The organism is Variovorax sp. P1_G12 (assembly GCF_056405555.1).
Genome location: NZ_JBFUBW010000042.1, coordinates 1 through 51,912, shown reverse-complemented (window position 1 = coordinate 51,912; position 51,912 = coordinate 1). Strand labels below are relative to the sequence as shown.

At 66.9% G+C, this 51,912-nt stretch carries 47 protein-coding genes and 1 tRNA gene; 30 read left to right on the top strand and 18 right to left on the bottom strand.

The features are described 5' to 3' along the window. Positions 1-1,420 (top strand): tripartite tricarboxylate transporter permease (locus tag AC1D2O_RS32820; protein ID WP_478158558.1); only part of this gene is annotated, 1,420 nt, incomplete at its 5' end. Between the two features lie 53 nt (positions 1,421-1,473). On the opposite strand, the gene AC1D2O_RS32815 is transcribed toward AC1D2O_RS32820, so the two are convergent. Then, the gene (locus tag AC1D2O_RS32815) at positions 1,474-2,400 is read right to left on the bottom strand and encodes a LysR family transcriptional regulator (protein WP_478091663.1); all 927 of its coding nucleotides are present in this window, start codon (positions 2,398-2,400) and stop codon (positions 1,474-1,476) included. Between the two features lie 98 nt (positions 2,401-2,498). Here AC1D2O_RS32815 and AC1D2O_RS32810 point away from each other — a divergent pair, with 98 nt between their 5' ends. From AC1D2O_RS32810 to AC1D2O_RS32790, 5 genes are all read left to right on the top strand, one after another. Then, the gene (locus AC1D2O_RS32810; protein ID WP_478158557.1) at positions 2,499-3,470 is read left to right on the top strand and encodes a Bug family tripartite tricarboxylate transporter substrate binding protein; all 972 of its coding nucleotides are present in this window, start codon (positions 2,499-2,501) and stop codon (positions 3,468-3,470) included. Position 3,471: 1 nt separating this feature from the next. Next, a complete protein-coding gene (locus tag AC1D2O_RS32805; RefSeq protein WP_478091666.1) occupies positions 3,472-5,085 on the top strand; it encodes a gamma-glutamyltransferase family protein in 1,614 nt (537 codons plus the stop codon). A gap of 8 nt (positions 5,086-5,093) precedes the next feature. Next, positions 5,094-6,011: a DMT family transporter gene (locus AC1D2O_RS32800; protein WP_478091668.1), complete on the top strand. Its 918-nt coding sequence runs from the start codon at positions 5,094-5,096 to the stop codon at positions 6,009-6,011. Between the two features lie 16 nt (positions 6,012-6,027). Further along, positions 6,028-6,825, top strand: coding sequence for an SDR family oxidoreductase (locus tag AC1D2O_RS32795; RefSeq protein WP_478158556.1), 798 nt, complete (start codon positions 6,028-6,030; stop codon positions 6,823-6,825). A 174-nt stretch (positions 6,826-6,999) separates the two neighbouring features. Further along, a complete protein-coding gene (locus tag AC1D2O_RS32790; RefSeq protein ID WP_478091671.1) occupies positions 7,000-7,986 on the top strand; it encodes a quinone oxidoreductase family protein in 987 nt (328 codons plus the stop codon). A 284-nt stretch (positions 7,987-8,270) separates the two neighbouring features. Here the strand turns inward: AC1D2O_RS32790 and AC1D2O_RS32785 are convergent, their stop codons facing one another. From AC1D2O_RS32785 to AC1D2O_RS32770, 4 genes are all read right to left on the bottom strand, one after another. Continuing rightward, a complete protein-coding gene (locus tag AC1D2O_RS32785; RefSeq protein WP_478158555.1) occupies positions 8,271-9,926 on the bottom strand; it encodes a Na/Pi cotransporter family protein in 1,656 nt (551 codons plus the stop codon). Positions 9,927-9,991: 65 nt separating this feature from the next. Then, positions 9,992-10,489, bottom strand: coding sequence for a signal peptidase II (gene lspA, locus AC1D2O_RS32780; RefSeq protein WP_478158554.1), 498 nt, complete (start codon positions 10,487-10,489; stop codon positions 9,992-9,994). Next, a complete protein-coding gene (ileS, locus tag AC1D2O_RS32775) occupies positions 10,489-13,332 on the bottom strand; it encodes an isoleucine--tRNA ligase (RefSeq protein WP_478091487.1) in 2,844 nt (947 codons plus the stop codon). Before ileS ends, lspA begins: the two co-directional genes overlap by 1 nt. Before the next feature lie 108 nt (positions 13,333-13,440). Further along, a complete protein-coding gene (locus AC1D2O_RS32770) occupies positions 13,441-14,478 on the bottom strand; it encodes a bifunctional riboflavin kinase/FAD synthetase (protein ID WP_478091486.1) in 1,038 nt (345 codons plus the stop codon). A gap of 163 nt (positions 14,479-14,641) precedes the next feature. On the opposite strand from AC1D2O_RS32770, the gene AC1D2O_RS32765 reads away from it, so the two are divergent. After that, entirely contained in the window at positions 14,642-15,199 is a 558-nt protein-coding gene (locus tag AC1D2O_RS32765) for an HNH endonuclease (protein WP_478091485.1), read from the top strand. Positions 15,200-15,351: 152 nt separating this feature from the next. Here the strand turns inward: AC1D2O_RS32765 and AC1D2O_RS32760 are convergent, their stop codons facing one another. Continuing rightward, entirely contained in the window at positions 15,352-16,467 is a 1,116-nt protein-coding gene (locus tag AC1D2O_RS32760) for an acyl-CoA dehydrogenase family protein (protein WP_478091484.1), read from the bottom strand. 94 nt (positions 16,468-16,561) lie between these two features. Next, on the bottom strand, positions 16,562-17,743 hold the full coding sequence (locus AC1D2O_RS32755; protein WP_478158553.1) for an acyl-CoA dehydrogenase family protein: 1,182 nt from the start codon (positions 17,741-17,743) through the stop codon (positions 16,562-16,564). A 143-nt stretch (positions 17,744-17,886) separates the two neighbouring features. Between AC1D2O_RS32755 and purN the strand changes: the two genes are divergently transcribed. Beyond that, on the top strand, positions 17,887-18,471 hold the full coding sequence (gene purN, locus AC1D2O_RS32750) for a phosphoribosylglycinamide formyltransferase (RefSeq protein ID WP_478094659.1): 585 nt from the start codon (positions 17,887-17,889) through the stop codon (positions 18,469-18,471). A gap of 16 nt (positions 18,472-18,487) precedes the next feature. Here purN and AC1D2O_RS32745 read toward each other — a convergent pair whose 3' ends face one another. Then, complete coding sequence (locus AC1D2O_RS32745) at positions 18,488-18,733, bottom strand: DUF1653 domain-containing protein (RefSeq protein ID WP_478094663.1); 246 nt, start codon at positions 18,731-18,733, stop codon at positions 18,488-18,490. 34 nt (positions 18,734-18,767) lie between these two features. Here AC1D2O_RS32745 and AC1D2O_RS32740 point away from each other — a divergent pair, with 34 nt between their 5' ends. From AC1D2O_RS32740 to AC1D2O_RS32730, 3 genes are all read left to right on the top strand, one after another. Then, complete coding sequence (locus AC1D2O_RS32740; RefSeq protein WP_478158552.1) at positions 18,768-20,627, top strand: M48 family metallopeptidase; 1,860 nt, start codon at positions 18,768-18,770, stop codon at positions 20,625-20,627. 33 nt (positions 20,628-20,660) lie between these two features. Next, positions 20,661-21,932: an RsmB/NOP family class I SAM-dependent RNA methyltransferase gene (locus AC1D2O_RS32735; RefSeq protein ID WP_478093447.1), complete on the top strand. Its 1,272-nt coding sequence runs from the start codon at positions 20,661-20,663 to the stop codon at positions 21,930-21,932. Between the two features lie 131 nt (positions 21,933-22,063). After that, positions 22,064-23,278, top strand: coding sequence for a DesA family fatty acid desaturase (locus tag AC1D2O_RS32730; protein ID WP_478093446.1), 1,215 nt, complete (start codon positions 22,064-22,066; stop codon positions 23,276-23,278). A gap of 129 nt (positions 23,279-23,407) precedes the next feature. Here AC1D2O_RS32730 and rpmG read toward each other — a convergent pair whose 3' ends face one another. The 3 genes from rpmG to trxB form a co-directional block, all read right to left on the bottom strand. Further along, positions 23,408-23,581, bottom strand: coding sequence for a 50S ribosomal protein L33 (rpmG, locus tag AC1D2O_RS32725; RefSeq protein WP_007830291.1), 174 nt, complete (start codon positions 23,579-23,581; stop codon positions 23,408-23,410). Between the two features lie 11 nt (positions 23,582-23,592). Continuing rightward, entirely contained in the window at positions 23,593-23,826 is a 234-nt protein-coding gene (gene rpmB / locus AC1D2O_RS32720) for a 50S ribosomal protein L28 (protein WP_028251282.1), read from the bottom strand. 291 nt (positions 23,827-24,117) lie between these two features. Next, positions 24,118-25,065 (bottom strand): thioredoxin-disulfide reductase, encoded by a 948-nt coding sequence (gene trxB, locus AC1D2O_RS32715; RefSeq protein WP_477650704.1) that lies wholly within the window; start codon positions 25,063-25,065, stop codon positions 24,118-24,120. 166 nt (positions 25,066-25,231) lie between these two features. Here trxB and AC1D2O_RS32710 point away from each other — a divergent pair, with 166 nt between their 5' ends. From AC1D2O_RS32710 to AC1D2O_RS32675, 8 genes are all read left to right on the top strand, one after another. Beyond that, the gene (locus AC1D2O_RS32710) at positions 25,232-25,906 is read left to right on the top strand and encodes a Crp/Fnr family transcriptional regulator (protein ID WP_478158551.1); all 675 of its coding nucleotides are present in this window, start codon (positions 25,232-25,234) and stop codon (positions 25,904-25,906) included. 127 nt (positions 25,907-26,033) lie between these two features. Then, the gene (locus tag AC1D2O_RS32705; protein ID WP_478158550.1) at positions 26,034-28,418 is read left to right on the top strand and encodes a DNA translocase FtsK; all 2,385 of its coding nucleotides are present in this window, start codon (positions 26,034-26,036) and stop codon (positions 28,416-28,418) included. 227 nt (positions 28,419-28,645) lie between these two features. Continuing rightward, positions 28,646-29,278, top strand: coding sequence for an outer membrane lipoprotein periplasmic chaperone LolA (lolA, locus tag AC1D2O_RS32700; RefSeq protein ID WP_478094163.1), 633 nt, complete (start codon positions 28,646-28,648; stop codon positions 29,276-29,278). Between the two features lie 12 nt (positions 29,279-29,290). Beyond that, a complete protein-coding gene (locus tag AC1D2O_RS32695; protein ID WP_478094161.1) occupies positions 29,291-30,583 on the top strand; it encodes a replication-associated recombination protein A in 1,293 nt (430 codons plus the stop codon). Between the two features lie 239 nt (positions 30,584-30,822). Next, positions 30,823-31,752, top strand: a complete 930-nt coding sequence (locus AC1D2O_RS32690; RefSeq protein WP_442285758.1) for a branched-chain amino acid ABC transporter permease — start codon at positions 30,823-30,825, stop codon at positions 31,750-31,752. A gap of 10 nt (positions 31,753-31,762) precedes the next feature. Next, positions 31,763-32,944, top strand: a complete 1,182-nt coding sequence (locus AC1D2O_RS32685) for a branched-chain amino acid ABC transporter permease (protein WP_478094531.1) — start codon at positions 31,763-31,765, stop codon at positions 32,942-32,944. Between the two features lie 16 nt (positions 32,945-32,960). Beyond that, a complete protein-coding gene (locus AC1D2O_RS32680; protein WP_478158549.1) occupies positions 32,961-33,731 on the top strand; it encodes an ABC transporter ATP-binding protein in 771 nt (256 codons plus the stop codon). Further along, a complete protein-coding gene (locus AC1D2O_RS32675; protein ID WP_478095081.1) occupies positions 33,732-34,448 on the top strand; it encodes an ABC transporter ATP-binding protein in 717 nt (238 codons plus the stop codon). A 135-nt stretch (positions 34,449-34,583) separates the two neighbouring features. Here the strand turns inward: AC1D2O_RS32675 and AC1D2O_RS32670 are convergent, their stop codons facing one another. Together AC1D2O_RS32670 and AC1D2O_RS32665 are read right to left on the bottom strand one after the other, a co-directional pair. Further along, a complete protein-coding gene (locus AC1D2O_RS32670) occupies positions 34,584-35,555 on the bottom strand; it encodes a Bug family tripartite tricarboxylate transporter substrate binding protein (RefSeq protein WP_478158559.1) in 972 nt (323 codons plus the stop codon). A gap of 19 nt (positions 35,556-35,574) precedes the next feature. Next, a complete protein-coding gene (locus AC1D2O_RS32665; protein ID WP_478158548.1) occupies positions 35,575-36,639 on the bottom strand; it encodes a CDP-6-deoxy-delta-3,4-glucoseen reductase in 1,065 nt (354 codons plus the stop codon). Between the two features lie 39 nt (positions 36,640-36,678). Here AC1D2O_RS32665 and AC1D2O_RS32660 point away from each other — a divergent pair, with 39 nt between their 5' ends. Together AC1D2O_RS32660 and AC1D2O_RS32655 are read left to right on the top strand one after the other, a co-directional pair. Beyond that, positions 36,679-37,611 carry an NAD-dependent epimerase/dehydratase family protein gene (locus AC1D2O_RS32660; RefSeq protein WP_478158547.1) on the top strand — a complete coding sequence of 311 codons (933 nt, stop codon included), beginning with the start codon at positions 36,679-36,681 and terminating at the stop codon, positions 37,609-37,611. Between the two features lie 47 nt (positions 37,612-37,658). Further along, positions 37,659-38,915 carry a cation:proton antiporter gene (locus AC1D2O_RS32655; protein WP_478158546.1) on the top strand — a complete coding sequence of 419 codons (1,257 nt, stop codon included), beginning with the start codon at positions 37,659-37,661 and terminating at the stop codon, positions 38,913-38,915. Between the two features lie 102 nt (positions 38,916-39,017). Here AC1D2O_RS32655 and AC1D2O_RS32650 read toward each other — a convergent pair whose 3' ends face one another. Further along, the gene (locus AC1D2O_RS32650; RefSeq protein ID WP_478158545.1) at positions 39,018-39,476 is read right to left on the bottom strand and encodes an Lrp/AsnC family transcriptional regulator; all 459 of its coding nucleotides are present in this window, start codon (positions 39,474-39,476) and stop codon (positions 39,018-39,020) included. Between the two features lie 137 nt (positions 39,477-39,613). Between AC1D2O_RS32650 and metC the strand changes: the two genes are divergently transcribed. Beyond that, positions 39,614-40,831 carry a cystathionine beta-lyase gene (gene metC, locus AC1D2O_RS32645; protein WP_478093882.1) on the top strand — a complete coding sequence of 406 codons (1,218 nt, stop codon included), beginning with the start codon at positions 39,614-39,616 and terminating at the stop codon, positions 40,829-40,831. A 112-nt stretch (positions 40,832-40,943) separates the two neighbouring features. Here the strand turns inward: metC and AC1D2O_RS32640 are convergent. Next, positions 40,944-41,028, bottom strand: a tRNA-Leu gene (locus AC1D2O_RS32640). 40 nt (positions 41,029-41,068) lie between these two features. On the opposite strand from AC1D2O_RS32640, the gene cysM reads away from it, so the two are divergent. The 4 genes from cysM (at position 41,069) to AC1D2O_RS32620 (ending at position 44,034) form a co-directional block, all read left to right on the top strand. Continuing rightward, entirely contained in the window at positions 41,069-41,971 is a 903-nt protein-coding gene (gene cysM / locus AC1D2O_RS32635) for a cysteine synthase CysM (protein WP_478093876.1), read from the top strand. Between the two features lie 156 nt (positions 41,972-42,127). Next, positions 42,128-42,658, top strand: coding sequence for an NUDIX domain-containing protein (locus tag AC1D2O_RS32630; protein WP_442285750.1), 531 nt, complete (start codon positions 42,128-42,130; stop codon positions 42,656-42,658). A gap of 26 nt (positions 42,659-42,684) precedes the next feature. Continuing rightward, on the top strand, positions 42,685-42,912 hold the full coding sequence (locus tag AC1D2O_RS32625) for a sulfurtransferase TusA family protein (protein ID WP_478093878.1): 228 nt from the start codon (positions 42,685-42,687) through the stop codon (positions 42,910-42,912). Positions 42,913-42,924: 12 nt separating this feature from the next. Beyond that, positions 42,925-44,034, top strand: a complete 1,110-nt coding sequence (locus AC1D2O_RS32620; RefSeq protein WP_478158544.1) for an SGNH/GDSL hydrolase family protein — start codon at positions 42,925-42,927, stop codon at positions 44,032-44,034. Here the strand turns inward: AC1D2O_RS32620 and galU are convergent. Next, the gene (gene galU / locus AC1D2O_RS32615) at positions 44,015-44,905 is read right to left on the bottom strand and encodes a UTP--glucose-1-phosphate uridylyltransferase GalU (RefSeq protein WP_478091689.1); all 891 of its coding nucleotides are present in this window, start codon (positions 44,903-44,905) and stop codon (positions 44,015-44,017) included. The two genes, AC1D2O_RS32620 and galU, sit on opposite strands and share 20 nt — an antisense overlap. 91 nt (positions 44,906-44,996) lie before the next feature. Next, positions 44,997-47,867, bottom strand: a complete 2,871-nt coding sequence (locus AC1D2O_RS32610; protein WP_478091690.1) for a valine--tRNA ligase — start codon at positions 47,865-47,867, stop codon at positions 44,997-44,999. A 129-nt stretch (positions 47,868-47,996) separates the two neighbouring features. Between AC1D2O_RS32610 and yaaA the strand changes: the two genes are divergently transcribed. Genes yaaA through queF form a run of 4 tightly spaced genes read left to right on the top strand, consistent with a single transcriptional unit; the run spans position 47,997 to position 51,406 of the window. Further along, a complete protein-coding gene (yaaA, locus tag AC1D2O_RS32605) occupies positions 47,997-48,806 on the top strand; it encodes a peroxide stress protein YaaA (protein WP_478091691.1) in 810 nt (269 codons plus the stop codon). Further along, positions 48,803-49,648 carry a 2OG-Fe(II) oxygenase gene (locus tag AC1D2O_RS32600; RefSeq protein WP_478158543.1) on the top strand — a complete coding sequence of 282 codons (846 nt, stop codon included), beginning with the start codon at positions 48,803-48,805 and terminating at the stop codon, positions 49,646-49,648. The genes yaaA and AC1D2O_RS32600 overlap by 4 nt, the downstream gene beginning before the upstream one ends. A 10-nt stretch (positions 49,649-49,658) precedes the next feature. Then, the gene (locus AC1D2O_RS32595) at positions 49,659-50,552 is read left to right on the top strand and encodes an alpha/beta fold hydrolase (protein ID WP_478091693.1); all 894 of its coding nucleotides are present in this window, start codon (positions 49,659-49,661) and stop codon (positions 50,550-50,552) included. Then, on the top strand, positions 50,549-51,406 hold the full coding sequence (gene queF / locus AC1D2O_RS32590; protein WP_478158542.1) for an NADPH-dependent 7-cyano-7-deazaguanine reductase QueF: 858 nt from the start codon (positions 50,549-50,551) through the stop codon (positions 51,404-51,406). The genes AC1D2O_RS32595 and queF overlap by 4 nt, the downstream gene beginning before the upstream one ends. Positions 51,407-51,577: 171 nt before the next feature. Here queF and AC1D2O_RS32585 read toward each other — a convergent pair. Further along, on the bottom strand, positions 51,578-51,912 hold a 335-nt coding region (locus AC1D2O_RS32585; protein WP_478158541.1), incomplete at its 5' end, for a hypothetical protein.

Genomic DNA, 51,912 nt, shown 5'->3' with positions numbered 1-51,912 from the left:
CCTGATCGGCGTGCTGCCGGGCATCGGCCCGGTCGCCACCATCGCGATGCTGCTGCCCGCGACCTACGCGCTGCCGCCGGTGTCGGCCCTCATCATGCTGGCCGGCATCTACTACGGCGCCCAGTACGGCGGCTCCACCACCGCCATCCTGGTCAACCTGCCGGGCGAATCGTCCTCGGTCGTGACCGTGATCGACGGCTACCAGATGGCGCGCAAGGGGCGAGCGGGGCCTGCGCTCGCGGCCGCCGGCCTGGGCTCGTTCTTCGCCGGCTGCGTCGGCACGCTGATCCTGGCGGCCTTCGCGCCGCCGCTGACCGAGTTGGCCTTCAAGTTCGGCCCGGCCGAGTACTTCTCGCTCATGATCCTGGGCCTGATCGGCGCCGTGGTGCTGGCCTCGGGCTCGCTGCTCAAGGCGATCGCGATGATCGTGCTGGGCCTGCTGCTGGGCCTGGTCGGCACCGACGTCAATTCGGGCGTGGCGCGCTTCAGCTTCGACATTCCTGAGCTCACCGACGGCATCGGCTTCGTCGCCATCGCGATGGGTGTGTTCGGCTACGGCGAGATCATCGCCAACCTGTCGCGCCCCGAGGAAGACCGCGAGGTCTTCACCGCCAAGGTGTCCGGCCTGTTCCCGACCAAGGAAGACTTCAAGCGCATGCTGCCCGCGGTGCTGCGCGGCACGGCGCTCGGCGCGGCGCTTGGCATCCTGCCCGGCGGCGGCGCGCTGCTGGCGGCCTTCGCGGCCTACACGATCGAGAAGAAGACCAAGCTGCATCCGGGCGAAGTGCCCTTCGGCAAGGGCAACATCCGCGGCGTCGCGGCTCCCGAGTCGGCCAACAACGCCGGCGCCCAGACCTCCTTCATCCCGCTGCTGACGCTGGGCATCCCGCCCAACGCGGTGATGGCGCTGATGGTCGGCGCGATGACGATCCACAACATCCAGCCCGGCCCGCAGGTGATGACCAGCAACCCGGAGCTGTTCTGGGGCCTGATCGCCTCGATGTGGCTCGGCAACGCGATGCTGATCATCCTGAACCTGCCGCTGATCGGCATGTGGATCAAGCTGCTGTCGGTGCCCTACAAGTACCTGTTCCCGGCCATCGTGCTGTTCTGCGCCATCGGCGTGTACTCGACCAACAACAACACCTTCGACATCTGGATGGTGGCGATCTTCGGTTTCGTCGGCTACGCCTTCTTCAAGCTCGGCTGCGAACCCGCACCGCTGCTGCTGGGCTTCATCCTGGGGCCGATGATGGAAGAGAACCTGCGCCGTGCATTGCTGCTGTCGCGCGGCGACTGGATCGTCTTCGTCACGCGGCCGATCTCGGCCGGCCTGCTGGCGGCGGCGCTGCTGCTGCTGGTGATCGTGCTTCTGCCGGCGGTCAAGTCCAAGCGCCAGGAAGCCTTCGTCGAGGATTGAGCGCTGCGCTCCTTCCGGCTTCGCGCAACGGCACCTTCGGGTGCCGTTTTTTTTTACGTCTTGTGCGGGCGCGGCGGCTTCATGTGCTGCCTGGCCATGGCGAGGAAGGCCATGGCGGCCGGGCTGAGCGGATGCTTGGCCAGCCGCACCGCGACGACCGGATACTCCAGCGCCGGACGCGTCACGGCCACCGCGCGCAGGTTGCCCGGCATCAGGACTTCCACGTAGCGAGGCAGCAGCGCGACGCCCGCGCCGGCCTGGATGAGCCCGAACGCGGTCGACAGCATCGAGACATGGTGGACCACGCGCGGATACACATTGGCCACGCTCGACAGCTGGCGGCTGACGGATCGCCACACGTTGGCGTCCGGATTGACGTGGATGAAGGCCAGCGCATCCAGGTGCCGGGCATCGATCACCACCCGCTGGGCCAGCGGATGATCGTCGCGCACGAAGAGCGCCATGCGCTCGCTGAACAGCGGCTCGGTCGCGAGCTCGGAGTGCTTCTGGCCGATGTCCGAACCGAAGCCCAGGTCGGCCTCCTGCGAGAGGATCCGCGAGATCATCTGCTCGGCCGTGCTGTCCATCAGCACCGTCGCCAGCGCCGGGTGCTGCTGCGAAAAGCGGCCCAGAAGCGGCGGCAGCAGGGCGCCCGCCGTGAGATGGCCCACGGCCAGGACCACCCGCCCTTCGCGCAGCTGGGACTGCGACCGGCAGGCGCCGACGGATTCATCGATCAGCCGCAGCGCGCGCACGGCCGTGTCGACCATCATCTGGCCGGCATTGGTGATGCGGATGCGGCGCCCTCGCACCACCAGGGGCTGGCCGAGCTCGTGTTCCATTCGCTTGACCAGGTGGCTGATCGCGGGCTGCGTGAGCTGCAGGGCTTCCGCCGCGAGGGTGAAGCTGCCGGTTTCGGCGACCGCCGCCAGGGCCCTGAGCTGCTGCAGCGAGATCTCTTCCGCGGTGTTTCTTGCCATAAGCAGAATTCATAGTTCGATAAGCTGGATTATCTGGCTTGATGCGCTGGCGTTGCATAGCATCCGATTTCCTCTCCACAGGGACAGAATCCAGAACCATGAAGCGAATCCAGTTCATTCAGGCCTGTGCCGCCGTGCTTTGCGTGGGCGCAACGTCCGCCAGCCGGGCGCAAGGCTATCCGGCCAAGCCGATCCGCCTGATCGTGCCTTTCCCGGCCGGCGGCGCCACCGACCTCTTCGCGCGCACCCTGTCGCAGAAGATGGGCGAGAAGCTCGGCACCACGCTGGTGATCGACAACAAGCCCGGCGCCGGTGGCGCGATCGGCTCCGATGCCGCGGCCAAGGCGGCGCCCGATGGCTACACCCTGCTGCTGGCCACCACCAGCACGCACTCCATCGGCCCGGCGATCAACCCGAAGCTGCCCTACGACGCGGTGCACGACTTCACCCCGATCGCGCACGTGGGCGATGCGCCCAGCATCATGCTGGTGCCCAACAACTCGCCGGCCAGGACGGTGCGCGAGTGGATCGACTACGCGAAGAAGAACCCGGGCAAGCTCAACTACGCGTCGAGCGGCAACGGCACCATCGTGCAGCTCACGGCCGAGCTCTTCAAGTCGCAGGCCGGCGTCTTCGTCACGCACATCCCGTACAAGGGCACCGCGCTCGCGATTCCCGACCTCATCACGGGCAAGGTCGACGTGCTGTTCGACTCGCTGCCGACCGGCATGCCGCACGTGCGCGACGGCCGGCTGCGGGCGCTGGGCGTGACGACGCTGAAGCGCAGCCCGCTGGCGCCGGAACTGCCACCGATCGCCGACGTGCTGCCGGGTTTCGAGTCCAATACATGGTTCGGTCTCTACGGCCCCAAGGGCCTCCCGGCCGATATCGTGACCCGCATCAACAGCGCCGCCAACCAGTCGCTCAGCGACCCGGAGACGCGCGACAAGCTGGCACGGCTGGGGATCGAACCCACCACCAGCACGCCGGCGCAGCTCGCGGGCATGGTGGCGCAGGACGCCGCCAAATGGAAAAAGATCATCACCGAACGCAAGATCACAGGGGACTGACATGAAATTCGACTACGCCAATCCCTACACCTCGACCCGCATCCCGGTCTTCGCGCGCAACGTGGTGTCGACCTCGCATCCGCTGGCGGCCCAGGCCGGACTGCGCATCCTGCAGCAAGGCGGCAACGCGGTCGATGCCGCGGTCGCGACCGCGGCGGTCATGACGCTGGTGGAGCCGGTCAGCAACGGCCTGGGCAGCGATGCCTTCTGCATCCTGTGGGACGGCCGGAAGCTGCACGGCCTCAATGCCTCGGGCTGCGCGCCCGCGGCCTGGACGCCCGACTATTTCCGCAAGAAGCACGGCGCCGACGCCGCCACGCCGCCGATGCGCGGCATGGATTCGGTCACGGTGCCGGGCGCAGTGGGCGGCTGGGTCGCATTGTCCGAGCGCTTCGGCAAGCTGCCTTTCGCGGATCTCATGGCGCCGGCGATCGAGATCGCCGAGCGCGGCTACCTGATGCCGCCCGTGGTGCGGCAGAAGTGGGCCGCGGCCACGCCCATCCTGCAGTCGCAGCCGGGCTTCGCGCAGAGCTTTCTGCCGTGGGGCCGGGCGCCTGAAGTGGGCGAGCTGTTCCGCTTCCCGGCGGCCGCGCGCGCCTTGAAGGCCATCGCGGCGACGCGGGGCGATGCCTTCTACAGCGGCGAGATCGCCGAAGCGCTGGAGAAGTTCTCGAACGAGAACGGCGGCAGCCTCAAAGTGCGCGACCTCGCCAACTGGAAGCCCGAGTGGGTCGAGCCCATCGCCCAGAACTACCGCGGCCACACGCTGCACGAGATCCCGCCGAACGGGCAGGGCATCGCCGCCCTGATCGCCCTGGGCATCCTCGAGCATTTCGACATCGGCTCGATCCCGGTCGACTCGGTTCGCTCGCAGCACCTGCAGATCGAGGCCATGAAGCTCGCGTTCGCGGACACCTACCGCTACGTGTCGGAGCCATCGTCGATGGAGCTGACACCGCTGCAAATGCTCGATGGCGCCTACCTCGCCTCGCGTGCCAAACTCATCGATGTGAACAAGGCGCAGGACTTCAAGGCAGGCAACCCGGTCAAGGGCGGCACCATCTACCTCACGGCGGCCGACGAGAGCGGCATGATGGTGAGCTTCATCCAGAGCAACTACATGGGCTTCGGCTCGGGCTGCGTGGAGCCGGGCTTCGGCATCAGCCTGCAGAACCGCGGGCACGGCTTCAGCCTGAAGGACGCGAGCCCCAACCTGGTGGCGCCGGGCAAGCGCCCGTTCCACACCATCATCCCGGCCTTCCTCACGAAGGACGGCGCGCCGGTGATGAGCTTCGGCGTCATGGGCGGCAACATGCAGCCGCAGGGCCACATGCAGACGCTGGTTCGCATGCTGGACTACGGGCAGAACCCGCAGGCGGCCTGCGATGCGCCGCGCTGGCGCTTCAATTCGGGACTCGAGATCAATGCCGAGGCCGCGATGGCTCCTGCCACCGTGCAGGGCCTGTCCGCGCTCGGCCACAAGGTCGATGTCATCAACGACTCCTACCAGGACTTCGGCGCCGGCCAGTTCATCTGGCGCGCGGGCGACCCGGCGGTGGAAGGCTACGTGGCGGCCAGCGACGCGCGCCGCGACGGCTTGGCCGCGGGGTTCTAGTCCTCTCGATGCCCCAGGCCGCCTCGGCGCAAGCCGTTCGAAAAAACCTTGCCCCGGGCCTGGCCCTCGCCACCTTCGGTGCGATCGCCTTCAGCGGCAAGGCGATCATCGTCAAGCTGGCCTACCGGCACGGCGTCGATGCGGTGACGCTGATCATGCTGCGCATGCTGTTCGCGCTGCCGCTGTTCGCGCTCATGGCATGGTGGGCCGGGCGGGGCAAGCCGGCGCTCACGCGGCGCGACTGGCTCGGCGTCGTCGGGCTCGGCTTCTCGGGCTACTACCTGTCGAGCTTCCTGGACTTCGCGGGGCTGGCCTACATCACGGCCAGCCTCGAGCGGCTGATCCTGTACCTCAATCCGACGCTGGTGCTGCTGTTCGGCTGGATCGTCTACCGGCGGCGCATCACGCGCTGGCAGTTCGCAGGCATGGCGATCAGCTATTCGGGCGTGCTGCTGGTGTTCGGCCATGAGCTCAGCCTGGGCCAGAGCGCGTCGGCCGCGTGGGGCGCCTTCCTGGTGTTCCTGAGCGCGGTGAGCTATGCGATCTACCTGGTCGCCAGCGGCGAGTTCGTCAAGCGGCTCGGCTCGCTGCGCCTGGTCGGTCTGGCGACCAGCGTGGCCTGCCTGCTGTGCATCGCCCAGTTCCTGCTGTTGCGGCCGATGGGCGCGGCCTTCGAGGTCGCGCCCGAGGTGATCTGGCTGTCGGTGCTCAACGCCACGCTGTGCACTGCCGTGCCCGTCCTCGCCGTCATGATGGCGATCGAGCGCATCGGGCCCGCGATGGCGGCGCAAACGGGTATGGTCGGGCCGATGTCGACGATCCTGATGGGGGTGCTGCTGCTCGGCGAGCCCTTCACCGCCTGGATCGCGGCCGGCACGGTGCTGGTCATCACCGGCATCTTTGTCTTCACACGAATGGGGCGCTGAGCCCGAAGGAATCAACATGGATCTGGGAATCGCGGGCAGGACGGCGCTGGTGTGCGGCGCGAGCAAGGGACTGGGCTACGGCTGTGCGGAAGCGCTGCTGCGCGAGGGCGTGAACCTTGTGATCGTGGCGCGCGGCGCCGAGGCGCTGGAGGCTGCGGCGGCGACCCTGCAGGCCACTGCTGCAGGCAGCGCTGCCAAGCCTTTCGTGAAGCACGTCGCGGCCGACATCACGACCCCCGAAGGCCGCGCCGCGGCGTTCGCGGCGCACGCCGAATTCGACATCGTGGTCACCAATGCCGGCGGCCCGCCGCCCGGCGATTTCCGCGACTGGGACCGCGAGGCATGGGTGAAGGCGATCGACGCCAACATGCTGACGCCGATCGAACTGATCAAGGCCACGGTCGACGGCATGGCGGCGCGCGGCTTCGGGCGCATCGTCAACATCACCTCGAGTTCGGTCAAGGCGCCGATCGATATCCTGGGCCTGAGCAACGGTGCGCGCAGCGGACTCACGGGCTTCGTCGCCGGTGTCGCGCGCACGGGCGTCGCGGCCAAGGGCGTGACGATCAACAACCTGCTGCCGGGATCGTTCGACACCGATCGCCTGAAGGGCACGCTGGCCGGCGCGGCGAAGAAGTCCGGGCAGGACATCGACGCGATCCGCGCCAGCCGACAGAAGAACATTCCGGCAGGCCGCTTCGGCACGCCCGCGGAGTTCGGCGCGATCTGCGCCTTTCTCTGCAGCGTGCATGCCGCCTATGTCACGGGCCAGAACGTGCTGGCCGATGGCGGTGCTTACCCCGGGACGTATTAGGCTCGCCCCCAGGTTGCCGGCACTTCGTGTCCGGCGCCCACCCCCGACCGGGGGCAACACCAGCGGCCTGGCGAAGCCAGTTCCGCGGTGTTTCACCAACGGGCCTGGCTGCGCCGGCCACGACAAGGCAAGTCGCTGGCGTGGCAGGATAGGCGACTTATCAGGAGCAGCACCATGAGCAAGAGCAAGGCAGTGCGCATCGACCGCCACGGCGGTCCCGAGGAGCTCAAGTTCGTCGAGGTCGAGGTCGGCGACCCCGGTCCCGGCGAGATCCGGATCCGCCACAAGGCGGTGGGCCTCAACTTCATCGACACCTACCAGCGCAGCGGCCTCTATCCCTTCGCGATGCCGCTGCAGCTCGGCATGGAAGCCTCCGGCGTGGTCGAGGCAGTGGGCGAGGGCGTCACGCACCTCAAGGCCGGCGATCGCGCCGCCTACGCCAGCCAGCCTCCCGGCTCCTATTGCGAACTGCGCGTGATGCCGGCAAGGAGCGTCTGCAAGCTGCCCGACGGGATCTCCTTCGAGACCGGCGCGGCGATGATGCTCAAGGGCCTGACGACGCAGTACCTGCTGCGCAGGACGCTGCCGGCCGAGGGCCTGCAGCCCGGCGACTTCATCGTGTTCCATGCCGCGGCTGGCGGCGTCGGCCTGATCGCCTGCCAGTGGGCCAAGGCGCTCGGGCTCCAGCTCATCGGCACCGCCGGCACCGACGCCAAGTGCCAGCTCGCACTGGCCCACGGTGCCGCGCATGCGATCAACTACGCCACCGAGAACTTCGCCGAGCGCGTGAAGGCAATCACCGGCGGCCAGGGTGTCAAGGTGGTCTACGACTCGGTCGGCAAGGACACCTTCGAAGGCTCGCTCGCCTGCCTGCGGCCCTTCGGCCTGCTCGCGGTCTTCGGCAACGGCTCGGGTCCGGTGCCGCCGTTCAGCCTCGGCCTGCTGGCCAAGGGCTCGTACTACGTCACGCGCCCGACCCTGTTCACGCACATCGCCACGCGCGAGAGCACGCAGGCGATGGCGGACGAGCTGTTCGCGGTGGTCGAGAGCGGCGCGGTGAAGATCCCGATCGACCAGCGCTACGCCCTGGCCGACGTGCAGCAGGCGCACCGCGACCTCGAGGCCCGCAAGACCACCGGCTGCACAATCCTCACGTTGTAGCTCGCCCCCAAGTTGTAGCTCGCCCCCAGGTTGCCCCGCACTTCGTGTCGGGGCGCCCACCCCCTGCCGGGGGCAACACCAGCGGCCCGGCAAAGCCGGTTCCGCGGTGTTTCACCAACGGGCCTGGCTGCGCCGGCCGGTGAATACTGGCACTGTGTTTGTTGTCGGCTGCGCGCAGCGCGCCTGTTGGTGGGCAGTCGCGGAACCGGCTTCGCCGGGCCGCTGACTGCGCCCCCGGTAGGGGGTGGGCGGGCTACACGCAGTGAGCCCAACCTGGGGGCGAGCTAAAGCGTATTCAGGCGCGACTCGCGCATGCGGGTCGGCGCCAGTGCGCCGGCCGATTCGAGGATCGGGTAGGCGATCGAGCAGATGTGCGAGTTGATGCGCTTGAGGTCGCTGATCAGGTCGATGTGCAGCGAGCTGGTCTCGATGCTCAACGCGGTCTGGTCCGACAGGCGCCCGAGGTGGGTGGTGGCGTAGGCGCGCTCCAGGTCGCGGAAGCGCGCCTTCTCCTCGAGCAGCTTCTGGGCATCGCGCACGCTGCCGTTCAGGAACACGCTCATGCTCAGGCGCAGGTTGGCCACCAGCCGCTCGTGCAGCTCGACGATCTCGCGCATGCCGGCGTCGGAGAAGTTGCGCTGCGGCTTGATCTTCTTGTCCTCGATGTCGATGATCACGCGCTCGATGATGTCGCCGATCTGCTCCATGTTGATCGTGAAGCTGATGATGTCCGTCCAGCGCCGGCTCTCCTCCTCGCCCAGGGCCTCGCGCGAGATCTTGGTCATGTAGTACTTGATGGCGGAGTACAGCTCGTCGACCGTGTCGTCGAGCTTGCGCAGCTCCTGGGCCAGTCGCAGGTCGTTGTTGCGGATCACGTTGAGCACGCCGATCAGCATGGTCTCGACCACGTCGGCCTGGTGCAGCGCCTCGCGCGCGGCGTTCGAGATGGCCAGCGTCGGCGTCGACAGGGCCGAGGGGTCCAGGTGCTGGGGCCGGCGCGTGGCCGCGGGCTCCTCCGGCACCGGCAGCACGCGCGTCACCAGCGCCGCCACCCAGTCGGTGAGGCCGATGAAGCCGACGCTGACGAGCACGTTGAAGGCCAGGTGGTACAGCACCACGAACTGCGTCGCGTCCGAGATGTAGGGCCTGACCTCGCGCAGCCAGAGACCGACGAAGGGCGCCGCGATCGCCACGCCGAGCAGCTTGAAGGCCAGGTTGCCCACCGTGACCTGCCGGACCGAGACCGTCGACTTGGCGGTCGTCAGCACCGCCAGCAGCCCGCTGCCGAGATTGGCGCCGAGCACCAGGCCGAGCGCGACGTCGAGCGGCACCGCGTTCGAACTCGCCAGCGCGGCGACCAGCAGCACGACCGCCAGGCTCGAGTAGGCGACGATCGCGAGCGCGGCGCCGATGGTGATTTCCAGCAGTACGTCGCTGCCCAGCGAGCCCAGCAATTCACGCATCGCCTGGCCGGCGAACAGAGGCCCGGTGGCCGCCACCACCAGCTGCAGCGCGAGCAGCATCAGGCCGAGTCCGATCAGCACTCGCCCGACGCGGCCGGCCACGCTCGATGGGCGCGTGATGAACAGCACCACGCCGACGAAGATGAAGAGCGGCGACAGCCATGACAGGTCGGCCGAGAACAGCACCGACATCAGGGCGGTGCCGATGTCGGCCCCGCGCATCACCGCCAGCGCGGCCGGCAGCGTCACCAGGCCCTGGCCGACGAAGGAGGAGGTCATCAGCGAGGTCGCGGTGCTCGACTGGACCAGCGCCGTGACGCCGATGCCCGAGAGGGCCGCCGTGAAGCGGTTGCGCATGCTGTGAACCAGGATCTTGCGCAGGTTGGCGCCGAAGACGCGCAGCACGCCCGTGCGAACGAGATGGGTGCCCCATACCAGCAGCGCGATCGCCGCGAGTAAATTCAACAGATGCTTCATGGAAGCAAAGGACTATAGACCAACCCCCTGGCTGGCTCGCCTTGCCTTGCCTTCGCGCGGCCGGGCTACTTGCGCCGCACGCGCCTCAGTTCATCCAGGATCAGGCAGATCGCGCCGAGCGTGATGGCGCTGTCGGCCACGTTGAAGGCCGGGAAGTGCCGGCCGGCCATGTGGAAGTCCAGGAAGTCGACCACGTAGCCGTGCATCATGCGGTCGATCACGTTGCCGATGGCACCGCCCAGGATGGCGGCCATCGAGAACGAGAACAGCTTCTGGCCGGCATGCGACTTCAGCATCCAGACGATGAAGATCGCCGCCGCGACGCCGATGGCGGTGAAGAACCAGCGCTGCCACCCGGCCGCATCGGCCAGGAAGGAAAACGCCGCGCCGGTGTTGTGGGCCCGGACCACGTTGAAGAAGCTGGTGACGTAGGTCACGTCGCCGTACTTGTAGTAGCCCAGGATCAGCGTCTTGGTGAACTGGTCGACGATCACGATCACCAGCGCGAGGCCGAGCCAGGGCCAGATGCCGAGGCCCGGCGAGCCCGAAGATTTGCGAGCCATCAGGCGACGTTCCTTTGCTCTCCGGCGCCGTGCAGGTTGCTGGTGCAGCGGCCGCACAGGCCCGGGTGGGCCGGGTCATGGCCGACGTCGTCGCGCCAGTGCCAGCAGCGCTCGCACTTGGCCGCGGCACTCGCCGTCACTTGTGCCGACAGCGCGTCGCCGGCGGCCAGCTCGACCGCCGAGGTGATCAGCACGAACTTCAGGTCGTCGCCCAGCGAAGCCAGCAGTGCATGGTCGTCGGCCGGTGCGGTGATCGTCACGTTGGCCTGCAGCGAGGAGCCGACCTGGCCGGCGGTGCGCACGGTCTCGATCTCCTTGTTGACCGCGTCGCGGATCTCGCGGATGCGGGTCCACTTCGCCAGCAGCGCTTGGTCGGGCGTGCCGAGATCGCTGTAGGTCTGGACGAAGATCGACTGGCCGTCGCCGCAGAACTTCCACGCCTCTTCGGCCGTGAAGCTCAGGAACGGTGCCATCCAGCGCAGCATCGCCTGCGTGATGTGCCACAGCGCGGTCTGGGCGCTGCGGCGCGCGTGCGAGCCGGGGGCGGTCGTGTAGAGCCGGTCCTTGAGCACGTCCAGGTAGAAGGCGCCGAGGTCCTCGGAACAGTACACCTGCAGCTTGGCCACCACCGGGTGGAACTCGTACACCTTGTAGTGCGCGAGGATCTCGGCCTGGAACTGCGCCGCACGGGCGAGCGCATAGCGGTCGATCTCGAGCAGCTCGGCCAGCGGCACCGCATCCTTCTTGATGTCGAAGTCGCTGGTGTTGGCGAGCAGGAAGCGCAGCGTGTTGCGGATGCGGCGGTAGGCGTCCACCACGCGCGCCAGGATCTTGTCGTCGCCCGCAATGTCGCCCGAGTAGTCGCTCGCGGCCACCCACAGGCGCGTGATCTCGGCGCCGAGCTTCTTGTTCACTTCCTGCGGGTCGATGCCGTTGCCGAGCGACTTGCTCATCTTACGGCCCTGGCTGTCGACCGTGAAGCCGTGCGTCAGCAGGCCGCGGTAGGGCGCGCGGCCTTCGAGCGCGCTGGCGAGCAGCAGCGACGAGTGGAACCAGCCGCGATGCTGGTCATGGCCTTCGAGGTACAGGTCGGCCTCGGGGCCGCTCTCGTGGTGCACGTTCGGGTGGGTGCCGCGCAGCACGTGATAGAAGGTCGAGCCCGAGTCGAACCAGACCTCGAGGATGTCGGTGCTCTTGGTGTACAGCGGCGCGTCTTCGGCACCGAGGATCTCCTCGGTGGTCACGCGGCTCCAGGCCTCGATGCCGCCCTGCTCGACGATGGCCGCGGCCTGGTCGAGGATCTCCATCGTGCGCGGATGCAGCTCGCCCGAGTCCTTGTGCAGGAAGAACGGGATCGGCACGCCCCAGCTGCGTTGGCGGCTGATGCACCAGTCAGGCCGGTTGGCGATCATGTCGTGCAGCCGCGCCTTGCCGTTCTCCGGATAGAAGCTGGTCTGCTCGATCGCGGCCAGCGCGGTCTGGCGCAGCGTCTGCGGCGCCTTGTCCTTGGTGAACACGCCTTCGCCCTCGTCCATGCGGATGAACCACTGGGCCGCCGCGCGGTAGATCACCGGCGTCTTGTGGCGCCAGCAGTGCGGGTAGCTGTGGGTGATGACCTCGGTCGCCAGCAGGCGGCCGGCATCGCGCAGCGCGTGGATGATGACGGGCACCGCCTTCCAGATGTTCTGGCCGCCGAACAGCGGGAAATCGGGCGCGTACGAGCCGTTGCCCTGCACCGGATTCAGGATGTCGTCGTACGCCACGCCGTGCGCGATGCAGGAGTTGAAGTCGTCCACGCCATAGGCCGGCGACGAATGGACCAGGCCGGTGCCGTCGTCGGCGGTCGCGTAGTCGGCCAGGTAGACCGGCGACAGGCGCCGGTAGCCGGCATCGACGTCGTACAGCGGATGCTCGAATTCGAGGCCGCCGAGCTTCTCGCCCTGGACCGTGGCCAGCACGGTGCCGTCGAGCGCATAGCGGTTCATGCACATCTCGACCAGGGACGCCGCGAGAACCAGCAGGCCGCGCTCGGTGTCGACCAGCGCGTAGTCGAGCTCGGGGTTCAGGTTGATCGCCTGGTTGGCCGGGATGGTCCAGGCAGTGGTGGTCCAGATGACGGCGAAGGCATCCTTGGCGAGCGCAGGCAGGCCGAAGGCGGCGGCCAGCTTGGCCGGGTCGTGCGCCTTGAAGGCGACGTCGAGGGTCTGCGACTTCTTGTCCGCGTACTCGATCTCGAACTCGGCCAGCGAGGAGCCGCAGTCGAAGCACCAGTACACCGGCTTCAGGCCGCGGTAGACGAAGCCGCGCTCGATCACGCGCTTGAAGGCGCGGATCTCGCCCGCTTCGTTGGCGAAATCCATGGTCTTGTACGGATGGTCCCACTCGCCCAGCACGCCCAGGCGCTGGAAGTCGACCATCTGCTGGGCGATCTGCTCGGTCGCGTAGGCGCGGCTCTTGGCCTGCATCTCGTCGCGGCTCAGGTTGCGGCCGTACTTCTTCTCGATCGCGTTCTCGATCGGCAGGCCATGGCAGTCCCAGCCTGGTACGTAGAGCGCGTCGAAGCCCTCGAGCTGGCGCGCCTTGGTGATCATGTCCTTCAGGATCTTGTTCACCGCGTGGCCCATGTGGATCTGGCCATTGGCGTACGGCGGGCCGTCGTGCAGGATGAACTTGGGCGCGCCGTGGCGGGCGTCGCGCAGACGCTGGTAGAGGCCTTCCTCGTTCCACTCCTTGACCCAGCCCGGCTCGCGCTTGGGCAGGTCGCCGCGCATCGGGAAGGGGGTGTCGGGCAGGTTCAGCGTGGCGCGGTAGTCGTTGGCGCCGTCGGTCTTGTTGTCAGCCATGGGGGTTCCAGAAATCTGCGCTGCCTGGCAGCGCTCGGGGATCGAGGGGGGCATGCGGCCCCTTGCATCCCAAGGCGGCCGAACGCGGCGGAAAGCGAGGGTTCCGCTCTAAATTCGGTCGCGCGTCGTCTGGCGATGGGTCTCGGCGTGCGTGGAGGCAAAGAAGGCGCGCGCGTCGCGGCCATCCTTCGCGATGCCCGCAGTCAGGGCCTCGAGGCTGGTGTAGCGCAATTCGTCGTGCAGTTTGTGCAGCAGTTCCACGCGCACGATTTTACCGTAGGCCCCTTCGCTGCCCAGTTGGGCCGGCCAATCGAGGCAATGGGTCTCCAGCAGCACCCGGCCGGCGTTGACGTCGTTGGCGTCGAGCGAGGGCCTGACGCCGAGGTTGGCGACGCCCGGCAGCGGCGCCTCGGACAGCCCGTGGACGAGCACCGCGAAGATGCCGCTGGCGGCCGGCTTCCAGTGCTTGAAGCGCAGGTTGAGGGTGCGGAAGCCATCGTCGCGGCCCGGCGCCGAGGCGCCCAGCGCGCGGCCGAGCTTGCGGCCGTGGACCACGTGGCCGGAAATCGCGTAGGGCCGGCCCAGCAGCGCCTGGACATCGGCCATCCGACCTTCGGCCAGCGCCTCGCGCACGGCCGAGCTCGAGACCCGCAGGCCATGCACCTCGTAGCTGTTCATGCGCGCGACGTCGAAGCCGTGCTGGTCGCCGGCACGGTCGAGCATCGCGTAGTCGCCGGCGCGCCTGGCGCCGAAGCGGAAATCGTCGCCGACCAGCACGTAGCGCGCGCCCAGGCCCTCGATCAGCACGTGCTGGATGAATTCTTCCGGCGTCTGGGAGGCCAGCCGGGCATCGAAGGGCAGCACGATGGTCTGGGCGACGCCGCCCGCGGCCAGTTCGGTGAGCTTGTCGCGCAGGGTGCCGATGCGCGCCGGCGCCAGTTCGGGGCGCCGGTTGAGCGCGGCGAAGTAGTCGCGCGGATGCGGCTCGAAGCTCAGCACGCAGCTGGGCAGTCCGCGCAGGCGCGCCTCGGTATTGAGCAGCCCCAGCATCGCCTGGTGACCACGGTGCACACCGTCGAAATTGCCAATGGTCAGGGCGCAGGCCGGAGCCACGCCCGGATGCCGAAATCCCCGGAAGACCTGCATCGTTTGGTATCTTTTTGATAGCACTTCGTGCCCATGGAATGGGCACGTCAGGGCCATTTGTCACAAAACCGGTATATTGTGACGCAGTGCGGTGCGCGCAAGTGCGCTGGCCGCGCGCCGGTGATCGGTCTTTCCGTGGTTTCTCTGATCAGAGGAGACGTGTGTGAAGGTCTTGAAGCTGTCGGCCCAAGGGCTGCCTCAATCGTGGATTTCGCTCGAGCAGGCGGTGATCCACTATGCCTCCGACGAGGTCCGCTGGGAGGTGGGCGCGCAGGTGGCGGTGTTCCGGGGCGGCCACAACGCGGTCACCGGCCAGCAGTCGCAGATCGCGATCAACAGCATCATCGGCACCAAGGGCGTGCCGCGCATCAATCCCTTCACGCAGCGCCCGGGCCTGACCAACGGCAAGCTGTTCGCGCGCGACCGCAACGTCTGCGCCTACTGCGGCGGCCACTTCAGCGAGGACGAACTCACGCGCGAGCACATCATCCCGTTCGCTCAAAAGGGAATCGACACCTGGATGAACGTGGTCACGGCCTGCCGGCCGTGCAACCACAGAAAGAGCAGCCGCACGCCCGAGCAGGCCGGCATGGCGCTGCTCTACGCACCCTACGTGCCCAGCCTGTGGGAAGACTTCATCCTGCGCAACCGCCGGATCCTGGCCGACCAGATGGAGTTCCTGATGGCGCACCTGCCGCAAAGCTCCCGCCTGCACGGCTGACGAAGCCAAAGCAACGCTGCGGTCTGCGGCCGGCGAAGCCAGGCCCGTTGGTGAAACACCGCGGAACCGGCTTTGCCGGGCCGCAGGTGTTGCCCCCGGTAGGGGGTGGGCGGGCTACACGAAGTGAGCCCAACCTGGGGGCGAGCAACAGTTCAGGCGAAGACGCCCGCCGTATCTTGCATGCGGGCCGACACTTCGCCCAGGTGGTGCATGCTGTCGCCGAAGCTCATCTCGAGCTGCGTGAGCTTTCTGAAGTAGTGGCTGCCGATGTATTCGTCGGTCACGCCGATGCCGCCGTGCAGTTGCACCGACTGCTGGCTCACGAACCGCATCGAGACGCCGAGCTGGTACTTGGCGCGGGCCATGGCCTGGCGGCGTTCGGCGGCCGGGGCATTGAGCTTCAGGCTCGCGTAGTAGCTCATCGAGCGGGCCAGTTCGAGCTGCATCTTCATGTCGGCGACGCGATGGCGCAGCGCCTGGAAGGTGGCGATCGCGACGCCGAACTGCTTGCGCGTGTTCATGTAGTCGACCGTGACCGCGAGCGTCTGGTCCATCACGCCCACGGCTTCCGCGCAGGTCGAGGCGATGCCGATGTCGACTCCGTACTCGAGTGCGGCCAGGCCGTCACGGGTGACCAGCGTGGCGGCCGCACCGTCGAACACGACTTCGGCCGCGCGGCTGCCGTCCTGGGTGCCGTAGCCGCGTGCCGCCACGCCGTCGGCAGCGCGCTCGACCAGGAAGAGGGCCATCTTGCCGTCGAGTTGCGCGGGCACCAGGAAGGCGTCGGCTTCGTCGCCGGCCGGCACCAGGCTCTTGGTGCCGTGCACGGTGAAGCCATTGCCGGCCTTCTGCGCCTTGGCCTCGCAGACGTCGAGCCGGTAGCGCGCCTTGCGTTCCTGGTAGGCCAGCACCACCAGCGCCTGGCCGCCTGCGATGCGCGGCAGCCAGTTGACCTTGGTGTCGGCGTCGGCATGGCCGGCGAGCAGGGCGCCGGCGATGAACGATTGCGCCAGCGGCTCGAGCACGATGCCGCGGCCCAGCTCTTCCATCACGACCATGCCTTCGACCGGGCCCATGCCCAGGCCGCCCTCGTCCTCGGGGATGTAGAGGCCGCCCAGGCCCAGTTCGGCCAGTTCGTCCCAAGCCTCGCGCGAGAAACCGCCTGCGGCCTCGATGGCGCGGCGGCGCTCGAAGCCGTAGCCCTTTTCGACCCACTTGGCGACCGCGTCGCGAAGCTGCTGCTGGTCATCCGAAAAATTGAAGTCCATGTCAAATCCTTGCGTAAGCCTCGCTGGAGCCCCCTCCCGGAGGGGGTGCGGGGGAGTCAAACATTCAGCGCGTCGCGCGGGCCGTTCTACGGCTTCAGCCGAGAACGGTCTGCGCGACGATGTTGCGTTGCACTTCGTTGCTGCCGCCGTAGATGGTGGTCTTGCGCATGTTGAAGTAGGTCGACGAAAGCGGTGCCAGCTGCGGATGGCCGCCCGGGAAGTCACCCTGCCAGCCGGCTTCCATCGCCTCGCGGATCAGCGGCAGCGAATAGGGGCCGCCGGCCAGCATCATCAGCTCGGAGTAGCGCTGCTGGATCTCGCTGCCCTTGATCTTGAGCAGGCCCGCGATGTCGAGCGAGTTCTTGCCCGAGGTGGCGGCCGACAGCACGCGCAGCACCAGCATCTCGAGCGCGACGACGTCGACCTCGAGCTTGGCGATCTCGTCGCGAAAGCGGGCGTCTTCCCAGACGCCTTCGCTCTTGGCCAGGCGCTTGACGCGCTCGAGCTCGCGCTTGGCGCGATTGACGTCGGCGATGTTGGTGCGTTCGTGCGAGAGCAGGTGCTTGGCGTAGGTCCAGCCCTTGTTCTCCTCGCCGATCAGGTTTTCGGCCGGCACCTCGACGTTGTCGAAGAAGACTTCGTTGACCTCGTGGCCGCCGTCGAGCAGCTTGATCGGGCGGACCGTCACGCCCGGCGACTTCATGTCGATCAGCAGGAAGCTGATGCCGGTCTGCGGCTTGCCTTCATTGCTGGTGCGCACCAGGCAGAAGATCCATTCGCCGTACTGGCCGAGCGTGGTCCAGGTCTTCTGGCCGTTGACGATGTATTTGTCGCCCTGCCGTTCGGCCTTGGTCTTGACCGAGGCCAGGTCCGAGCCGGAGCCCGGTTCGCTGTAACCCTGGCTCCACCAGACTTCGCCGCTGGCAATGCCGGGCAGGAAGCGCTTGTGCTGCTCGGCATTGCCGTAGGCCATGATCACCGGCGCCACCATCACCGGGCCGAAGGGGATGATGCGCGGCGCACCGGCCAGCGCGGCCTCTTCCTCGAACAGGTGCTTCTCGACCGCGGTCCAGCCGGGGCCGCCGAATTCCTTCGGCCAGCCATAGCCGAGCCAGCCTTTCTTGCCGAGGATCTTCGCCCATCGCTGCAGGTCGTCACGCGTCAGTTCGAGCGCGTTGTGCACCTTGTGCGAGATGTCTTGGGGAAGGTTTTCTTTGACCCAGGCGCGAATATCTTCGCGGAACTTCTGTTCTTCGGGCGTGAAGCTCAAATCCATGCGTGCCTCGCTGTGTTGATCGAACCGCCGCGGGCGCGGCGTGTCTCCGGAACCGCCGGTTTTAGCACGGTCGTGCGCTTTCGGGGTGTCCGCGTCGTGACAACACGGACCACGAAAAGGCAGCACGGATAATCCCGCGTCCCATGAAGAACATTGTGATCCTTATCTCCGGCGGCGGGTCCAACATGGCGGCCATCGTGCGGGCCGCCGAGCAGGAGCGCTGGGCGGCCCGATTCGATGCCCGCGTCGCCGCCGTCATCAGCAACAAGGCGGACGCGCCGGGGCTGGCGCTCGCCCGTGCCAAGGGCATCTCGACCGCAGTCGTCTCGCACAAGGATTTCGCTAGCCGGGAGGACTTCGATGCCGCCCTGGCCGAAGCCATCGACATGCATGCGCCGGCGCTGGTCGTGCTGGCGGGATTCATGCGCATCCTGACGCCCGGCTTCGTGACCCGCTATGCGCGCCGGCTGCTCAACATCCATCCGTCGCTGCTGCCGGCGTTCCCCGGCCTGCATACCCACCAGCGCGCGATCGAGGCCGGCTGCAAGGTCGCAGGGCTCACGGTGCACGAAGTGACGGTGGAACTCGACCATGGACCGATCCTGGCGCAGGCGGTGGTGCCGGTGCTGCCCGACGACACCGCAGCGACGCTGGCGGAGCGTGTCTTGGTCCACGAACACCGGGTTTACCCGCAAGCAATTGCGGCCTGGCTTGTGGAAACAAAATGACACAATCCGCCAGGGGTCATTTTTCCTGGTCGAGCTTCGTGAAGCGCAACTGTGACGAGCCGTCGATCTCCACGCGGCCGCCGAACATGGCGGCCGGGCGGACCCAGAGTCCGCGCTCGCCGTAGAGCGCGCGGTAAAGCGTCATCGGCTCCAGCGTCTCGCTGTGGCGCACCGTGCCCAGCACGTCGTACTCGCCGCCCTTGTAGTGGCGGTAGCGGCCGGGGGGCGTCTCGATCAGGGGTGGCAGGTCGTCGTCGTTCATGCGGTTGTTTCCTTCAAGGAACTGAAAGGTCGGGATGGAGAGGGCAGATTTTGTTCATCTCGTGCGCCTGAGCGAGCATGCCAGCGCGGACGACAGCCGCGGCTACCGGCGCGGGGTCGCGGTCTTCGCCGCCCTGGGCTATCTCTGGGTCATCGCCTGCCTGGCGCTCGCGATCGGCATCATCGCCTGGGTGGTCGGTGGCCTCGGACAGGGAGGGAGATTCGACTTCACGCGCGGCTGGCTGCTGCTGTTCGCGCTCGGTCTGATGTGGGCCACGCTGCGCGCGCTGTGGGTGCCCCTCGATGAGCCCGAGGGCGTGCCGCTGGAGCGGGACGATGCGCCGGCACTGTTCGAGGCGCTGGACCGGATCCGCAAGCGCATCGACGGCCCGCCGGTGCACCGGGTCTTCCTCGACAGCGACTTCAACGCCAGCATCCGCCAGATACCGCGCTTCGGGCTCTTCGGCGGCGCGGTCAACCATCTCAGCATCGGCCTGCCGCTGCTGATGGCGCTGGATCGCAGGCGCCTGCTGTCGGTGCTGGCGCACGAGTACGGACACCTGCGCGGCAACCACGGCAAGCTCAGCGCGTGGATCTATCGCACGCGGATGTCGTGGCTCAAGCTGGACGCCAGCTTGCAGCGCGACAACGGCGTGATGGCTTTCGCCTCGCAGGCCTTCTTCCGCTGGTATTTTCCGCGCTTCGCCGCCAAGACCTTCGCGCTGGCGCGCCAGGACGAATACGAGGCCGACCGCGTCGCGGCCCGGCTGCTGGGCACGCGGGTGGTGGCCGGCGCGCTGACCGAGATCGTGGTCAAGAGCGCCTGGTACGCCGAGCAATTCTGGCCCGCGCACTGGTCGCTGGCGGTCGACGAGCCGATCCCGGTCGGCCCGTTCTCGGCGCTGGCGCCGCAGTTGTGCGTGCCGGTCGCCCCGGACTTCGCGCGCTCGGCGCTGCGTGGCGCGCTGCGCTGCGTCAGTGATGTCGACGATACGCACCCGGTGCTGCGGGACCGCCTGGAAGCGCTCGACGAAAGGCCCGGCCTGCCGGCCTGGTCGGCCAAATCGGCGCTGGGCCTGCTTGCCGATGCGCCCCGGTGGATCGCGCATTTCGACGACGACTGGCGCCGCGCGCACGTCAATGACTGGAAGCAGCATCACGCCTATCTGGTGCGGGTGCGCGAGCGCGTTGCCGTCCTCGCGGCCAGCGCCGGCCGAAACAACGCCGACGAGATGGTCGAGTGGGCCGACTGCTCGCGCCGAATCGATGCCGCGGCCGACGTGCGTGGGCACTATGAGCGTGCCCTGCAGTTCACCGAAAACCACCCGGGGGCCTTGCGCGGCTTGGCGCAGTTGCTGCCGGCCCGCGATCGCGGCGCCCGGCTCGCGGTGCTCGAGCGGCTGCACGAATCGAGCGTGGCCAGCCGCTGGTGGGCTGCCAAGACCGCGGTCGCGCTGCTCGAGGACCCGGATGCGGGCGGCCACGACGAACGTGCGCTCAAGCTCTGGCGCGATCGGGCCAAGACGGCGGAGGAGGCCGAGCAGCGCGCCTGGGATGAAATCACTGCCACCCCTTTCTTCAGCCAGATCAGCCGCCACGACCTGAGCGAATTCGAACTCGGCGAGTTGCGGGCCGACCTGGTGCGCTGCAGCCCGGTCTCGCGGGCCTGGCTGGTGCGCAAGAACCTGCGCGAATTTCCATGGCGACGCGCCTACGTGGTTTTCCTCGAGCTGCCGCTCCTGGGCGACGACGAGCGTTGGCAGCTGTGCCGACAGCTCGAGCAGACCCTGAGCCTGCCGGGCGCCGCTCTGGTGCTGTGGGCCGGCCATTCGCCGACGCTGGAGCAGATCGAGCGCCAGACCTTCGGCGCGATCTGGGCCCGCACCGTCGATTGAGACCCGATCGGCCACGACTGAGACAATGGGGTCATGCACCCCAAAGCCCTGCTTGACGCCACCGCCGACCTGGTCGGCCTGGTTCTGAAATTCGATCACCCGGCCGACCAGGTCGTTTCGCGCTTCTTCCGCGACCACCGCGAGTTCGGCCCGCGCGAGCGCGCCACCCTGGCGGAAACCGTCTACACGGTGTTGCGCAAGAAGCTCCTGTTCGATCATCTGTCGCCTTCCGGCAGCGGCCCCAAGGAGCGCCGGATGGCGATCCTGGGCTTTTACGGCCCGCGCGACTTCCTCAAGAGCGCACTCAACGACACCGAGAAGCGCTGGCTCGACAACTGCGACGCCGTCAAGCAGGACGACCTGCTCGAACGCCATCGACACAACCTGCCCGAATGGCTGGTGGCGCCACTCAAGGCGCAGCTCGGGGACCAGTTCTGGCCCCTGGTGGAAAGCCTGCAGCAGCCGGCGCCGCTCGACCTGCGGGTCAACGCGCTGACCGACAAGCGGCCCGAGGTGCAGAAGGAACTGGCCAAGGCGGCGATCCGGGCGGTCGCCACGCCGTTCTCGCCCTGGGGCCTGCGCATCGACGGCAAGCCGGCGCTCAACAAGCTGGACGCGTTCACGCGCGGCGCGGTCGAGGTGCAGGACGAGGGTTCGCAGTTGCTGGCGCTTTTGCTGGATGCCAAGCGCGGCGAGATGGTGGTCGATTTCTGCGCCGGTGCCGGCGGCAAGACGCTGGCCATCGGCGCCACCATGCGGAACACCGGCCGGCTGTATGCCTTCGACACCTCGGCGCACCGGCTCGACGCCCTGAAGCCGCGGCTGGCGCGCAGCGGTCTGTCGAACGTCCATCCGGCAGCGATCGCCCATGAGCGCGACGACCGCATCAAGCGGCTGGCCGGCAAGATCGACCGGGTGCTGGTCGATGCGCCCTGTTCGGGCCTCGGCACCCTGCGGCGCAACCCGGACCTGAAATGGCGCCAGTCGCCGAAGTCGGTGCAGGAGCTGACGGCCAAGCAGACCGCGATCCTGCAGAGCGCGGCGCGGCTGGTGAAGCCGGGCGGCCGGCTGGTCTATGCGACCTGCAGCGTGCTGCCGGAGGAAAACGAGGCCATCGCCGAGGCCTTTGCTGCCGCCAATCCGGATTTCGAACCCCAGGATGCCGCGGAACTGCTGGCCGGCCTCAAGGTGGCGGGCGCCGAAGCCCTGTGCGCTGGCGGCGAGCGCGGGACGCGTTACCTGCGGCTCTGGCCCCATCGCCACGCCACCGACGGCTTTTTTGCCGCCGTGTGGAACCGGAAATAGGCTCCAGGCTCCAAAGAAAGGGTAAGAGTTGCGGTGAATCAAGGATTTAAGCCCCTTTTCAGGCTCGAACCTTTAAAATCACTGGTTACCTGAAGGCTGCACCTTCGTGCGGCCATGGAGTACTGAACTCAATGTTGCTTCCTGACTCTGCCGTACTGAGCGCGGCCATCGACTGGCTCGGAAACGGCTTGTGGGACCTCGCATGGTGGCAAGTCGTGCTGTACACGCTCGTCACCACGCACATCACGATCGCGGCGGTCACGATCTTCCTGCACCGGACGCAAACGCACCGGGCCATGGACCTGGGCCCGATTCCCTCGCATTTCTTCCGCTTCTGGCTCTGGCTGGGCACCGGCATGGTGACCAAGGAGTGGGTGGCCATCCACCGCAAGCACCACGCCAAGTGCGAAACGGTCGACGACCCGCACAGCCCGCAGGTCAAGGGCATCGACGAAGTCATGTGGCGCGGCGCCGAGCTGTACCGCAAGGAATCGAAGAACAAGGAAACGATGGAGCGTTTCGGCCACGGCACGCCCGACGACTGGATCGAGCGCAACCTGTACACGCGCTACAGCTGGCAGGGTGTCGGCCTGATGCTGATCATCAACGTCGCGCTGTTCGGCATGCTTGGGTTGACAGTCTGGGCCGTCCAGATGCTCTGGATCCCGTTCTGGGCTGCCGGCATCGTCAACGGCATCGGCCACTACTGGGGCTATCGCAATTTCGAAGCTGCGGATGCCAGCACCAACCTGGTCCCGTGGGGCATCATCATTGGCGGCGAAGAGCTGCACAACAACCACCACACCTACCCGACCTCGGCCAAGTTCTCGGTCAAGAAGTACGAGTTCGACATCGGCTGGGTCTACATCAGCCTGATGCAGAAGATCGGCTGGGCCAAGGTCAAGAAGCTGCCGCCGAAGCTGCAGATGGGTGACGTGGTGCCTGTCGCCAACGAGAAGACCCTCGAGGCCGTCATTGCCAACCGCTACGAAGTGATGGCCGGCTATGCGCGCGAAATGCGCCGTGCCACCCGCGATGAGCTGGACCAGCTCAAGGCCAAGGGTGCCGACCTGTCGGTACTGAAGGCGGCCAAGAATTGGCTGCACCGCGACGACGACAAGGTGCCGGCCGCCGTGCGTTCGGACCTGGTCCAGGCCCGTGCGGCCCATCCGGTGCTCGACAAGATGGTGACCATGCGCGAAGAGCTGCGCCAGCTGTGGCTCAACACGTCGCAGTCGCGCGAGCAGTTGGCTGCCGACCTGGCTGCCTGGTGCCACCGCGCAGAAGCCAGTGGCATTGCGGGCCTGCGCGAGTTCTCGACGCGCCTGCGTGGCGCTCGCGCCTGACCAGAGCTTCGGCTCCTCCAAAAGCCGGCCTTCGAGCCGGCTTTTTCATGCCTGCCGAGAGTAGGAGGAAAGGGCAGGCAACAAAAAACCCGCTGGATCGCAGCGGGTTTTTTATGGGTTCAGGCTGAATTACTTCAGCTTGATTTCCTTGTACTCGACGTGCTTGCGCGCCTTCGGGTCGAACTTCATGATCGACATCTTTTCAGGCATCGTCTTCTTGTTCTTGCTGGTCGTGTAGAAATGGCCGGTACCCGCGGTGGATTCCAGCTTGATCTTTTCGCGTCCGCCTTTGCTCGTTGCCATGATTCAGCTCCTTAAGCTTGGCCGCGTGCGCGCAGGTCTGCGAGCACGGCGTCGATGCCGTTCTTGTCGATCAGGCGCAGGGCAGCGCTCGAAACCCGCAGGCGAACCCAGCGGTTTTCCGTTTCGACCCAGAAACGACGGTATTGCAGGTTCGGCAGGAACCGGCGCTTGGTTTTGTTGTTGGCGTGGGAAACATTGTTTCCGACCATCGGGCCTTTGCCCGTGACTTCGCAGACGCGTGCCATGTGGACACTCTTTCTTGAACAGCTGGCACCAAAGCAACGCAGCAGGGTTGCGTGGGTGGTTTGCAGCTTGACCTCGCCAGAAACGGGTGGCGGTACCCCGATATCACCGACCGACGCAGGGCGTCAAATTCGGCAAAGCCTTGGATTATATGCCAAAGCGCACAGCGAAGGGCCGGCAAAGCCAGGCCCGTTGGTGAAACACCGCGGATCTGGCTTCGCCAGGCCGCTGGTGTTGCCCCCGGTAGGGGGTGGGCGTCCGGACACGAAGTGCCGGGCAACCTGGGGGCGAGCCTATTGCTCCAGAAACCGCTGAGCGTCCAGGGCTGCCATGCAGCCGGTGCCGGCACTGGTGATCGCCTGGCGGTAGACATGGTCCTGGACGTCGCCGGCGGCGAAAACGCCGGGCACGCTGGTCATGGTCGCGAAGCCCTGCAGCCCGGCGCGGGTGAGGATGTAGCCATCCTTCATCTCGAGCTGGCCCTGGAAGATGTCGGTGTTGGGATGGTGGCCGATCGCGATGAAGCAGCCCTTGAGCTGAAGGTCCTCGGTGGCGCCGGTCTGGGTGTTCTTCAGGCGGACGCCGGTGACGCCGGAGTCGTCGCCGAGCACCTGGTCCAGCGTGTTGTGCACCTTGAGCTCGATCTTGCCTTCGGCCACCTTGGCATGCAGCTTGTCGATCAGGATCGGTTCGGCGCGGAACTTGTCGCGGCGGTGCACCAGCGTGACCTTGCTCGCGATGTTCGACAGATAGAGCGCCTCCTCGACCGCCGTGTTGCCGCCGCCGATCACGCAGACTTCCTGCTCGCGGTAGAAGAAACCGTCGCAGGTGGCGCAGCCCGAGACGCCGCGGCCCATGAAGTGCTGCTCGGAGTCGAGCCCGAGGTACTTGGCCGAGGCGCCGGTGGCGATGATCAGCGCGTCGCAGGTGTAGGTGCCGCTGTCGCCGGTGAGGGTGAAGGGGCGCTTGCTGAAGTCGACCTTGTTGATGTGGTCGAAGACGATCTGGGTCTTGAAGCGCTCGGCGTGCTCCAGGAAGCGCTGCATGAGGTCGGGACCCTGCACGCCATGGACGTCGGCCGGCCAGTTGTCGACGTCGGTCGTCGTCATGAGCTGGCCGCCTTGTGCCATGCCGGTGATCAGCATGGGTTCCAGGTTGGCGCGGGCCGCGTAGACTGCGGCGGTGTAACCGGCCGGGCCGGAGCCGAGAATGAGAACCTTAGTGTGCAGTTGGGATGGCATGAGTAGAAAACCTAGGATTGACGCTGCAGCAGCGTGTACATTTTCAAGGTGGTTTATAGATATGGAGTATCACCGTTCGGTTCAAGCCCGTACGGCGACTCCTTTCAATGCGCGCGATTGTATTAATCCATCGGTTTTTGAGTCGCGCCGAATCGGGGATTGATGAATGTCGATGTTGTCCAATCTTGAATTGCTCCGTCGCGTGCCGTTGTTCGCAGCGCTGACGCCCGCTCAGTCCGCGAGCATCGCCGATGCGATCGTCAAGAAGCGCTTCAAGCGTGCCGAGGTCGTGGTCGAACAAGGCAAGAAGTCGGATGCCCTCTACATCATTCTGACCGGCCGGGCCCGTGTCATGAGCACCGACAGCCGCGGACGGGAGGTCATTCTCGCGACGCTGCAGCCAGGCGACTACGTCGGCGAGATGAGCATGATCGACGACGAGCCGCATTCGGCCACGGTGCGCACCGAGATCCAGACCGACGTGCTGATGCTCGACCGCGACGCCTTCGCGCGCTGCCTGCCCGAGAACTCATCGATGTCCTACAACATCATGCGCGGCCTGGTGGCGCGCCTGCGTCACGCCGATCGCAAGATCGAGTCGCTGGCGCTGATGGACGTCTATGGCCGCGTGGCGCGCTCGCTGCTCGAGTTCGCGGTCGACGATGGCGAGGGCAACCTCAAGGTGCGCGACAAGATCTCGCGCCAGGACCTGGCCAAGATGGTCGGCGCCTCGCGCGAGATGGTAAGCCGCGTCATGAAGGATCTGGAGGAGCGTGGCTTCGTCCAGACCCAGCCCGACGGCTCGATGATCGTCAAGGAACGACTCTCATCGCTCACCTGACCGTCAGGCCGGCGGCGCCGCAGCGCGCCGGCCACCACGTCGCCGGCCCTGACAACGCGGCCGCGGGCGTTTTCGTTGTAGTTTTTCCGAGCCTGCCCGCCGTCGCGGGCCGGCCGGCGTGCCTTTCATGACTTATTCGCTCAATACCCTTCAAAACGCCTCGGCCGGCGAGGCGCAGCCGGTGCGGCTGCGCGCGATGCGTTTCGCGCACGAGATCACCCTGATCGCGGGGTTCGTGGTGCTCTTGTTCTGGCTGCTCGCGATGCTGAGCTTCACGCCCTCGGACGCCGCCTGGTCGACGTCGGGCACCGGTGGCGAGATCAAGAACTGGGGCGGCCGCATCGGCGCCTGGCTGGCCGACGCGAGCTACTTCCTGGCCGGCTACTCGGTCTGGTGGTGCCTGGCGGCCGGGCTGCGCGTCTGGCTGTCCTCCCTGGCCGGCTGGATGCGTGGCGGCGAGGAAGCCCCGGGCGAGCAGCCGCCGCGCGGCCCCTTCAACCGCAGCCGTCTCGCCTTCTGGTTCGGCCTGATCCTGCTGCTCTGCGCGAGCGCGATGCTCGAATGGTCGCGCCTCTACCGGCTCGAGTTCCGCCTGCCGGGACACGGCGGCGGCGTGCTCGGCTACCTGGTCGGGCCGGCGAGTGTCAAGTGGATGGGCTTCACCGGCTCGGCGCTGATCGCGATCGCCGCTGGCGTGATCGGCTCGGCGCTGGTGTTTCGCTTCTCCTGGGGCCAGATCGCCGAACGCATCGGGACGCGCCTGTATTCGCTGTTCGAGTCGCGGCGCGAAAAGCGCGAGATCGCGCAGGACATCGCGATGGGCAAGCAGGCGGTGCGCGAGCGCGAAGAGCTGTCCGCCGTCGACCCGGGTCTCGAGCCCGAGGCGCCCGACGAGGAGCTGCGCATCATTCCGCGGCTCAAGCGCCGCGCGCCCTCGCCGCCGGTGCAGATCGAGCCGGCCCTGGCCGAAGTGCCCAAGAGCGACCGGGTGGCCAAGGAGCGCCAGAAGCCGCTGTTCCGCGAGCTGCCCGACAGCAAGCTGCCGCAGGTCGACCTGCTCGACGCCGCGCAGGCACGCCAGGAAACCGTCTCGCCCGACACGCTCGAGATGACCTCGCGCATGATCGAGAAGAAGCTCAAGGACTTCGGCGTCGAGGTGCGCGTGGTGCTGGCCTCGCCGGGCCCGGTGATCACCCGCTACGAGATCGAGCCGGCCACCGGCGTCAAGGGCTCGCAGATCGTGGGTCTCGCGAAGGACCTGGCGCGTTCGCTCTCCCTGGTGTCGATCCGCGTGGTCGAGACCATTCCCGGCAAGAACTTCATGGCGCTCGAGTTGCCGAACGCGAAGCGGCAGTCGATCAGGCTCAGCGAAATCCTGGGCTCGCAGGTCTACAACGAGGGCAAGTCGATGCTCACGATGGGCCTGGGCAAGGACATCATCGGCAATCCGGTGGTGGCCGACCTCGCCAAGATGCCGCACGTGCTGGTGGCCGGAACCACCGGTTCGGGCAAGTCGGTCGGCATCAACGCGATGATCCTGAGCCTGTTGTACAAGGCCGAGGCGCGCGATGTGCGCCTGCTGATGATCGACCCGAAGATGCTCGAGATGTCGGTCTACGAAGGCATTCCGCACCTGCTGGCGCCGGTCGTGACCGACATGCGGCAGGCGGCCCACGGCCTCAACTGGTGCGTGGCCGAGATGGAGCGCCGCTACAAGCTTATGAGCAAGCTGGGGGTGCGCAACCTGGCCGGCTACAACGTCAAGATCGACGAGGCGAAGGCGCGCGAGGAGTTCATCTACAACCCCTTCAGCCTGACACCCGACAGCCCCGAGCCGCTCGCGCGCGAACCGCACATCGTGGTCGTGATCGACGAGCTGGCCGACCTGATGATGGTGGTCGGCAAGAAGATCGAGGAGCTGATCGCACGGCTGGCGCAGAAGGCGCGCGCGGCCGGCATCCACCTGATCCTGGCGACGCAGCGGCCCAGCGTGGACGTGATCACCGGCCTGATCAAGGCCAATATCCCGACCCGCATCGCCTTCCAGGTGTCGAGCAAGATCGACTCGCGCACCATCCTCGACCAGATGGGCGCCGAGGCGTTGCTGGGCATGGGCGACATGCTCTACATGCCGAGCGGCACCGGCCTGCCGGTGCGCGTGCACGGTGCCTTCGTGAGCGATGAGGAAGTCCACCGCGTCGTGGCCTACCTGAAGTCGCAGGGCGAACCGGACTACATCGAGGGCGTGCTCGAAGGCGGCACGGTCGACGGCGACGGCGATGTGCTGGGAGAGGGCGGCAGCGACGGCGGCGAGAAGGACCCGATGTACGACCAGGCGGTCGAAGTCGTGCTCAAGCACCGCAAGGCCAGCATCTCGCTGGTGCAGCGCCATTTGAAGATCGGCTACAACCGCGCCGCCCGGCTGGTCGAGGACATGGAGAACGCCGGCCTGGTGAGCGCGATGAGCGGCAGCGGCCAGCGCGAGATCCTGGTGCCGGCAAGGACGGAATAAGCTCGCCCCCAGGTAGTTGCCTCGAGTCGCTGCCAGAGGCAGCGGCTCTTCGAAGCCGTCCAAGCCTGCGCAGGCAGGCTCGGAGCCGCGGCTTCTCAGCCCCCTACCGGGGGCAACACCAGCGGCCTGGCAAAGCCAGTTCCGCGGTGTTTCACCCACGGGCCTGGCTGCGCCGGCCGGGCCCCTGACCGGCCCGGTTTTGTCGGCCTTGAAGGAACGGAATGTTGATGAAGAAATTGATTGCAGGCGCCTTGCTGGCGGCGGTGGCGGGCGGTACCTGGGCCGGTGGCATGGAAAGCCTCGAGGCTTTCGTGAAGACGGTCAAGTCCGGCCGCGCGGAATTCACGCAGACCGTGACGGCGCCGCCCAAAGAGGGCCAGGAATCGCGCCCCAAGGTCTCGACCGGCAGCTTCGAGTTCCAGCGGCCGGGCAAATTCAGGTTCGACTACAAGAAGCCCTTTGTCCAGAGCATCGTCGCCGACGGCGACACGCTGTGGCTCTATGACGCCGACCTGAACCAGGTCACGCAGCGCAAGCAGGCGCAGGCGCTCGGGTCCACGCCCGCCGCGCTGATCGCCGCCGCGCCCGACCTGCGCGCGCTGCAGGCCGATTTCGCGCTCGAGGCCGCCCCCGAGCGCGACGGGCTGCAATGGGTCAAGGCGACGCCGAAGAGCAAGGACGGCCAGCTGCAGAGCGTGCAGATCGGCTTCCAGGGCGACGCGCTGTCCGCGCTCGAGATCCTGGACAGCTTCGGTCAGCGCTCGGCGCTGAAGTTCGGCAAGGTCGAGGTCAATCCGCCGCTGCCGGCCGGGACCTTCCAGTTCAAGGTGCCGAGCGGCGCCGACGTGATCCGCCAGTAGTGCCGGCCGCGGATGGCCACCTCCACCCACCAACCTCTCGCTGAACGACTTCGCCCGCGCACCCTGGGCGAGGTGATCGGCCAGCAGCACCTGCTGGGCCCCGGCATGCCGTTGCGCATCGCCTTCGAATCCGGCCAGCCGCATTCGTGCATCCTCTGGGGCCCGCCCGGCACCGGAAAGACGACCATCGCGCGACTGATGGCCGATGCCTTCGATGCCCAGTTCCTGAGCATCAGCGCGGTGCTCGGCGGCGTGAAGGACATCCGCGACGCGGTCGAACGCGCCACCTCGGCACGCGACGGACTCGAGCAGCGCCGAACCATCGTCTTCGTCGACGAGGTGCACCGCTTCAACAAGAGCCAGCAGGACGCCTTCCTGCCGCACGTGGAGTCGGGCCTGTTCACCTTCATCGGCGCGACCACCGAGAACCCGTCCTTCGAGGTCAATTCGGCGCTGTTGTCGCGGGCCGCGGTGTATGTGCTGCAGCCTCTGGGCGAGGCCGATCTCAAGAAGATCGTGGAGCGGGCGCAGGGCATCCAGGCGGTGCCGGCGATCGACGCCGAGGCCGTCGACCGCCTGGTGGCCTATGCCGATGGCGACGCCAGGCGCCTGCTCAATACGCTCGAGACGCTGGCGGTGGCGGCCCGCGCCGAGAAGCTCGACACCCTCACGGACGAATGGCTGCTGCGGGTGCTCGGCGAGCGGCTGCGGCGCTACGACAAGGGCGGCGAGCAGTTCTACGACACCATCTCCGCCCTGCACAAGTCGGTGCGCGGCAGCGATCCGGATGCGGCGCTCTACTGGTTCGTCCGAATGCTCGACGGCGGCGCCGATCCGCGCTACATGGCGCGCCGGCTGGTGCGCATGGCGAGCGAGGACATCGGCCTGGCCGATCCGCGTGCGCTGCGCCTGGCGCTCGATGCCGCCGAGGTCTATGAGCGGCTCGGGACACCCGAAGGCGAACTGGCGCTGGCCCAGTGCGTGGTCTATCTCGCGGTGGCGCCGAAGTCCAACGCGGTCTACAAGGCCTACAACGAGGTCAAGGCCTTCATCCAGTCGGACGGCACGCGGCCGGTCCCGATGCACCTGCGCAATGCGCCGACCAAGCTCATGAAGCAGCTCGACTACGGCAAGGGCTACCGCTACGCGCACGACGAGGAGGGCGGCTTCGCGGCCGGCGAGAGCTATCTGCCCGAGGGCGTCGATCCGCCTGCGTTCTACCGTCCGGTGGAGCGCGGCCTCGAAATCCGTATTGCGGAAAAACTACGCGAATTGCGAAAACGCAACCAGGACGCCAGCCGCTGATACGCAGCTGCAGCCGCATCGGTACTCCCTTGCACGGCCCACCTGCTTGGCGATCCGCCAGCGGGAAAACCCCGTCGAATACGCGCTGGAACGGCGATCTGGCGTCACTACAATCCCGCCACAAACCCGCCGTCGTCACATGTTGGCGGGTTTTTTGCTAAGGGAGCCCCAGCGCTTGATCAGTGCGCAGGGCCAGCCGGGCGCCTCTCGAGGGCGTCGATATAAAAAGGGAATTTAGTATGGACATCTTGCTGCAGCAGATCATCAACGGTCTGGTTCTCGGCAGCATGTACGCCTTGATAGCCTTGGGCTACACCATGGTGTACGGCATCATCAATCTCATCAATTTCGCGCACGGGGAAGTGCTGATGGTCGGGGCACTGACCAGCTGGAGCATCATCGGGCTCATGCAGGAGTCGATGCCCGGCACGCCGGGCTGGCTGATTCTGCTGATCGCCCTGCTGATCGCCTGCGTGGTCGCCGCCACGCTCAACTTCGTGATCGAGAAGGTGGCCTACCGGCCGCTGCGCAACAGCCCCAAGCTGGCGCCGCTGATCACGGCGATCGGCATGTCGATCCTGCTGCAGACGCTGGCGATGATCATCTGGAAGCCGACCAACAAGGCCTATCCGAACCTGCTGTCGACCACCCCGATCCACATCGGCGGCGCGGTGATCTCGCCGACCCAGGTGATGATCCTCAGCGTGACGGCGATCTGCCTCGCGATCCTCACCTGGCTGGTCAACTACACCAAGCTGGGCCGCGCGATGCGCGCCACCGCCGAGAACCCGCGGGTCGCCGCCCTGATGGGCATCCGCCCTGACATGGTGATTTCGGCCACGTTCATCATCGGCGCCGTGCTGGCGGCGGTGGCCGGCGTGATGTATGCCTCCAACTACGGCATCGCGCAGCATGCGATGGGCTTCATTCCGGGCCTCAAGGCCTTCACGGCGGCGGTGTTCGGCGGCATCGGCAACCTCGCCGGGGCGGTGGTCGGCGGCATCCTGCTGGGCCTGATCGAGGCCATCGGCTCGGGCTACATCGGCGCGCTCACCGGCGATGTGCTGGGCAGCCACTACAGCGACATCTTCGCGTTCATCGTGCTGATCGTCATGCTCACGCTGCGGCCCTCCGGCCTGCTCGGCGAGCGCGTGGCGGACCGGGCCTGAGGAGGACGCCATGAAAAACAGCAAGAACCTCATTCTGTACGTGGTCGGCGCGGTGCTGGTGCTCGCGCTGCCGCTGCTGCTGCAGACCCAGGGCAACGCCTGGGTGCGGATCGCCGACATCGCGCTCTTGTACGTGATGCTGGCGCTCGGCCTCAACATCGTGGTGGGCTATGCCGGCCTGCTCGACCTGGGTTACGTGGCCTTCTTCGCCATCGGCGCCTACCTGTTCGCGCTGCTGGGATCGCCGCACCTGACCGACACCTTCCCGGCCATCAAGGCGATGTTCCCGAACGGGCTGCACGTGTCGCTGGTGGTGGTGGTGCCGCTGGCGCTGCTCGTGGCCGGCCTGTTCGGCGCGTTGCTGGGCGCGCCCACGCTCAAGCTGCGCGGCGACTACCTGGCGATCGTGACGCTCGGCTTCGGCGAGATCATCCGCGTGTTCCTGAACAACCTGGACCATCCGGTCAACATCACCAACGGTCCCAAGGGCATCACGGCGATCGATCCGGTGCACTTCTGGGGCCTCAACCTGGGCAAGGCGCTCAAGTTCGACGGCTTCACGATCTCGTCGGTCACGCTGTACTACTACCTGTTCCTGATGTTCGTGATCTTCACCATCGTCATTTCGCACCGGCTGCAGCTCTCGCGCATCGGCCGGGCCTGGATGGCGATCCGCGAGGACGAGATCGCCGCCAAGGCGATGGGCATCAACACCCGCAACATGAAGCTGCTGGCCTTCGCCATGGGCGCCAGCTTCGGCGGCGTGTCCGGCGCGATGTTCGCGTCGTTCCAGGGCTTCGTGTCGCCCGAGTCCTTCAGCCTGATGGAGTCGGTGATGATCGTCTCGATGGTGGTGCTGGGCGGCATCGGTCACCTGCCGGGCGTGATCCTGGGGGCGATCCTGCTGTCCGCGCTGCCCGAGGTGTTGCGCTATGTCGCCGCCCCGCTGCAGGCGATGACCGGCGGCCGGCTCGACGCCTCGATCCTGCGCCAGCTCTTCATTGCGCTGGCGATGATCATCATCATGCTGGTCCGTCCGCGCGGCCTCTGGCCGTCGCCGGAGCATGGCAAGTCGCTGGCACGCAGGGGCGTGCAGCCGGCCTCGGGCATGCCGGCGGCAGCGCCGGGGATCGAGACACCGGCCGATGAAGTGCCCGGCGCCGCCTCGCGCCCGATGTCGATCAATCCGTGAGTCAGGGGCGCAAAACATGACTGAAACCATCCTCGACGTCCGCGGCATTTCCAAGCGCTTCGGCGGCCTGCAGGCCCTCTCCGACGTCGGCATCAAGATCCTGCGTGGCCAGGTCTACGGGCTGATCGGCCCCAACGGCGCCGGCAAGACCACCTTCTTCAACGTCATCACCGGGCTCTATTCGCCCGACAGCGGCAGCTTCGAACTGGCCGGCAAGCCCTATCAGCCAACCGCGGTCCACGAAGTCGCCAAGGCCGGCATCGCACGCACCTTCCAGAACATCCGCCTCTTCGCCGAAATGACTGCGCTCGAGAACGTGATGGTCGGCCGGCACGTGCGCACGCACTCGGGCGTCTTCGGCGCGATCTTCCGCCCCCCCGGGTTCAAGGCCGAGGAGGCCGCGATCGCCGAGCGCGCGCACGAGCTGCTCGAATACGTCGGCATCGGCAAGTTCGCCGACTACAAGGCCCGCACGCTGTCGTACGGCGACCAGCGGCGGCTGGAGATCGCCCGCGCGCTGGCGACCGATCCGCAGCTGATCGCGCTCGACGAGCCCGCCGCCGGCATGAATGCGACCGAGAAGGTGATGCTGCGCGAGCTGATCGACCGCATCCGCAAGGACAACCGCACCATCTTGCTGATCGAGCACGACGTGAAGCTGGTGATGGGCCTGTGCGATCGCGTGACCGTGCTCGACTACGGCAAGCAGATCGCCGAGGGCACGCCGGCGGACGTGCAGAGAAATGAAAAAGTGATCGAGGCCTACCTCGGCACGGGAGGGCACTAGATGGCACAGACTCTACTTAAAGTGAGCGGCGTGAAGGTCGCGTACGGCGGCATCCAGGCCGTCAAGGGCATCGACTTCGAGGTCCGCGAGGGCGAGCTGGTGTCGCTGATCGGCTCCAACGGCGCGGGCAAGACGACCACGATGAAGGCCATCACGGGGACGCTGCCTTTCCTCGGCGGCGAGATCGAGTTTCTCGGCAAGAGCATCAAGGGCCGCGGCGCCTGGGACCTGGTCGGCGAAGGCCTGGTGATGGTGCCCGAGGGCCGCGGCGTGTTCACCCGCATGACGATCACCGAGAACCTGCAGATCGGCGCCTATATCCGCAAGGACAAGGCCGAGATCGCGAAGGACATCGACCGCGTCTTCGCGACCTTCCCGCGCCTGAAGGAGCGGGCCACGCAACTGGCCGGCACCATGTCGGGCGGCGAGCAGCAGATGCTCGCGATGGGCCGCGCGCTGATGGCGCGCCCCAAGGTGCTGCTGCTGGACGAGCCGTCGATGGGCCTGTCGCCGATCATGGTCGACAAGATCTTCGAGGTCGTGAAGCAGGTCTACGACCAGGGCGTCACCGTGCTGCTGGTCGAGCAGAACGCCAGCCGCGCGCTGCAGCTGGCCGATCGCGGCTACGTGATGGAGTCGGGCCTGATCACCATGAGCGGCGACGCCAAGATCATGCTCAGCGACCCCAAGGTACGCGCTGCGTACCTTGGGGAATAGTTGCTCGCCCCCAGGTTGCCCGGCACTTCGTGTCCGGGCGCCCACCCCCTACCGGGGGCAACACCGGTGGCCCGGCAAAGCCGGTTCCACGGTGTTTCACCAACGGGCCTGGCTGCGCCGGCCGCGGGCGGCTGATCAGTCGACCTTTGCGCCGGTGGCCTTGACGACCTTTTCGTACTTGGCCAGTTCGCTCTTCATGAAGGCGCCGAACTGATCGGGCGTGCTGGCCACCGGTTCGGCCAGCAGTGATGCGAAGCGGGTCTTGGTCTCCGGCGATTCGAGCGCGGCGACGAAGGCGTGGTTGAGCTTGGCGACCACCTCGGGCGGCGTGCCGGCCGGTGCCACCAGGCCCCACCAGGTGTCGATCGAGAAGCCCTTCAGCGTGGCGGCCACCGTCGGTACCTCCGGCAGCGCGCTGCTGCGCTGCGCGGTCGTGACCGCGATCGCCTTCAGTTTGCCGGAGCGGATGTTCGGCGCTGCGGTCGCCAGGTTGTCGAAGTTGAAGTCGACCTGACCCGACAGCAGCGCAAGCTGCGCCGGGTTGCCGCCGTTGTAGGGAATGTGCACCGCGAAGATGCCCGCTTCCTTCTTGAACAATTCGCCCGCCAGGTGGCCGGCGCTGCCGTTGCCGCCGCTGCCGTAGTTGAGCTTGGCCGGATTGGCCTTGGCGTAGGCGATCAGGTCGGCCAGCGTGTTGATCTTCAGGCGCTGCGCGGTCTCGGCATTCATGACCAGCACGTTGGGCACCCGCACCATCTGCGTCACCGGAGCGAAGTCGGTGGCGGCGTTGAAGGGCATCCTGGCGTAGAGCCAGGGATTGACCGCGTTAGTGGCGGTGGCCGCGATGCCGATGGTCAGGCCGTCGGGAGCGGCCTTGGCCACCGCGTCGGCACCGATGTTGCCGCCGGCGCCGGGCTTGTTGTCGATGATGACCGTGCCCAGCGAGTCCTTGACGCGCTCGGCCAGCACCCGCGCCGTGACGTCGATCGGCCCTCCCGCGGCATAGGGCACGATCAGCCGGATCGGCCGCTGTTGGGCGCTCGCCTGGCCGGTGGCCAGCAGGGTGGCGGCCGACAGGAGGGTCAGCAGGAAGTGTCTGGCTTTCATGGATTCCATCGCGTGTGTCTCAGGGCAGGGCCTTGTCGGCCTCGGTGGTGAAGGCGTCGGCGTAGAACTCGTCTTCCGGCAGGCCGCGCTGCGCGACATAGTCGTGCTTCGCGGCATCGACCACCACCGGCGCGCCGCAGGCATAGACCTGGTAGCCCGACAGGTCGTCGAAGTCCTCCAGGACTGCGCAGTGCACGAATCCGGTTCGGCCGCGCCAGTCGTCCTCGGGCACCGCGTTGGAGACCACGGGCACGTAGCGCAGGTTGGGCATCTGCTGCAGTTGCGTGCGCACCCAGTCGTCCATGTACAGATCCTCCGGCCGCCGGCCGCCCCAGTACAGGGTCGCCGGACGTTCGATGCCCTTGAATTTCATGTGCTCCAGCAGCGCCTTGATCGGCGCGAAGCCGGTGCCCGACGCCAGCAGCACCAGCGGTTTGTCGGAATCCTCGCGCAGGAAGAAGCTGCCGTAGGGGCCCTCGATGCGCAGGATTTCCTTCTCCTTCATGTCGCCGAAGACGTGGTCGGTGAACTTGCCGCCCGGCAGGTGCCGGATGTGCAGCTCGAGCCCGGTGCCTGCCTGCTGCAGCGTGTGCGGCGCATTGGCCATCGAGTAGCTGCGCCGTGTGCCGTCGCGCAGGATGAACTCCACGTACTGTCCGGCATGGAACTGCAGTGGCTCCCCGGCGGGCAGCTGCAGGCGCAGCAGGACCACGTCGTGCGACTGTTTCGCGAGCGCCAGCACCCGCACCGGCATCTTGCGGATCGGGAAGGCGCCGGCCTCGGTGACCTGGCGCGATTCGAGCACCACGTCGCCTTCCGCCCGCGCGCAGCAGGTCAGCACGTAGCCGGCCAGCTGCTCCTCGGCGCTGAGCGCCTTGCTCTGATGTGGGCCCAGGGTGACCTTGCCCGACAGCTTCTTGCACTTGCAGGAGCCGCAGGCGCCGTCCTTGCAGCCATAGGGAAGGCCAATGCCCTGGCGGATGCCGGCGGCGAGGATGGTTTCGTCGGCCAGGGCGACGAAATGGCGCCCGCTCGGTTCGATCGTGATCTGAAAGCCCGCTTCGCTCGGCGCTGCGCTGGTCATGGGTATTCTTCGTTCTCTGCTCAAAAGGGAGAACGGATTTTGCCCTCAATCAACAGCCCCCTCGGTGCGAGGCCCTCGCGCTTCCGGCGCGAACGCGTGCTCGTGGTCGGTTGCGGCGACGTCGGGCTGCGGGCGGCCCGGCTGCTGCGGGGCCGCGTGCAGCTGATCGCGCTGACCTCTTCGCTCGCCCGGGTGCCCCTGCTGCGGCAGGCCGGCATCACGCCGATCGTCGCGGATCTGGACCGGCCGGCGTCGCTGCGGCGGCTTTCAGGCCTCGCTACCCGGGTGCTCCATCTGGCCCCGCCGGCCCGCGTGGAGGAGGGCGCACGATGGTGGCGCGATGCGCGCAGCCTGGCGCTGGCGCGTGCCTTGCGGCTGCGCTCGCTGCCCTCGGCCCTCGTCTACGGCTCGACCAGCGGGGTCTACGGCGATTGCGGCGGCGCCCTGATCGCAGAGACGCGTGCGGTGCGGCCCGATACGCCGCGCGCGCACCGCCGCGTCGATGCCGAGCGCACGGTGCGTTGGCTCGGACGTGCCGGGGTCGCCACGCGCATCCTGCGCATTCCCGGCATCTATGCGCCCGACCGCGAGGGTGGCACGCCGCGCGAGCGCTTGCGCCGGGGCACGCCGGTGCTGCGCGCCGAGGACGATGTCTATACCAACCACATTCACGCCGACGACCTGGCCCGCGCCTGCGTGGCGGCGCTGTGGCGCGGCGGCTCGCAGCGCGTGTTCCACGCCAGCGACGACAGCGAGATCAAGATGGGCGACTACATCGAGCTCGCGGCCAGGCTGTACGGCCTGCCGCTGCCGCCGCGCATCGCGCGCCACGAGGCGCAGGCGCAACTGCCCTTGTCGCTCCTGAGCTTCATGGGCGAATCGCGGCGGCTCGACAACACGCGATTGAAGCGCGAGCTGCGCGTGCGGCTGCGCTATCCGACGGTGGCCGCGGGGCTGCGATCGGGCGGCTGAAATATCCGGCAGCCGTTGCGCGAAACGCGGGCCGGCAAAATCGGCGCATGCCAGTTACCCAGCTCTCCGTCTATTTCTTCCTGCAGGTCGCGCTCATCATCGCGGTCTGTCAACTCGTCGGCCGCCTGGCGCGCCGGATCGGACAGCCCCAGGTCGTGGGCGAGATGATCGCCGGCGTGATGCTCGGCCCTTCGCTGTTCGGACTTTTCCTGCCCGAGTTGCAGCGCGCCCTGTTTCCCAAGGAGACGCTGGGCATGCTCTACGTCGGGGGCCAGCTCGGGGTGGGCTTGTACATGTTCCTGGTCGGCACCGAATTCCGCGCCGACCATTTCAAGAGCCGTTTTCGAAGCGCCGCCTCGGTGTCCGCAGCCGGCATCCTGGTGCCGTTCGTGCTCGCCTTTGCGCTGACGCCATGGCTGCACGAGATTCCGGGCCTGTTCTCGGCCCGCGCCAAGCCGCTGGAGGCGGCGCTGTTCCTCGGGGCGGCCATCGCCATCACCGCCTTTCCGATGCTGGCGCGCATCATCCATGAGCGCGGTCTCGCGGGCACCTCGCTCGGCACACTGGCATTGACGGCGGGCGCGGTCGACGATGCGGCCGCCTGGTGCATCCTGGCGGTCGTGCTGGCGAGCTTCGGCGGCTCGTGGGGCGGTGCCTATGCGGCGATCGGTGGCGGGGTGGGCTACGCGCTCTTCATGGTGTTCATCGGTTCCCGGCTGCTCAAGCGGCTGGCGCGGCACGTCCGGCCGGACGCGCCCCTGAGCAGCTCGCTGCTGGCGGTCGTGCTGGTGCTGTTCTGCCTGAGCGCCTTCGCGATGGATGCGATCGGCATCCATGCGGTCTTCGGCGGCTTCCTGCTCGGCGCGGTGCTGCCGCGCGGCGTCCTGACCGAGAAGCTGCGCGAGCAGCTCCAGCCCTTCGTCGTCATCTTCCTGCTGCCGATGTTCTTCACCTATTCGGGCCTCAACACCCGGCTGGCGGTGCTGTTCGAGCCCGGCATCCTGCTCGGCGCCATGGCCATCCTGGCAGCCTCGTTCTGCGGCAAGGGCATCGCCTGCTGGGCCGCGGCCCGGTTGGCCGGCGAGAACCAGCGCGATGCGCTCGCGATCGGGTCGCTGATGAATGCGCGCGGCCTGATGGAGCTCATCATCATCAACATCGGCCTGCAGGCCGGCGTGATCCTGCCGGGCCTGTTTTCGATCCTGGTGCTGATGGCGATCTTCACGACGCTGATGGCGACGCCGCTCTTCAACTGGGTGACGCGCGATCGCAGCGCGGGCGCGCGCATCGAGGCGCCGGCCTGATGCCTCCCGCCGCCAGGCCGGGTCACGCTCGATCCTGTGCTTGCTCCGGAGCTCGCCGAAGGCGTGCGAACTCGGCCTGCTTCGGTGCCAACTGCGCTGAGCCTAGATGTAGTCCAGCGGCAGGGCGGTCGTGCACTTGATCTGCTCCATGGCGAAGCTGGATGAGACGCCTGAAAGTTCGATGGCGCCCACCAGCCGCTTGTACACCGCGTCGTAGCCGCTGACGTCGGGCACCACGACGCGCAACAGGTAGTCGATGTCGCCGCTCATGCGGTAGAACTCGACGATCTCCGGGATGCCGGCCACGACCTTGCAGAGCTTCTGCATCCATCGGTCATCGTGCTGCGTGGTGCGAATGGAGACGAAAACGGTCACCCCGACATTGAGCTTCTGTGGGGAAAGCAAGGTGACCTTGCGCAGGATGTAGCCCTCCCGCTCGAGCCGTTGCACGCGCCGCCAGCATGGCGTGGTGGAGAGGTGCACCGCCTCGCTGAGCTGCTGCAGGGAGATGGTGGCATCCCGCTGCAGGTGTTCCAGAATCAACTTGTCAATGCGATCCATGGGAAAACTTTTCTCATAATTTAACGTTTAGGGGTTTGATCATTCTCCATGGATCCCGATTTCTTGGAAAAATTGTATGCTTTTTTCGGGTCGTCTTTTCTACACTGGACAGCAACTCAACGCTTCCTTGCTGGCCCATGCCTCACGCGCTTCAACCGTCCACCCTTCTGGCCCACAGGGCCCGCCGGCCCTCCTTGCACTACGGCATGGTCAATACGCCGGTCTATCGGGGCTCGACCATCGTCTCTTCGACCTTGCAGGAATGGGAGAGCCGCAAGACTCCGGAGAACGCCTACGCTTCCTACGGCCGCTTCGGCACGCCGACCACGGCGGCGCTCGAAGAACTGGTCGCGCACGCGGAAGGAGGCTACCGCTCCATCGTGCTGCCGTCGGGGCTGGCTGCGTGCACCCACGCCATCCTGGCGCTGGTGCGCACCGGCGACCACGTGCTGGTGTGCGACAGTGTCTACGGGCCCACGCGCGCCTTTGCCGAGAAGGTGCTGAGCCGCTTCGGCGTCACCGCCGAGTTCTACGATCCCCTGATCGGTGCGGGCATCGCCGACCTGCTGCGCCCCAGCACGCGAGTCGTGTTTGTCGAGGCGCCCGGTTCTGGCACCTTCGAGATGCAGGACATACCCGCCATCGCTGCCCAGGCGCACAAGGTCGGGGCCTATGTGGTCATGGACAACACCTGGGCCACGCCGCTGTTCTTCAAGCCCTTCGCGCATGGCGTGGACGTGTCCGTGCAGGCCGGCACCAAGTACATGGTGGGCCATTCGGATGCGATCCTGGGTGTGGCCACTGCGAACGAGCGCGCCTGGCCCCTGCTGCAAAGGGGGGTGCAGGACTTCGGCCAGACCATCGGGCCGGATGACATCTTCCTGGCGCTGCGCGGCTTTCGCACCTTGGCCCTGCGCATGCAGCAACACGGGGCCACGGGCCTGCGGCTGGCACAGTTTCTGGCCCAGCATCCGCTGGTGGAGCAGGTCATGCACCCGGCCTTGCCGAGCGACCCGGGCCATGCCTTGTGGAAGCGCGATTTCACCGGCGCCAGCGGCCTGTTCTCCATTGCGCTGCGTCCCATGGATCGCACTGCCCTGGCTGCCTTCTTCGACGCTTTGCAGCTGTTCGGTATCGGTCTGTCGTGGGGGGGCTATGAAAGCCTGGCGCTTCCGATGGATCGTCCCCGCCGGAATGCCCGTCCCTGGCATTTGCAGGGGCCACTGGTCCGCATCCATGCCGGGCTCGAAGACGTTGACGACTTGACCGCCGACTTGACCCAGGCTCTGGCGGCTGCGACGGCAACGATCTCCACCCAGCCGGCTGCCGTGGTGCACCTTGAGCCGGCCTGCTGAGTATGGTGCGCGTCCTGCATGTGCATATGCATGTGCATGGCGGCCCGTCGCTGCCTGGCTTGCCGCCTCGGGTTGAGGGCATCACGCGAAGCATTGCTTCGCTGGCAAGCGATGGTGCCCGGGGCCGGAATCGAACCGGCACGCCTTGCGGCGGGGGATTTTGAGTCCCCTGCGTCTACCAATTTCACCACCCGGGCACGGGAGGAAGGAAGCCCAAAATTATGGCACAGTGGGCCCATGCAATATCCGACGATTGAAGACGCGATTGGGAAGACGCCACTGGTCGCGCTGCAGCGCATCGATGCGGCAGCCAACGCGCAGCGCGGCAATGTGATCCTTGGCAAGCTCGAAGGCAACAATCCCGCCGGTTCGGTCAAGGACCGGCCCGCCCTGTCGATGATCAAGCGCGCCGAGGAGCGCGGCGAGATCAAGCCCGGCGACACCCTGATCGAAGCGACCTCCGGCAACACCGGCATCGCCCTCGCGATGGCCGCGGCCATCAAGGGCTACCGCATGGTGCTGATCATGCCGGAGGACCTGTCGGTCGAGCGGGCCCAGACCATGAAGGCCTTCGGCGCCGAATTGATGCTGACCCCGAAGAGCGGCGGCATGGAGTACGCGCGCGACCTGGCCGAGCAGATGGTGCAGCAGGGCAAGGGGCGGGTGCTCGACCAGTTCGCCAATCCGGACAATCCACGCATCCACTACGAGACCACCGGCCCCGAGATCTGGACCGACACGGGCGGACGCATCACCCACTTCGTGAGCGCGATGGGCACCACCGGCACCATCACCGGCGTCTCGCAGTTCCTGAAGGAAAAGAATCCGGCGGTGCGCATCGTCGGTGCGCAGCCCGACGAAGGTTCGCGCATCCCGGGCATCCGCAAGTGGCCGCAGGAATACCTGCCCAAGATCTACGACCCGAGCCGGGTCGACCAGGTGGTCAACGTGAGCCAGGACAACGCCGAGGAGATGTGCCGCCGGCTGGCCCGCGAGGAGGGCATCTTCGGCGGCATCTCGGCCGCCGGCGCGCTGTGGGTGGCCCTCGAGATCGCCAGGACGGTCGAGAACGCGACCATCGTCTTCGTCGTGTGCGACCGTGGCGACCGCTACCTGTCGACCGGCGTCTTTCCGGCTTGATATGAATCACCCCCGCAGCGCCTGCGGCGCCGCCCCCTCGAGGGGGCGATACCGGCGGCCCGGCGAAGCCGGTTCCCCGGTATCCCTGGTTTTGGGCGTGCCGGTTTCGGGGGGCTGCGCGCCGCGCGATTGTGTGATGGAAACCTGAGAGGAAACATGCCCGAACCCAAGTTCTGTCCCGACTGCGCCACGCCGCTGGCCCACATCGAACTCGCCGAGGATGGAGGCCCGAAGTCGCGCCTGCGTTGTCCGGCATGCGGCTGGACGCACTGGAACAACCCGACGCCGGTGCTGGCCGCCATCATCGAGTACCGCGGGCAGGTGCTGCTGGCACGCAATGCGGCCTGGCCGCACAAGATGTATGCGCTGATCACCGGTTTCATGGAGGCCGGCGAGACGCCGCAAGAGGGCATCGCGCGCGAGATCAAGGAAGAGACCAACCTCGACGCGAGCGAGCTGAATCTGGTCGGGGCCTATGACTTCAAGCGCATGAACCAGGTCATCATCGCCTATCACGCGGTCGCCGATGGCGAGGTCCGGCTCTCGCCCGAGCTGGTGGACTATCGTCTCTACGACCTGCCCGCGCTCAGATGCTGGCCCGCAGGTACCGGCTACGCGCTCGCCGACTGGCTGCGTACGCGGGGGCATGAGCCCGAATTCATCGAGTGGCCGAGGCCAGCCTCCTAAAATCGTCGCAGTTTCAAGGAACGGCCATGCACATCCACAAAGAGCTCGACACCCGCGGCCTCAATTGCCCCTTGCCCATCCTGAAGGCCAAGAAGTCGCTCAACGAAATGCAAAGCGGCGAGTTGCTGCAGGTGGTGTCCACGGATCCGGGCTCGGTGCGCGATTTCCAGGCGTTCGCCCGCCAGACGGGCAACGACCTGGTCGACCAGCAGACGGTCGGCAGCGATTTCATCCACGTGCTGCGCCGCCGCTGAAGCGCAGTCGCCATGAAGCCGGGATTTCGCATCGCCGTCGTGGCGGTTGCGTTGGTGGGACTGGCCGCCGCGTGGGCCTTGATGGAGTGGAGCGATGGTGTGGCTTTGAACGTCGACAGCACCGCTGCATCTGCTGGCGCCGTCCCCCTCGCGGTCCTCGGCGATTCCAACAGCCACGCCTACCAGGATCGCGTTGGCTTTCCTGCCTCTTCCCCCGAGCGAGGCGGTGAGTTGCGCCCGAGCACATTCCAGTGGACCGAGGTGCTGGGGCGCTTGCGCATGCAGGAGCTGGACCAGGGGCCATGGGGTGTCTGGGGGCGGCATTCCACGGTGGCGAAGTTGCGCGAATGGCTGGGCCTGGAGCGTGGCCGGTGGCCGAGGAAGGAAGACTATCTCTACAACTTCGCGTACTCAGGCTCAGTCTGCGCCGATCTTCTGACCGGCCGCCAGCGACAGGCCAGGCGCCTGGTCGAGTTGATGGATCAGGAGCCGGAGCGCTGGAGGCACGGCGTGGTGGTGGTCCGGATGGGGCTCGGCGACTGGATAGGGCAGCTCGATCTCCAGGCGCGCGATCCGGCGGCGCCCGAGGTGCGTGCAACGGCGGCCTACTGTGCCGAGGAGATCGGTCGGACCGTGGCGCTGATTCATGCGTCGCATCCGTTGACGCGCATCCTGCTGGTCGGGCTCGTGAATGAGGCCGACGATCCAGCCTATGCCGACCGATTCCAGTCGGCGGCCGAAAGCGCGAACATCAACGCTGCGCTCGACGGGTTCAACGCGGCGGTCCGCCGCCTGGCGGCCGACGCGCCGGAGGTCGCATATTTCGACGACCTCGAATGGTTCAAGGCGAACTGGGGTGCGCGCGACGACTCAGGAAAACCCGACTACAAGACGGTGGTGATCGGGCCAAGTCTGCGCGTGACCAACACGTCGGGGAATGAAGCGCACCATGCCATGCTCGCGGACGCCCACGCAGGCATCGTGTCGAATACCCTGTGGGCGCAGGCCCTGGTCGCACGTCTGAACGAGGCGTTCGACCTGAAACTGACCCCGATCAGCGACGCGGAGGTCGTCCGCTTCCTGGAGCCGTTGACCAGTCCGCCTAAAGCGCCAGGCTCTTGAGGTAGTCGCGGAACGCTCCGCCCACTTCGGGGTGCGCCAGGGCCAGTTCGACCGTCGCCTGCAGGAATCCTTCCTTGCTGCCGCAGTCGTAGCGCGTGCCCTTGTAGGCATAGGCGTACACCGATTCCTTCTTGAGCAGCGCGGCGATGCCGTCGGTCAGCTGGATCTCGCCGCCCGCGCCCTTCGGCTGGTTGCGAATCTCGGCGAACACGCCCGGCGTGAGGATGTAGCGGCCGGCAACGCCCAGGCGCGAAGGCGCGTCCTCGGGCTTCGGCTTCTCGACCATGCGACTGATCTTGACCAGGCCGTTGTCGATCGTCTCGCCGGCGACGACGCCGTAGCGCCTGACGTGTTCCAGGGGCACTTCCTGCACGGCCAGCAGGGAGCCGCCCAGTTGGCCGAAGACCCGCGTCATTTGCGCCAGCACCGGCTCGCCGTCGGCCGGGCCGACCATCAGGTCATCGGCCAGCAGCACCGCGAAGGGTTCGTTGCCCACCAGGTGCTCGGCGCATAGCACGGCGTGGCCCAGGCCCAGCATGCGCGGCTGGCGCACATAGGAGCAGGTCATGTCGTCGGGCATCACCGAGCGTGCGATGTTGAGCAATTCCGTCTTGCCGCTGGCCTCGAGCTGCGATTCGAGCTCGTAGGCGGTGTCGTAGTGATCCTCGATCGCACGCTTGTTGCGCCCGGTGACGAAGATCATGTCGCGGATGCCCGCGGCATAGGCTTCTTCGACCGCGTACTGGATCAGGGGCTTGTCCACCACGGGCAGCATTTCTTTGGGCTGCGCCTTGGTGGCCGGCAGGAATCGGGTGCCAAAGCCTGCTACGGGAAACACGGCCTTGCGAATGCGCGTCGAGGTGTGGGACATGGGCTTTCGTCAGATCAGGGGGAAGAAAGGGGATGGCCGGCGCCGCGAGGCGCCGACCCGAATACTAAAGGCCGTTGCAGCCACCCGTCTGTCAGCCGAGGCGCACAAGCTGGTCGCGCAGCCGATCGAGCGTGGCACTGAAGTCCGCGAGCCGTTTGCGCTCCTGCTCGATCACAGCGGGAGGCGCCTTGGCGACGAAGGCCTCGTTGCCGAGTTTGGCATTCACCTTGACGATTTCGCCCTCGATGCGCGCAAGCTCCTTGCCGATCCGGATCTTTTCCGCGGCCTTGTCGATTTCCATGTGCAGGCAGATGCGCACGTCGCCGACCACTGCCACCGGTGCTGCCTCGGCCGCGGCCGACCAGGCCGCCGCGTCGTCGAACACCTTCACTTCCTTGAGCTTGGCCAAGGCCTGGAGCACGGGCGCCGCGTCGCGCAGGAAGGCGCCGCTCGCGGCGTCGTCCGCGACCGCGTAGAGCGGCATGCGGGTGGCGGGCGAGACGTTCATTTCGCCGCGCAGCGTGCGGCAGGCGTCGACCAGCGACTTGAGCCGGGCCACGTGGGCCTCGGCCGCCTCGTCGATCTTCTCGGGCTGGCTCTTCGGGTAGGCGGCGATCATCACCGACTCGCCCTCGCGGCCGGCGACCGGCGCCACCTTCTGCCAGAGTTCCTCGGTGATGAAGGGGATCACCGGGTGCGCCAGGCGCAGCAGGGTCTCCAGCGTGCGGATCAGCGTGCGGCGCGTGGCGCGCTTGTGCGCGTCGTCGCCCTGCTGGATCTGGACCTTGGCGATCTCCAGGTACCAGTCGCAGAACTCGTCCCAGGCGAACTGGTAGATCGCATTGGCGACGTTGTCGAGCCGGTACTCCTCGAAGCCCTTGGTCACCTCGGCCTCGACGCGCTGCAGCTTCGAGCTGATCCAGCGATCGGCCTGGCTGAACTTCAGGTAGCCGTGCGCCGGGCCGCCGACCGCGCATTCTTCCTTGGTGTGCTCCCTCAAGCCGCAGTCCTGGCCTTCGCAGTTCATCAGCACGAAGCGGGTGGCATTCCAGAGCTTGTTGCAGAAGTTGCGGTAGCCCTCGCAGCGCTTGGCGTCGAAGTTGATGCTGCGGCCCAGCGATGCCAGCGAGGCGAAGGTGAAGCGCAGCGCGTCGGCGCCGAAGGCCGGGATGCCGTCCGGGAATTCCTTCTGCGTGTTCTTGCGCACGGCCGGCGCCGTCTCGGGCTTGCGCAGGCCCTGCGTGCGCTTGTCGAGCAGTTCGGGCAGCGCGATGCCGTCGATCAGGTCGACCGGGTCGAGCACATTGCCTTCCGACTTGCTCATCTTCTTGCCGTGCGAATCGCGCACCAGGCCGTGGATGTAGACGTGCTTGAACGGCACGCGGCCGGTGAAGTGCTTGGTCATCATGATCATCCGGGCGACCCAGAAGAAGATGATGTCGTAGCCGGTGACCAGCACGCTCGAGGGCAGGTAGAGATCGAGGTCCTGCGTCTTCTCGGGCCAGCCCAGCGACGAGAAGGGGATCAGGGCCGACGAATACCAGGTGTCGAGCACGTCCTCGTCGCGCACCAGCGTCTTGCCGGGCGCCTGGGCCTGCGCTTCCTCTTCGCTGCGCGCCACGTAGACCTTGCCGTCGGCGTCGTACCAGGCCGGGATCTGGTGACCCCACCAGAGCTGGCGCGAGATGGTCCAGTCCTGGATGTTCTCCATCCAGTGGTTGTAGGTGTTGACCCAGTTCTCGGGCACGAAGCTCACCTCGTCCGAGCGCACCGCGTCGATCGCCTTCTGGGCGATCGACTGGCCGCTGGCATCGGGCTTGGTCATGGCGACGAACCACTGGTCGGTCAGCATCGGCTCGACCACGGCGCCGGTGCGGGCGCAGCGCGGCACCATCAGCTTGTGCTTCTTGGTTTCGACCAGGAGGCCCAGCGCTCCAAGATCGGCCACCACCGCCTTGCGCGCCACGAAGCGATCGAGCCCGCGGTACTTCTCGGGCGCGTTGTCGTTGATCGTGGCGTCCAGCGTCAGTACGCCGATGCGCGGCAGGTCGTGGCGCAGGCCCACGGCATAGTCGTTCGGGTCGTGCGCCGGCGTCACCTTGACCACGCCGGTGCCGAACTCGCGGTCGACGTAGTCGTCGGCAATCACCGGGATCAGCCGGTCGACCAGCGGCAGCTTCACGTGCTGGCCGATCAGGTGCTTGTAGCGCTCGTCCTCGGGGTGGACCATGACGGCGGTGTCGCCCAGCATGGTCTCGGGCCGCGTGGTCGCGACCGTGAGCGTGCCCGAGCCGTCTTCCAGCGGATAGGCGATGTGCCAGAGGAAGCCGTCCTCCTCCTCGTTCTCGACTTCGAGGTCGCTGACCGCAGTCTTGAGCACCGGGTCCCAGTTCACGAGCCGCTTGCCGCGGTAGATCAGCCCTTCCTCATACAGTTGCACGAAGGTCTGGGTCACGACCTTGGACAGGTTCTCGTCCATCGTGAAGTACTCGCGGCTCCAGTCCACCGTGTCGCCCATGCGGCGCATCTGGTTGGTGATGGTGTTGCCCGACTGCTGCTTCCATTCCCAGACCCGGGCCACGAAGTTCTTGCGTCCCAGGTCGTGGCGGCTGATCTTCTGCTCCTGCAGCTGGCGCTCGACGACGATCTGGGTCGCGATGCCTGCGTGGTCGGTGCCCGGCACCCACAGCGTGTTGTCGCCCGCCATGCGGTGATAGCGCGCCAGGCTGTCCATGATGGTCTGGTTGAACGCATGGCCCATGTGCAGCGTGCCGGTGACGTTCGGCGGCGGCAGCTGGATCGCGAACGAGGCGGCGCCTTCCTTGGCTTTCTGCGTGCCGCGGAAACCGGCGGCCGCATAGCCGCGCCGCTCCCATTCGGGCCCCCAGTGCGCCTCGATGGCAACGGGTTCGAAGGATTTGGAAAGGCTCTCGAGGCCGGGTTGGGGCAGGGTGTCGCTCATGGCGTTGCAAAGACGAGCGGCATCCCGCAGGATGCCGCTCGTGGGGGTGAAGGTGGGGGGATTTTATTCGACTGCGCGCGCGCTGTGCGCTCGCCGCGGACCTTTGCCCGGGCGGCCGATAATTCGGCGATGCTGTTCCTGCTTTCCCCCGCCAAATCGCTCGACTACGAGACACCGGTGCCCGATGCGGTGCCCGCCACGCAAGCCCGATTCGAAGGGCCGAGGAGTCCCGCGGCCGAACTCATCGGGATCCTGCGCGAGAAATCGCCGCAACAGATCGCCGAGCTCATGCACCTGTCGGACAAACTGTCGGCGCTCAACGTCGCACGTTACGCGGCGTGGGCCTCCAAGGGCAGCGCGAAGAATGCGAAGCAGGCTGCGCTGGCCTTCGACGGCGACGTCTACGGCGGCCTCGATGCCAGGTCCCTCAGCGAGAAACAGCTCGCCTGGGCGCAGGAGCACATCTGCATTCTGAGCGGGCTCTACGGCGTGCTGCGCCCGCTCGACCTGCTGCAGCCCTACCGGCTCGAGATGGGAACGCAGCTCGCCAACCGCCAGGGCAAGGACCTTTACGCGTTCTGGGGCCCGCGCATTGCGCCGCATCTCAACGAACGGCTGGCGGCCGACCGCACGCCGGTGGTCATCAACCTGGCTTCCCAGGAATACTTCAAGTCGGTCGACAAGGACGTTCTCAAGGCCCGCGTGGTCGAATGCGTGTTCGAGGAGTGGAAGGCAGGCAGCGGCGCCAAGGGCGATCCGGGACGCTACAAGATCATCAGCTTCTTCGCCAAGCGGGCCCGTGGCCTGATGGCGCGCTGGGCCGTGCTGCACAAGGCGGCCACGCCCGGAGCGCTGGAAAAATTCGACCTCGAGGGCTATGGCTTCGACGCCGTCGCTTCGAAGCCGGATCGGATGGTGTTCCGGAGGAAATCCCCATGAAATCGGGCCAGGCGGTCAGCCCCGAATTGCTCGAGTGGGTCGCGGCCCAGCTCGCGGCCGGTCATTCGGTGCTGAGCTTGCGCGCCTCGATGCGGGCTGCGGGATGGCACGACGACGCAGCCGATGTCGCCCTGCAGGGCATCGAGATGCAAGTCGCGGGGGGCGGCGCAGTCGAGCCTCCGCCCACCCGCATGCCCGGCCCCGACCTGTCGGTCTCTCCGCTCTATGTCGACGCCGGCGATCGCCGCGTCCAGGTGCTCCAGACGATGCGGCTGCCCCGGGTGATCGTCTTCGGCGACCTGCTTTCCGACGATGAATGCGAGAGCCTGATCGCCGCGGCGCGCCAGCGCCTCGCGCGGTCGCTCACGGTCGAGACGCAGACCGGCGGTGAAGCCCTCAATGTCGATCGAACCAGCGACGGCATGTTCTTCGAACGGGGCGAGAACGCGATCGTCGCGCGGCTCGAGCTGCGCATCGCGGCGCTGCTGCGATGGCCGGTCGAATTCGGCGAGGGGTTGCAGATCCTGCGCTATTCGCCGGGTGCCCAGTACCGCCCGCACTATGACTATTTCGACCCGGGCGAGCCCGGCACGCCGACCATCCTGCGGCGCGGCGGCCAGCGCGTGGCCACGCTCGTGATGTATTTGCACGAGCCCGAGCAGGGTGGCGCCACCACCTTCCCCGACGTCGGTCTCGAGGTCGCGCCCAAACGTGGCACCGGCGTCTTCTTCAGCTACGACCGGCCGGACCCGGCCACCCGCACCCTGCACGGCGGCGCGCCTGTGCTCTGCGGCGAGAAGTGGGTCGCGACCAAGTGGCTGCGCGAACGCGAATTCATCTGACACTCGAGCCATGAAGATCACAGCCAACGGCATCCAGATCGAAGTCGAAGACAGCGGCGGAGAAGGTCGGCCGGTGGCGCTGCTCGTCATGGGGCTCGGCATGCAGCTGATTGGCTGGCCCGACGAGTTCGTGCAGGCGCTGGTCGACGCCGGCTACCGGGTCGTGCGCCACGACAACCGCGACATTGGCCTGAGCCAGGGCTTTGACGAGGCGGGCGCCGGCAACCTGCTCTGGCAGAGCGTGCGCCGGCGCATCGGCTTGCCGGTGCGTTCGGCGTACAGCCTGCAGGACATGGCCAATGACTCGCTCGGCGTGCTCGACGCGCTCGGCATCGCGCGCGCCCACGTGATCGGCGCGTCGATGGGCGGCATGATCGCCCAGCGGCTGGCAGCCAGCGCGCCGCAGCGCACCGCCAGCCTGGTGAGCATCATGAGCTCGAGCGGCGCCCGCAAGTTGCCGGGCCCGCGCCCCGACGTCGCCGCGGCCTTGGTGCGGCGACCGCCGAGCCGCACCGAGGCGGCGCTGGTGGCGCACAGCCTCGGCATGGTGCGCCTGATCCAGAGCCCCGCCTATCCGCAGGACGACCAGGTCGTGGCCGAACGGATCCGGCGCGCCCTGCACCGCGCCTACCGACCGGCCGGCGTGGTGAGGCAGATGCTCGCGATCGTCGCCGACCGCGGTCGTGCCGAGCTGCTGCCGCGCATCGCCAGTCCGGCACTGGTGCTGCATGGCGAAGCCGATCCGCTGGTGCCGATCGCCTGTGGCCGGGACTCGGCGCAACGCATTCCGGGCGCGCGCTTCGTCGCGGTTCCTGGCATGGGCCACGACCTGCCGCCACCGGTGAACGAGATCCTCATGCAGCACATCCTCCCTTTTCTTGAGAACGCAAAGAGCCGCCCATGAGCCTAGACAACACCCCGGAGCAGTCGCAATTGGGCCGCGTGTCGGCCTATGTCGACCAGTACGACGCCAGCCTGCTGTTCCCGATCGCGCGCGCCACGCAGCGCGAAGCCATGGGGATCGCGAGCGACAAACTGCCCTTCTTCGGCGCCGATCTCTGGACCGCGTTTGAATTGAGCTGGCTCAATGCGCGCGGCAAGCCGCAACTGGCGATCGCCCACTTCACGATTCCCTGCGAGACGCCCAACATCATCGAGAGCAAGTCCTTCAAGCTCTATCTGAACAGCTTCAACAGCACCGTATTCGCGGATGCGCAGGCGGTCCGGGAGCGCTTGCGCACCGACCTGGGCGAGGCCGTATGGCGCGGCAGCGATCGCTCGGCCGGTATCGGCGTGAAGCTGCTGGCACCCGATGCCTTCGACCAGGAGCCTGTGCATGAGCTCGACGGCCTCGATCTGGACCGCCTCGACATCGAATGCGCGCAGTACCAGCCGGCGCCCGAGCTGCTGACCAGCGACCTGACGCAGCCGCCCGTGACCGAGACGCTCACCAGCCGGCTGCTCAAGAGCAATTGCCTGGTGACCGGCCAGCCCGACTGGGGGAGCGTGCAGATCCGCTACAACGGCCCCCCGATCGACCAGGCGGGCCTGCTCGCATATATAGTGAGCTTCCGCAACCACAACGAATTCCACGAGCCCTGCGCGGAGCGCATCTTCACGGACATCTGGCGGCGCTGCCAGCCGACCCAGCTGGCGGTCTATGCGCGCTACACGCGGCGCGGTGGGCTGGACATCAACCCCTTCCGCACCAGCTGGCCCCAGGCATTGCCAGCCAACATACGGACGGCCCGGCAGTAGCAAGCTCCCTCAGGAAGTCCTGCAAAAAAGTTGGAGGAGCTCAGGGAAAGCCCTGAAAGCCGTGCCATAATCGACGGCTCTGCTGAGGTGACTCGGTGGTTGTGGCTCCTGCGGGAGACGCGGTCATCGAGACAGGCGGCAGATAAAAAAAGCCGAAGACGGTTGACGAAGTTAGAAAAAACGAGTCATAATCGAAGGCTCCGCTGAACGAAGGCGATGCGGCATTCCTCCTGAGGGGTGTTGCGGAAGTCGAAGGGAGGCGGGAAGAAAAAAGACCTTCGGGTTTGACGAAGTTGAAAAAACTGTGTCATAATCGAAGGCTCCGCAGAAAACGCAGACTGCAGCGGCTTCCAAGTGAAGTGGTTGTAGAAAACGAAAGAAAGCGAAAAAAGTTTGCCGGTTCTTAAAAAACCGTGTCATAATCGAAGGCTCCGCTGATCGCAGCGAAGCAAGCAAAACAAGAGATTGTTTTGACGGATCGTTAAAAATATACAGCCGATAAGAAG

Coding starts and splice junctions, on each gene's coding strand:
- AC1D2O_RS32655 (WP_478158546.1), top strand. CDS start 37,659: ATGCCAGTTACCCAGCTCTCCGTCTATTTCTTCCTGCAGGTCGCGCTC.
- trxB (WP_477650704.1), bottom strand. CDS start 25,065: ATGCCATCCCAACTGCACACTAAGGTTCTCATTCTCGGCTCCGGCCCG.
- rpmG (WP_007830291.1), bottom strand. CDS start 23,581: ATGGCAACGAGCAAAGGCGGACGCGAAAAGATCAAGCTGGAATCCACC.
- AC1D2O_RS32745 (WP_478094663.1), bottom strand. CDS start 18,733: ATGAACGACGACGACCTGCCACCCCTGATCGAGACGCCCCCCGGCCGC.
- queF (WP_478158542.1), top strand. CDS start 50,549: ATGAGCCTAGACAACACCCCGGAGCAGTCGCAATTGGGCCGCGTGTCG.
- AC1D2O_RS32685 (WP_478094531.1), top strand. CDS start 31,763: ATGAAAAACAGCAAGAACCTCATTCTGTACGTGGTCGGCGCGGTGCTG.
- AC1D2O_RS32650 (WP_478158545.1), bottom strand. CDS start 39,476: ATGGATCGCATTGACAAGTTGATTCTGGAACACCTGCAGCGGGATGCC.
- AC1D2O_RS32670 (WP_478158559.1), bottom strand. CDS start 35,555: ATGAAAGCCAGACACTTCCTGCTGACCCTCCTGTCGGCCGCCACCCTG.
- purN (WP_478094659.1), top strand. CDS start 17,887: ATGAAGAACATTGTGATCCTTATCTCCGGCGGCGGGTCCAACATGGCG.
- lspA (WP_478158554.1), bottom strand. CDS start 10,489: ATGGCTCGCAAATCTTCGGGCTCGCCGGGCCTCGGCATCTGGCCCTGG.
- AC1D2O_RS32710 (WP_478158551.1), top strand. CDS start 25,232: ATGTCGATGTTGTCCAATCTTGAATTGCTCCGTCGCGTGCCGTTGTTC.
- AC1D2O_RS32795 (WP_478158556.1), top strand. CDS start 6,028: ATGGATCTGGGAATCGCGGGCAGGACGGCGCTGGTGTGCGGCGCGAGC.
- lolA (WP_478094163.1), top strand. CDS start 28,646: ATGAAGAAATTGATTGCAGGCGCCTTGCTGGCGGCGGTGGCGGGCGGT.
- AC1D2O_RS32800 (WP_478091668.1), top strand. CDS start 5,094: ATGCCCCAGGCCGCCTCGGCGCAAGCCGTTCGAAAAAACCTTGCCCCG.
- AC1D2O_RS32785 (WP_478158555.1), bottom strand. CDS start 9,926: ATGAAGCATCTGTTGAATTTACTCGCGGCGATCGCGCTGCTGGTATGG.
- AC1D2O_RS32730 (WP_478093446.1), top strand. CDS start 22,064: ATGTTGCTTCCTGACTCTGCCGTACTGAGCGCGGCCATCGACTGGCTC.
- AC1D2O_RS32705 (WP_478158550.1), top strand. CDS start 26,034: ATGACTTATTCGCTCAATACCCTTCAAAACGCCTCGGCCGGCGAGGCG.
- AC1D2O_RS32675 (WP_478095081.1), top strand. CDS start 33,732: ATGGCACAGACTCTACTTAAAGTGAGCGGCGTGAAGGTCGCGTACGGC.
- AC1D2O_RS32690 (WP_442285758.1), top strand. CDS start 30,823: ATGGACATCTTGCTGCAGCAGATCATCAACGGTCTGGTTCTCGGCAGC.
- AC1D2O_RS32620 (WP_478158544.1), top strand. CDS start 42,925: ATGAAGCCGGGATTTCGCATCGCCGTCGTGGCGGTTGCGTTGGTGGGA.
- AC1D2O_RS32740 (WP_478158552.1), top strand. CDS start 18,768: ATGGAGAGGGCAGATTTTGTTCATCTCGTGCGCCTGAGCGAGCATGCC.
- AC1D2O_RS32630 (WP_442285750.1), top strand. CDS start 42,128: ATGCCCGAACCCAAGTTCTGTCCCGACTGCGCCACGCCGCTGGCCCAC.
- AC1D2O_RS32600 (WP_478158543.1), top strand. CDS start 48,803: ATGAAATCGGGCCAGGCGGTCAGCCCCGAATTGCTCGAGTGGGTCGCG.
- AC1D2O_RS32815 (WP_478091663.1), bottom strand. CDS start 2,400: ATGGCAAGAAACACCGCGGAAGAGATCTCGCTGCAGCAGCTCAGGGCC.
- AC1D2O_RS32680 (WP_478158549.1), top strand. CDS start 32,961: ATGACTGAAACCATCCTCGACGTCCGCGGCATTTCCAAGCGCTTCGGC.
- ileS (WP_478091487.1), bottom strand. CDS start 13,332: ATGGCTGACAACAAGACCGACGGCGCCAACGACTACCGCGCCACGCTG.
- AC1D2O_RS32735 (WP_478093447.1), top strand. CDS start 20,661: ATGCACCCCAAAGCCCTGCTTGACGCCACCGCCGACCTGGTCGGCCTG.
- AC1D2O_RS32625 (WP_478093878.1), top strand. CDS start 42,685: ATGCACATCCACAAAGAGCTCGACACCCGCGGCCTCAATTGCCCCTTG.
- AC1D2O_RS32595 (WP_478091693.1), top strand. CDS start 49,659: ATGAAGATCACAGCCAACGGCATCCAGATCGAAGTCGAAGACAGCGGC.
- rpmB (WP_028251282.1), bottom strand. CDS start 23,826: ATGGCACGCGTCTGCGAAGTCACGGGCAAAGGCCCGATGGTCGGAAAC.
- AC1D2O_RS32755 (WP_478158553.1), bottom strand. CDS start 17,743: ATGGATTTGAGCTTCACGCCCGAAGAACAGAAGTTCCGCGAAGATATT.
- AC1D2O_RS32790 (WP_478091671.1), top strand. CDS start 7,000: ATGAGCAAGAGCAAGGCAGTGCGCATCGACCGCCACGGCGGTCCCGAG.
- AC1D2O_RS32610 (WP_478091690.1), bottom strand. CDS start 47,867: ATGAGCGACACCCTGCCCCAACCCGGCCTCGAGAGCCTTTCCAAATCC.
- yaaA (WP_478091691.1), top strand. CDS start 47,997: ATGCTGTTCCTGCTTTCCCCCGCCAAATCGCTCGACTACGAGACACCG.
- AC1D2O_RS32760 (WP_478091484.1), bottom strand. CDS start 16,467: ATGGACTTCAATTTTTCGGATGACCAGCAGCAGCTTCGCGACGCGGTC.
- AC1D2O_RS32810 (WP_478158557.1), top strand. CDS start 2,499: ATGAAGCGAATCCAGTTCATTCAGGCCTGTGCCGCCGTGCTTTGCGTG.
- galU (WP_478091689.1), bottom strand. CDS start 44,905: ATGTCCCACACCTCGACGCGCATTCGCAAGGCCGTGTTTCCCGTAGCA.
- AC1D2O_RS32805 (WP_478091666.1), top strand. CDS start 3,472: ATGAAATTCGACTACGCCAATCCCTACACCTCGACCCGCATCCCGGTC.
- metC (WP_478093882.1), top strand. CDS start 39,614: ATGCCTCACGCGCTTCAACCGTCCACCCTTCTGGCCCACAGGGCCCGC.
- AC1D2O_RS32770 (WP_478091486.1), bottom strand. CDS start 14,478: ATGCAGGTCTTCCGGGGATTTCGGCATCCGGGCGTGGCTCCGGCCTGC.
- cysM (WP_478093876.1), top strand. CDS start 41,069: ATGCAATATCCGACGATTGAAGACGCGATTGGGAAGACGCCACTGGTC.
- AC1D2O_RS32665 (WP_478158548.1), bottom strand. CDS start 36,639: ATGACCAGCGCAGCGCCGAGCGAAGCGGGCTTTCAGATCACGATCGAA.
- AC1D2O_RS32695 (WP_478094161.1), top strand. CDS start 29,291: ATGGCCACCTCCACCCACCAACCTCTCGCTGAACGACTTCGCCCGCGC.